The organism is Photorhabdus noenieputensis, from assembly GCF_018448935.1.
GTDB classification, from domain to species: Bacteria; Pseudomonadota; Gammaproteobacteria; order Enterobacterales; family Enterobacteriaceae; genus Photorhabdus; species Photorhabdus noenieputensis.
In genome coordinates, this window is record NZ_RCWC01000027.1 from 1 (window position 1) to 55,026 (window position 55,026).

At 44.8% G+C, this 55,026-nt stretch carries 60 protein-coding genes and 4 pseudogenes (1 of these 64 only partly in view); 37 read left to right on the plus strand and 27 right to left on the minus strand.

Translation table 11 applies throughout. The features are described 5' to 3' along the window. Positions 1-447: 447 nt before the first annotated feature. On the minus strand, positions 448-1,482 hold the full coding sequence (locus EAE91_RS16355; protein WP_214089429.1) for a phage portal protein: 1,035 nt from the start codon (positions 1,480-1,482) through the stop codon (positions 448-450). Beyond that, positions 1,482-3,239, minus strand: a complete 1,758-nt coding sequence (locus EAE91_RS16360) for a terminase ATPase subunit family protein (RefSeq protein WP_214089430.1) — start codon at positions 3,237-3,239, stop codon at positions 1,482-1,484. The genes EAE91_RS16355 and EAE91_RS16360 overlap by 1 nt, the downstream gene beginning before the upstream one ends. Positions 3,240-3,381: 142 nt before the next feature. On the opposite strand from EAE91_RS16360, the pseudogene EAE91_RS16365 reads away from it, so the two are divergent. From EAE91_RS16365 to EAE91_RS16420, 11 genes and pseudogenes are all read left to right on the plus strand, one after another. Continuing rightward, a pseudogene (locus tag EAE91_RS16365) lies at positions 3,382-4,041 on the plus strand (GPO family capsid scaffolding protein); the annotation flags it as partial. Positions 4,042-4,430: 389 nt separating this feature from the next. After that, positions 4,431-4,811 (plus strand): hypothetical protein, encoded by a 381-nt coding sequence (locus EAE91_RS16375; protein WP_214089431.1) that lies wholly within the window; start codon positions 4,431-4,433, stop codon positions 4,809-4,811. After that, positions 4,783-4,959, plus strand: a complete 177-nt coding sequence (lysC, locus tag EAE91_RS16380) for an Rz1-like lysis system protein LysC (RefSeq protein ID WP_235319442.1) — start codon at positions 4,783-4,785, stop codon at positions 4,957-4,959. Before EAE91_RS16375 ends, lysC begins: the two co-directional genes overlap by 29 nt. Beyond that, complete coding sequence (locus EAE91_RS16385; protein WP_036811383.1) at positions 4,952-5,368, plus strand: phage tail protein; 417 nt, start codon at positions 4,952-4,954, stop codon at positions 5,366-5,368. Before lysC ends, EAE91_RS16385 begins: the two co-directional genes overlap by 8 nt. A gap of 1 nt (position 5,369) precedes the next feature. Continuing rightward, positions 5,370-6,035, plus strand: a complete 666-nt coding sequence (locus tag EAE91_RS16390; RefSeq protein ID WP_214089433.1) for a phage virion morphogenesis protein — start codon at positions 5,370-5,372, stop codon at positions 6,033-6,035. Between the two features lie 37 nt (positions 6,036-6,072). Further along, complete coding sequence (locus tag EAE91_RS16395; protein WP_214089434.1) at positions 6,073-6,711, plus strand: phage baseplate assembly protein V; 639 nt, start codon at positions 6,073-6,075, stop codon at positions 6,709-6,711. Continuing rightward, positions 6,708-7,049 (plus strand): GPW/gp25 family protein, encoded by a 342-nt coding sequence (locus tag EAE91_RS16400; RefSeq protein ID WP_214089435.1) that lies wholly within the window; start codon positions 6,708-6,710, stop codon positions 7,047-7,049. The genes EAE91_RS16395 and EAE91_RS16400 overlap by 4 nt, the downstream gene beginning before the upstream one ends. Before the next feature lie 2 nt (positions 7,050-7,051). Then, complete coding sequence (locus tag EAE91_RS16405; protein WP_214089436.1) at positions 7,052-7,960, plus strand: baseplate J/gp47 family protein; 909 nt, start codon at positions 7,052-7,054, stop codon at positions 7,958-7,960. Continuing rightward, entirely contained in the window at positions 7,953-8,561 is a 609-nt protein-coding gene (locus EAE91_RS16410) for a phage tail protein I (protein WP_214089437.1), read from the plus strand. Before EAE91_RS16405 ends, EAE91_RS16410 begins: the two co-directional genes overlap by 8 nt. Continuing rightward, the gene (locus tag EAE91_RS16415; protein ID WP_214089438.1) at positions 8,558-10,081 is read left to right on the plus strand and encodes a phage tail protein; all 1,524 of its coding nucleotides are present in this window, start codon (positions 8,558-8,560) and stop codon (positions 10,079-10,081) included. The genes EAE91_RS16410 and EAE91_RS16415 overlap by 4 nt, the downstream gene beginning before the upstream one ends. Then, positions 10,082-10,534, plus strand: a complete 453-nt coding sequence (locus tag EAE91_RS16420; protein WP_046974469.1) for a tail fiber assembly protein — start codon at positions 10,082-10,084, stop codon at positions 10,532-10,534. 100 nt (positions 10,535-10,634) lie between these two features. Here EAE91_RS16420 and EAE91_RS16425 read toward each other — a convergent pair whose 3' ends face one another. Further along, the gene (locus tag EAE91_RS16425; RefSeq protein WP_036773175.1) at positions 10,635-10,892 is read right to left on the minus strand and encodes a helix-turn-helix domain-containing protein; all 258 of its coding nucleotides are present in this window, start codon (positions 10,890-10,892) and stop codon (positions 10,635-10,637) included. Between the two features lie 104 nt (positions 10,893-10,996). On the opposite strand from EAE91_RS16425, the gene EAE91_RS16430 reads away from it, so the two are divergent. After that, positions 10,997-11,269: a helix-turn-helix domain-containing protein gene (locus EAE91_RS16430; RefSeq protein WP_036773173.1), complete on the plus strand. Its 273-nt coding sequence runs from the start codon at positions 10,997-10,999 to the stop codon at positions 11,267-11,269. Between the two features lie 70 nt (positions 11,270-11,339). Next, positions 11,340-11,588 carry a helix-turn-helix domain-containing protein gene (locus tag EAE91_RS16435; protein ID WP_036844852.1) on the plus strand — a complete coding sequence of 83 codons (249 nt, stop codon included), beginning with the start codon at positions 11,340-11,342 and terminating at the stop codon, positions 11,586-11,588. A gap of 398 nt (positions 11,589-11,986) precedes the next feature. Here the strand turns inward: EAE91_RS16435 and EAE91_RS16440 are convergent, their stop codons facing one another. Together EAE91_RS16440 and EAE91_RS16445 are read right to left on the minus strand one after the other, a co-directional pair. After that, positions 11,987-12,325 carry a helix-turn-helix domain-containing protein gene (locus EAE91_RS16440; RefSeq protein ID WP_214089439.1) on the minus strand — a complete coding sequence of 113 codons (339 nt, stop codon included), beginning with the start codon at positions 12,323-12,325 and terminating at the stop codon, positions 11,987-11,989. Continuing rightward, positions 12,322-12,681 carry a type II toxin-antitoxin system RelE/ParE family toxin gene (locus EAE91_RS16445; protein WP_214089440.1) on the minus strand — a complete coding sequence of 120 codons (360 nt, stop codon included), beginning with the start codon at positions 12,679-12,681 and terminating at the stop codon, positions 12,322-12,324. The genes EAE91_RS16440 and EAE91_RS16445 overlap by 4 nt, the downstream gene beginning before the upstream one ends. Positions 12,682-12,917: 236 nt before the next feature. On the opposite strand from EAE91_RS16445, the gene EAE91_RS16450 reads away from it, so the two are divergent. The 8 genes from EAE91_RS16450 to EAE91_RS16485 are packed head-to-tail and all read left to right on the plus strand — an operon-like array spanning position 12,918 to position 19,588. Continuing rightward, complete coding sequence (locus tag EAE91_RS16450; protein WP_214089441.1) at positions 12,918-14,090, plus strand: phage tail sheath protein; 1,173 nt, start codon at positions 12,918-12,920, stop codon at positions 14,088-14,090. Positions 14,091-14,100: 10 nt separating this feature from the next. Then, complete coding sequence (locus tag EAE91_RS16455) at positions 14,101-14,616, plus strand: phage major tail tube protein (protein WP_036811406.1); 516 nt, start codon at positions 14,101-14,103, stop codon at positions 14,614-14,616. A 45-nt stretch (positions 14,617-14,661) separates the two neighbouring features. Continuing rightward, positions 14,662-14,979 carry a phage tail assembly protein gene (locus EAE91_RS16460; RefSeq protein ID WP_214089442.1) on the plus strand — a complete coding sequence of 106 codons (318 nt, stop codon included), beginning with the start codon at positions 14,662-14,664 and terminating at the stop codon, positions 14,977-14,979. A 14-nt stretch (positions 14,980-14,993) separates the two neighbouring features. Then, positions 14,994-15,113: a GpE family phage tail protein gene (locus EAE91_RS16465; protein ID WP_051560792.1), complete on the plus strand. Its 120-nt coding sequence runs from the start codon at positions 14,994-14,996 to the stop codon at positions 15,111-15,113. Beyond that, positions 15,106-17,748 (plus strand): phage tail tape measure protein, encoded by a 2,643-nt coding sequence (locus EAE91_RS16470; RefSeq protein ID WP_214089443.1) that lies wholly within the window; start codon positions 15,106-15,108, stop codon positions 17,746-17,748. Before EAE91_RS16465 ends, EAE91_RS16470 begins: the two co-directional genes overlap by 8 nt. Beyond that, on the plus strand, positions 17,745-18,209 hold the full coding sequence (locus EAE91_RS16475; protein WP_149616301.1) for a phage tail protein: 465 nt from the start codon (positions 17,745-17,747) through the stop codon (positions 18,207-18,209). Before EAE91_RS16470 ends, EAE91_RS16475 begins: the two co-directional genes overlap by 4 nt. Next, positions 18,206-19,315 carry a phage late control D family protein gene (locus EAE91_RS16480; RefSeq protein WP_244868885.1) on the plus strand — a complete coding sequence of 370 codons (1,110 nt, stop codon included), beginning with the start codon at positions 18,206-18,208 and terminating at the stop codon, positions 19,313-19,315. The genes EAE91_RS16475 and EAE91_RS16480 overlap by 4 nt, the downstream gene beginning before the upstream one ends. A 54-nt stretch (positions 19,316-19,369) precedes the next feature. Further along, entirely contained in the window at positions 19,370-19,588 is a 219-nt protein-coding gene (locus EAE91_RS16485) for an ogr/Delta-like zinc finger family protein (protein ID WP_149616300.1), read from the plus strand. Positions 19,589-19,732: 144 nt separating this feature from the next. Here the strand turns inward: EAE91_RS16485 and EAE91_RS16490 are convergent, their stop codons facing one another. Then, positions 19,733-20,008 (minus strand): helix-turn-helix domain-containing protein, encoded by a 276-nt coding sequence (locus tag EAE91_RS16490; protein ID WP_036811420.1) that lies wholly within the window; start codon positions 20,006-20,008, stop codon positions 19,733-19,735. 407 nt (positions 20,009-20,415) lie between these two features. Between EAE91_RS16490 and EAE91_RS16495 the strand changes: the two genes are divergently transcribed. After that, positions 20,416-20,631, plus strand: coding sequence for a helix-turn-helix domain-containing protein (locus tag EAE91_RS16495; RefSeq protein WP_036811423.1), 216 nt, complete (start codon positions 20,416-20,418; stop codon positions 20,629-20,631). Between the two features lie 77 nt (positions 20,632-20,708). On the opposite strand, the gene EAE91_RS16500 is transcribed toward EAE91_RS16495, so the two are convergent. Then, positions 20,709-20,984, minus strand: a complete 276-nt coding sequence (locus EAE91_RS16500) for a helix-turn-helix domain-containing protein (protein WP_214089444.1) — start codon at positions 20,982-20,984, stop codon at positions 20,709-20,711. 696 nt (positions 20,985-21,680) lie between these two features. Here EAE91_RS16500 and EAE91_RS16505 point away from each other — a divergent pair. Together EAE91_RS16505 and EAE91_RS16510 are read left to right on the plus strand one after the other, a co-directional pair. Next, a complete protein-coding gene (locus tag EAE91_RS16505) occupies positions 21,681-21,959 on the plus strand; it encodes a type II toxin-antitoxin system HicA family toxin (RefSeq protein WP_023045644.1) in 279 nt (92 codons plus the stop codon). Then, the gene (locus EAE91_RS16510) at positions 21,952-22,299 is read left to right on the plus strand and encodes a type II toxin-antitoxin system HicB family antitoxin (RefSeq protein ID WP_065388623.1); all 348 of its coding nucleotides are present in this window, start codon (positions 21,952-21,954) and stop codon (positions 22,297-22,299) included. The genes EAE91_RS16505 and EAE91_RS16510 overlap by 8 nt, the downstream gene beginning before the upstream one ends. Before the next feature lie 488 nt (positions 22,300-22,787). Here the strand turns inward: EAE91_RS16510 and EAE91_RS16515 are convergent. Beyond that, a pseudogene (locus tag EAE91_RS16515) lies at positions 22,788-22,976 on the minus strand (tyrosine-type recombinase/integrase); the annotation flags it as partial. On the opposite strand from EAE91_RS16515, the gene EAE91_RS16520 reads away from it, so the two are divergent. Further along, positions 22,951-23,277, plus strand: a complete 327-nt coding sequence (locus EAE91_RS16520; protein WP_214089483.1) for a hypothetical protein — start codon at positions 22,951-22,953, stop codon at positions 23,275-23,277. The pseudogene EAE91_RS16515 and the gene EAE91_RS16520 overlap by 26 nt on opposite strands. Here the strand turns inward: EAE91_RS16520 and EAE91_RS16525 are convergent. The 5 genes and pseudogenes from EAE91_RS16525 to EAE91_RS16545 form a co-directional block, all read right to left on the minus strand. Beyond that, positions 23,253-23,528, minus strand: a complete 276-nt coding sequence (locus EAE91_RS16525) for a helix-turn-helix domain-containing protein (protein WP_214089444.1) — start codon at positions 23,526-23,528, stop codon at positions 23,253-23,255. The genes EAE91_RS16520 and EAE91_RS16525 overlap by 25 nt on opposite strands. 195 nt (positions 23,529-23,723) lie before the next feature. After that, positions 23,724-24,038, minus strand: a complete 315-nt coding sequence (locus EAE91_RS16530) for a HigA family addiction module antitoxin (RefSeq protein WP_214089445.1) — start codon at positions 24,036-24,038, stop codon at positions 23,724-23,726. After that, positions 24,038-24,316 (minus strand): annotated as a pseudogene (locus tag EAE91_RS16535) (type II toxin-antitoxin system RelE/ParE family toxin). The gene EAE91_RS16530 and the pseudogene EAE91_RS16535 overlap by 1 nt, the downstream one beginning before the upstream one ends. A gap of 895 nt (positions 24,317-25,211) precedes the next feature. Then, positions 25,212-25,484 (minus strand): type II toxin-antitoxin system RelE/ParE family toxin, encoded by a 273-nt coding sequence (locus tag EAE91_RS16540; RefSeq protein ID WP_214089446.1) that lies wholly within the window; start codon positions 25,482-25,484, stop codon positions 25,212-25,214. Continuing rightward, on the minus strand, positions 25,477-25,719 hold the full coding sequence (locus tag EAE91_RS16545; protein ID WP_036780161.1) for a type II toxin-antitoxin system ParD family antitoxin: 243 nt from the start codon (positions 25,717-25,719) through the stop codon (positions 25,477-25,479). Before EAE91_RS16545 ends, EAE91_RS16540 begins: the two co-directional genes overlap by 8 nt. Before the next feature lie 400 nt (positions 25,720-26,119). Between EAE91_RS16545 and EAE91_RS16550 the strand changes: the two genes are divergently transcribed. The 5 genes from EAE91_RS16550 (at position 26,120) to EAE91_RS16570 (ending at position 30,891) form a co-directional block, all read left to right on the plus strand. Then, positions 26,120-26,794: a CDP-alcohol phosphatidyltransferase family protein gene (locus EAE91_RS16550; RefSeq protein WP_214089447.1), complete on the plus strand. Its 675-nt coding sequence runs from the start codon at positions 26,120-26,122 to the stop codon at positions 26,792-26,794. Continuing rightward, entirely contained in the window at positions 26,787-27,428 is a 642-nt protein-coding gene (locus EAE91_RS16555) for a lysophospholipid acyltransferase family protein (RefSeq protein WP_214089448.1), read from the plus strand. Before EAE91_RS16550 ends, EAE91_RS16555 begins: the two co-directional genes overlap by 8 nt. Next, positions 27,425-28,369, plus strand: a complete 945-nt coding sequence (locus EAE91_RS16560; RefSeq protein WP_214089449.1) for a phosphatidate cytidylyltransferase — start codon at positions 27,425-27,427, stop codon at positions 28,367-28,369. Before EAE91_RS16555 ends, EAE91_RS16560 begins: the two co-directional genes overlap by 4 nt. Before the next feature lie 383 nt (positions 28,370-28,752). Continuing rightward, positions 28,753-29,724, plus strand: coding sequence for a 6-phosphofructokinase (gene pfkA / locus EAE91_RS16565; protein ID WP_036780151.1), 972 nt, complete (start codon positions 28,753-28,755; stop codon positions 29,722-29,724). A gap of 171 nt (positions 29,725-29,895) precedes the next feature. Then, the gene (locus EAE91_RS16570; protein ID WP_214089450.1) at positions 29,896-30,891 is read left to right on the plus strand and encodes a sulfate ABC transporter substrate-binding protein; all 996 of its coding nucleotides are present in this window, start codon (positions 29,896-29,898) and stop codon (positions 30,889-30,891) included. Positions 30,892-30,939: 48 nt separating this feature from the next. On the opposite strand, the gene tpiA is transcribed toward EAE91_RS16570, so the two are convergent. Together tpiA and EAE91_RS16580 are read right to left on the minus strand one after the other, a co-directional pair. Further along, positions 30,940-31,707, minus strand: a complete 768-nt coding sequence (gene tpiA / locus EAE91_RS16575; protein WP_214089451.1) for a triose-phosphate isomerase — start codon at positions 31,705-31,707, stop codon at positions 30,940-30,942. Positions 31,708-31,829: 122 nt separating this feature from the next. After that, the gene (locus EAE91_RS16580; protein WP_376744731.1) at positions 31,830-32,432 is read right to left on the minus strand and encodes a YiiQ family protein; all 603 of its coding nucleotides are present in this window, start codon (positions 32,430-32,432) and stop codon (positions 31,830-31,832) included. A gap of 67 nt (positions 32,433-32,499) precedes the next feature. Between EAE91_RS16580 and EAE91_RS16585 the strand changes: the two genes are divergently transcribed. Next, a complete protein-coding gene (locus tag EAE91_RS16585; protein WP_214089453.1) occupies positions 32,500-32,934 on the plus strand; it encodes a DUF805 domain-containing protein in 435 nt (144 codons plus the stop codon). A 2-nt stretch (positions 32,935-32,936) separates the two neighbouring features. Here EAE91_RS16585 and fpr read toward each other — a convergent pair whose 3' ends face one another. The 3 genes from fpr to EAE91_RS16600 all read right to left on the minus strand — a co-directional run bounded on the left by fpr (position 32,937) and on the right by EAE91_RS16600 (position 36,638). Beyond that, complete coding sequence (fpr, locus tag EAE91_RS16590; RefSeq protein WP_214089454.1) at positions 32,937-33,683, minus strand: ferredoxin--NADP(+) reductase; 747 nt, start codon at positions 33,681-33,683, stop codon at positions 32,937-32,939. A 570-nt stretch (positions 33,684-34,253) separates the two neighbouring features. After that, positions 34,254-35,777: a glycerol kinase GlpK gene (glpK, locus tag EAE91_RS16595; protein WP_214089455.1), complete on the minus strand. Its 1,524-nt coding sequence runs from the start codon at positions 35,775-35,777 to the stop codon at positions 34,254-34,256. Positions 35,778-35,807: 30 nt separating this feature from the next. Then, the gene (locus EAE91_RS16600) at positions 35,808-36,638 is read right to left on the minus strand and encodes an MIP/aquaporin family protein (protein ID WP_214052737.1); all 831 of its coding nucleotides are present in this window, start codon (positions 36,636-36,638) and stop codon (positions 35,808-35,810) included. A 301-nt stretch (positions 36,639-36,939) separates the two neighbouring features. Between EAE91_RS16600 and zapB the strand changes: the two genes are divergently transcribed. Next, on the plus strand, positions 36,940-37,182 hold the full coding sequence (gene zapB / locus EAE91_RS16605) for a cell division protein ZapB (RefSeq protein ID WP_214089456.1): 243 nt from the start codon (positions 36,940-36,942) through the stop codon (positions 37,180-37,182). A gap of 67 nt (positions 37,183-37,249) precedes the next feature. Here the strand turns inward: zapB and rraA are convergent, their stop codons facing one another. From rraA to priA, 7 genes are all read right to left on the minus strand, one after another. Further along, the gene (gene rraA, locus EAE91_RS16610; protein ID WP_214089457.1) at positions 37,250-37,759 is read right to left on the minus strand and encodes a ribonuclease E activity regulator RraA; all 510 of its coding nucleotides are present in this window, start codon (positions 37,757-37,759) and stop codon (positions 37,250-37,252) included. A gap of 150 nt (positions 37,760-37,909) precedes the next feature. Then, on the minus strand, positions 37,910-38,827 hold the full coding sequence (locus EAE91_RS16615) for a 1,4-dihydroxy-2-naphthoate polyprenyltransferase (RefSeq protein ID WP_214089458.1): 918 nt from the start codon (positions 38,825-38,827) through the stop codon (positions 37,910-37,912). Positions 38,828-38,922: 95 nt separating this feature from the next. After that, positions 38,923-40,254, minus strand: a complete 1,332-nt coding sequence (hslU, locus tag EAE91_RS16620; RefSeq protein ID WP_214089459.1) for an ATP-dependent protease ATPase subunit HslU — start codon at positions 40,252-40,254, stop codon at positions 38,923-38,925. Positions 40,255-40,265: 11 nt separating this feature from the next. Then, positions 40,266-40,796, minus strand: a complete 531-nt coding sequence (hslV, locus tag EAE91_RS16625) for an ATP-dependent protease subunit HslV (protein ID WP_036780122.1) — start codon at positions 40,794-40,796, stop codon at positions 40,266-40,268. A gap of 124 nt (positions 40,797-40,920) precedes the next feature. Further along, entirely contained in the window at positions 40,921-41,748 is an 828-nt protein-coding gene (gene ftsN / locus EAE91_RS16630; protein ID WP_214089460.1) for a cell division protein FtsN, read from the minus strand. Between the two features lie 69 nt (positions 41,749-41,817). Beyond that, the gene (gene cytR, locus EAE91_RS16635) at positions 41,818-42,846 is read right to left on the minus strand and encodes a DNA-binding transcriptional regulator CytR (protein ID WP_214089461.1); all 1,029 of its coding nucleotides are present in this window, start codon (positions 42,844-42,846) and stop codon (positions 41,818-41,820) included. 327 nt (positions 42,847-43,173) lie between these two features. Next, entirely contained in the window at positions 43,174-45,372 is a 2,199-nt protein-coding gene (gene priA / locus EAE91_RS16640) for a primosomal protein N' (RefSeq protein WP_214089462.1), read from the minus strand. A gap of 209 nt (positions 45,373-45,581) precedes the next feature. On the opposite strand from priA, the gene rpmE reads away from it, so the two are divergent. After that, complete coding sequence (rpmE, locus tag EAE91_RS16645) at positions 45,582-45,797, plus strand: 50S ribosomal protein L31 (protein WP_036780114.1); 216 nt, start codon at positions 45,582-45,584, stop codon at positions 45,795-45,797. Between the two features lie 127 nt (positions 45,798-45,924). On the opposite strand, the gene metJ is transcribed toward rpmE, so the two are convergent. Further along, positions 45,925-46,242, minus strand: coding sequence for a met regulon transcriptional regulator MetJ (metJ, locus tag EAE91_RS16650; protein ID WP_036780112.1), 318 nt, complete (start codon positions 46,240-46,242; stop codon positions 45,925-45,927). 287 nt (positions 46,243-46,529) lie between these two features. Here metJ and metB point away from each other — a divergent pair, with 287 nt between their 5' ends. The 3 genes from metB (at position 46,530) to metF (ending at position 51,353) form a co-directional block, all read left to right on the plus strand. Continuing rightward, entirely contained in the window at positions 46,530-47,690 is a 1,161-nt protein-coding gene (gene metB / locus EAE91_RS16655; RefSeq protein WP_214089463.1) for a cystathionine gamma-synthase, read from the plus strand. Between the two features lie 2 nt (positions 47,691-47,692). Then, entirely contained in the window at positions 47,693-50,128 is a 2,436-nt protein-coding gene (locus EAE91_RS16660; protein ID WP_214089464.1) for a bifunctional aspartate kinase/homoserine dehydrogenase II, read from the plus strand. A 340-nt stretch (positions 50,129-50,468) separates the two neighbouring features. Beyond that, positions 50,469-51,353 (plus strand): methylenetetrahydrofolate reductase, encoded by an 885-nt coding sequence (gene metF / locus EAE91_RS16665; RefSeq protein ID WP_214089465.1) that lies wholly within the window; start codon positions 50,469-50,471, stop codon positions 51,351-51,353. A 483-nt stretch (positions 51,354-51,836) separates the two neighbouring features. Here the strand turns inward: metF and EAE91_RS16670 are convergent. Then, positions 51,837-52,282: pseudogene (locus EAE91_RS16670) on the minus strand (transposase); the annotation flags it as partial. A 1,937-nt stretch (positions 52,283-54,219) separates the two neighbouring features. On the opposite strand from EAE91_RS16670, the gene EAE91_RS16675 reads away from it, so the two are divergent. Further along, positions 54,220-55,026 carry the 5' portion of a hypothetical protein gene (locus EAE91_RS16675; protein WP_244868886.1) on the plus strand. Its footprint extends 129 nt past the window's final position, so only the first 807 of its 936 coding nucleotides appear in the window; its start codon is at positions 54,220-54,222; its stop codon lies beyond the right edge, outside the window.

Here is a 55,026-nt window from a genome sequence, read left to right on the forward strand (position 1 = left end):
CCCAGAACATCCCATTCATCACACTGCGGTGTTCAACATGTGGACGTCCTGCCTGCCCTGAACGTACAGGGGGCAAACAAGATTCTATCAATATCCAAGCATCATCAGAAATGTCGTAACGTGCCACCATTTTGTTCCTGCATCGAAATCAATCAGATAATAATACTATTAATTGATATTAAGGGACACAGCCTAATGCGCAAGATCAAAAAAGGATCTCATGCCCCACAAAGCGCCAATACTGGTGCCTTTGAGATGATCTCTTTCAGGTGCATAAAAAGCACTGTATTTAGTGAGCAGGCGCGGCGGGGTCACGACTGCGCGTGGCAGCGTTTGGTAACTGTGCCGGTCTCAAATTTCATAATGTAATCATTCTGTATTGAAACTTATATTTCCTCCAGACAAAAAAGACCGCTCAGTCGGCGGCCTCTCAATCAATAATGTGGGTCATTCGTCCTCGTCCATATCCAACGAATACCGTTCAAACCGAATTACTTCCTCACCAATCCAGTCATTTAATTGCTTCATCTTACTTTGCAATGGCATTAGCTCATTACGTACAAACACCTTAGCTGCCTTCTCAACATCACCAAAACCACCGGTATTCTGTGGAATAATCCCCATCATCTGCGGTGGTACGCGATGTGCGGCCAATATGTCGTCACGGCTGGCATTCTTGATATTTAAAAATTCGTCTTTAGCTGCGGCTTCAGACAGTGGAATAGTCTGGATACCGTCTTTTTTACCGCCCGGCGCATATAAAAATAGATTGCGGAAATTACCTGGCCCCTTGGAATTTTTCAGCGCATCGCGGATATTGTCGATGTCGGATAGGTTTTGTGAGGCATCGCTGATATACAGGATGTAACCCGCATGGGAACCGTTCAGGTAATACTTGCGGCGAAAAAGCGTAGCCGATTCATTTAGCAATGCCGACGGTAGCGCAGCTAAATATTCCGGCAATCCGTACAGTTCCTGATTAATATCGGGTTCAATCAGATGAAACACTTGCCCCGTCGGGAATGGGTACGGCTGGCTGTTGTAGCCATATTTCACAAACCAGTAGGTTTCCAGGTCTTCACCGCGTCGGGTGAACTTGGCTGGGCAATGATGCAGCTTCAAAGGCTGGCCGAGGCGATTCTTGCGTTGTTCAAGATAAGCATTGCCAAACAGCATAAAGTCCAGCGCCCATGAATCGAATGCCTGTCGGCTAAGTAGCCGATGTGGGATAAAGGTACTGGTCAGGATGTTGCGTTTGACATAAACCGCGCTGCTGTGGTGCGGTGCCGAGCGAAACGACAGCGCCAGCCCGTTAAAACTGATTGGGGGTTCATACCAATTATCGACTAGCACACATTCCAAGTAATCAAACATCTCGCGCCGGTCAAGGACGGGGATTGGATCGCCAAAGGTGAATGCTTCAATTGATGGGCTGGCCGTGGTTTTCACCGCCGGGCTGCGTTTTCTGTTTTTACGGCTCATCAGTAAACCTCAACAATATTTCTATGGTGGGGAGTGTCACCGGTAATCGGTTCATTAAACAGGGCGTGCATGGTGGCCCATGCCAGATCTGCGTGACTGGCTTCCTCGCTGCGGCTGGCTTGATAGGTCGGACGGTTGCCGCTGGCGGTGGTAGAACGGCGGATAGCCATAAAACTTTGTGCAATGTCGGTCTGGCCGGCGTCAAACTCCAGTCGGCGATGGTTGATAATGTCCCATGCCTTAAGTACCAGCGCGTTTTTAACGGCGGGGTTATAGACAAATTCCCGCACGGACGGGAAAAATTCTTTGACGTTTTGGTAAACCCCATGCCCGACGCCGGTCGAGTCAATGCCGATATATTCGACGTTGTACTGTTCCGTCAGTCGTTTGATGGCGTCAGATTGAGCGCGAAAGTTCATGCCACGCCACTGATGACGTTCAAGGATGCGGAACTTGCCACCCGGTACCTGCGGTGGAGCGACTACGACACAGCCGGCACTGTCGCCATTCTCGCCACCTTTGGCGGGATCATAACCGATCCAGACAGGGTGATAACCATAGGGGCGTAGCATCAGGGGTTGCACATCGTCCCAGATTTCCCAGCTATCGACCATGCAACCCTGCATCAGTTGCAGTGAGAAAATGGATTCGATATCGTCCATAAATTCACACATCAGCAGGTTCTGGTACTCGTCCGGGCTGTATTCCAGCCGTAACTGGTCAATATCAAACAGGTTACAGCCGCCTCTGACTGCATCTTCAACCGTGACAATCTGCCGCCACTGACCATCGGCACATCGTAGGCCGCTGGCTAATGCTTGATGGCTAATATCAATGTCAATGCGATTGGCCTTGGCGCGGCCACGGTTAAACAGTTTGCCTGACCAATACGGGTACGCGCTGTGGGTTAAGCTGGACGGTGTAGAAAAGTAAGTCTGGCGCCATTTTTTGTGCATCGCCATACCGGATGCTACCTTACGCAGTTCCTGAAACTTTGGAATCCAGAAATATTCATCCAGATAGAGATTGCCGTGATAGCTTTGCGCGGTGCGGGCATTGGTACCGAGAAAATACAGGGTGGCACCATTATTCAGGGTGATCGGATCGCCTTTTAGTTCGGCGTCCACTTCCCGCGCCATTTCCAGGATGTACTGCTTGAATACATGGGCTTGCGCTTTACTGGCAGAGAGAAATATCTGATTGCGTCCGGTAGTCAACGCATCGATCAGGGCTTCACGGGCAAAAAAGAATGTCGCACCAATTTGACGGGATTTCAGGATATTGCGGATACGATGCGCTAATCCGGCGTGATACCAATCATGTTGATAATCGAACAGGGTCGAGCGGAAAATGTCTTCCAGCTTTTTGACTTGTTCTTCGCTGAACACGTTCTTTTCCGGTGGCCGGCGCTCACCTTTGTTGCGGTTAGCAATTTTGGGGTTCAGATCGGCTTCATTACCGCCGCGGCTGTATTTCCTGATCCGCGCTTGTCGTTCTAACTGACGGTGCAGCAGGTCAATTTCCTTAAAGTCCTTGCCTTCTTTTTGCTCCTTGGCGATAAGCTGACATAACCGTGCTTCAAGAGATAACTCGATTCGTTCAAACGAGGTCACCTCATCCCATTTGTCGCGACGTTTCCAGCTATGGATAGTTGATGCTTTCTCGTTGAGCATTTCCGCAATCCGTGCGATCCGGTACCCGTTAAAATACAGGTGCATTGCGTGCTTACGGGGATCAAAATCGGGCGTTGTTTTCATGCTGCCAGACTACAGACCCGTCCGTCATTTCTCTGTGTCTGCCCTGTGTGCCAGCCCAGACACAACCGCATTTTATTGTTTCCTCGACATGACGATACAAACTAGTAGGCCATGACTGATTCATTGATAATCGGGGCTTACAATGCCGAAGAAATCCAAACCTTTTCGAATCTGTGTGGAAGGTGCAACCACAGACGGGCGCAAGGTTCAGCGCGAATGGCTGACACAGATTGCCGCCAACTATGACCCGCAGACCTACGGTGCGCGTATCAACATGGAACATTACAATTTTTCGTGGAGTCCGCGCTTTGGCGATGTGGAATCGGTTTTTACCGAAGAAATCAAGGACGGTGCGCTGGCGGGCAAGCTGGGGCTGTATGGGATACTTTTACCCACCGATGATCTGGTGGAAATGAACCGTAAGCGTCAAAAGGTTTACACCTCCGCCGAAATCAACCTGGATTTTGCTGACTTCGGCGGGGCGTATCTGGTGGGATTGGCCGTTACTGACAGTCCGGCGAGCCTTGGCACTGAAATGTTGCAGTTTAGCGCTAATGCGACCAATAACCCGCTGAATTCGCGCAAGCAGCACCCGAACAATGTTTTTACTGCCGCGGAAGAAACTTTGCTCGAATTTATTGATTTGTCAGAGGAAACCGAAAAAATCTCTCTCTTTTCCTGTGTACAGGCGTTCTTCCAGAAAAAGCAGCAGAGTGATGATACTCGTTTTACCGATATCCATCGGGCCGTCGAACTGTGTGCCCAAGAGCAGCAGGCCACGGTGGAAACCGTAAACACACTTTCTCAACATGTTCGCAACCATAATCCGGGCAATATCCGCCACGGCGATAAATGGCTGGGATTACACGACACACAAACAGACCCGTCATTTTGTCAATTTGTATCACCAGAATACGGCATACGGGCCATTATCAAGATTATCCGCAATTATGAACGAAAATACGGATTGAACAGTATCCGGCAGATAATTTCTCGTTGGGCACCCCCGAATGAAAATGATACCGAAAATTACATTGCATATATGAGCCGGGCGGTTGGTATTCCCTGTAATGCGGTGATTGATGTTGATAATCCGGTGATCATGACCCGATTGGTTTGCGCCATCATTCAAATGGAAAACGGACAGCAACCGTATGCTGATACGATCATTAAACGGGCGTTTGCGCTGTTATGAGGTTTAATCTGCACATGCTCACCTTGAGTACGCTGGCGGCAGTGTCCGGCCTACTCTGGCTCTATTACGGTGAGTATCAGCAAAAAAACGATGCATACCAAACGCTGAGCCAGTGGTATAAGCAACAGCAAACCATTACCGATAACGCATTCCAAACCATCAGGATAATCAATGATATCTCACGGGTTAATAACGAAAATCGGGAGCGATCAGCCGTGGATGCCGCACAAATTCAGGCGGATATCAATACCGCTGTTGTCGGGAATGATTGCGCCCGTCGTGCTGCTCCTGATAGGGCTGTTGTCCGGTTGCAGCAGCATGCGAACCGAATACGTTCAGGCACCGTTGATGCCGATTCCGATGCATTTGCTCGCTGACTGTCTGCCCCCGGTCATAGCCGACACAATGACATGGGGTGATAGCTTGTTGCTGAATGCACAGTTACTGGCGGTTATTGAACAGTGCAATCTGGATAAACAGGCCATTCGACAAATAGAACAGACTAGACAGGTGACACATGAATAAGCCTAACGCCTTGCGAAAAGTCCTGACAGAAAAGCTCCCCTATTTGCGCGACAACCCTGAATACCTGCATTTGTTTGTTGAAGATGGCACCGTGCTGGCGACAATGGCGCTCTCCTTGTCTTACGAATATGAATATACGCTAAACCTGATTATTGAAGCCTATCCCGATGATCAGAATGTGCTCATGGCGGTTATCGGGCACTGGATACGCGAGCACCAGCCAGATATTTTCGCTCATCCTGACAATCGCCGCAGCGGCTTTACCTTTGACGTGAATATTCTTAATGATGACACCGCTGATATCAGTATCGACCTGAAACTGACCGAGCGTATACTGGTCACCCAGCAAGGGCCGGTCAGCACGGTGAGCGCCATTTCTGAGCCTGAAAACCCGTTTGACAGGTGGTGAGATGAACAGTGACGCATTGCAGCCTTTGGATACCGCACTAACCGCCCTGTTGAATCAACTTTCTCCCGCCAGTCGAAAGCAACTGGCCCGTGATATTGCGCGGGACTTGCGACAGAGCCAAATACAGCGTATCCGATCCCAGCGTAACCCTGACGGCAGCCGCTTTACCCAACGCAAGGCACAAACCCGCGCTGTACAGCATGGTATAAAATTCATCTGGCGCGGTGAACCTCGCACCTTGAAAAATTGGCAAATCCGCAAGGGCAAGAAGGGTGAAACGATTACCGGCTATGATGCCGAGCGTAAAGGCCAGCGTACTTTTTACAAACGCGATATCCAACGTTTTCTGGACGTCAAAACCGACCGGATCAGTACCCGAAAATCCAATAAAAAGACCCGCATGTTTAAGAAACTGGCTACCGTGCGTTACTTACGTTTGTCCGCCAGTGATCGGGAAGCCGTTATCTTTTTCGCATCGAAAGTCACTGCGGTTGCTCGTGTGCATCAGTTCGGGTTAAAAGAGCGCATGAAAGGGAAAAACATTGAAGTCAAATATCCATCGCGGCGACTTTTGGGACTGACACAGAGTGATATTCAACATATCGAAGACCAGATACTTTCCCATCTCACCCACGGATGTGTGCCAGTCAGTACACAAACCCTATGACGTGCAGGTGAGGGTTTGGGGTGACATTGTTGTCTGCATGAACACACAATTAACTGAACTGTTGCGCCGATTGCGCAACCTGATCCGAATCGGTGTTATTACCCAGGTAGATACTACACGGGGAATGTGCCGGGTTATGACAGGCAATCTTGAAACTGACTGGTTGCATTGGTTGACATCCAGAGCGGGAAGTTCCCGAACATGGTGGGTACCCAGTGTTGATGAGCAGGTTTTATTGTTATCCCTTGGTGGTGACTTGACCACGGCCTTTATACTGCCTGCGATTTTTTCTGATGAGTTTCCAGCCCCTTCGGCATCACCAGAAGCGGTGTGTATCGCTTTTCCTGATGGTGCCGTGATGGAATACGAACCACAGATCAGTGCCTTAACTGTCACAGGTATTAAGACCGCCACGATTACCGCGTCGGCTTCCGTGCATGTTACTGCACCAGAAATCACTTGTATGGCCGGCAATCAGATCACATTGGATACACCCACCGTCATTTGCACCCACCATCTGACTACGGGCAGTCTGGAAGTGCAAAAAGGCGGCACTATGCGTGGCAATATCGTTCATGTAGGGGGTGAATTCAGTTCTAACGGGGTTGTGGTGGATTCGCACCGACACCACGGTGTGCGCTCCGGTGACAGTACATCGGGAGTTCCCATATCATGATGTACCTTGGTATGCATCGACAGACGGGTGAGGCTATCAGCGATATCGCCCATGTTCGCCAGTCAGTCAGCGATATCTTGCTAACGCCGATGGGTAGCCGTATTACTCGCCGCCAATATGGTTCGTTGTTATCTGAATTGATTGATGCGCCCCAAAATCCTGCTTTACGTCTGCAAATTATGGCTGCGTGCTACACCGCCATCCAGCGATGGGAACCCCGCATTACCCTGGCCGCTATCACTATCAATCAAGGTGAAGCCGGACACATGACTGTTGATATCAGCGGCCAGTATCAGCTATCCAATGCCCCGGTTGCTTTTTCTGTGCCTGTGGGGTGACCATGCCGACCATCGACCTTAGCCAGTTACCGACGCCGGAGGTTGTCGAACTGCTGGATTTCGAAACTCTGCTGGCCGAGCGAAAAGAAAAACTGATTTCACTGTATCCGCCAGAACAGCGTGAAGCAATCACCCGTACTTTAACGCTGGAGTCTGAACCTATTACTAAGTTGTTACAGGAAAATGCTTACCGTGAGTTGCTCTTGCGCCAACGCGTCAATGAGGCAGCGCGGGCGGCGATGGTGGCGTATGCCACAGGCAGCGACTTAGACCAACTGGGGATGAATAACAATGTGCGGCGTTTGGTATTACGGCCCGCTAACAATCATGCCGTACCGCCTATCTCTGCGGTGCTGGAATCTGACGCTGATTTTCGGGTACGCATTCCGCAAGCGTTCGAGGGGTTAAGCGTCGCCGGCCCTGTGGCATCCTATGAATACCATGCGTGCAGTGCTGACGGACGGGTTGCCGATGCATCGGTGATCAGCCCAGCGCCTGCCTGTGTCACAGTCAGTATTTTGTCACGTGAGGGGAACGGCGCGGCCAGTGATGAATTGATTGCGGTCGTGAATACTGCTCTGAATGATGAAAACGTTCGCCCCGTGGCCGATCGCCTGACTGTTCGGTCTGCGGAGATTGTCGATTATCAAATTGATGCCGTGCTGTACCTGTACCCAACCCCGGAATATGAGCCGATATTGCAGGCTGTGCGTGAACGGCTGGCGCGTTACACTGCCGAGCAACACCGGATTGGCCGCGATATCGTGCGTAGTGCCATTTTTGCTGTCTTGCATATGCCCGGTGTTCAGCGTGTTCACCTGAAAGCTCCGGCTCAGGATGTGATTCTGGATAAAACTCAAGCGAGTTTTTGCACACGTGCGCAGGTAGTGATTGGGGGAGCGGATGAATAACCGTTTGTTACCTGTCGGATCATCACTGCTGGAAGTGGCCGCCGCTGAAGCCCTCGCCAGTCTGTCAAATGTGCCGGTTCCCCTGCGTGACTTGTGGAGTCCTGAGCGGTGTCCAGTGAAGTTGCTCCCCTATCTGGCGTGGGCGTGGTCGGTTGACCGCTGGGATATGGACTGGCCGGAGAATACTAAACGCGAGTCAATTAAGGCGTCGATGTTTGTTCATAAACATAAGGGAACCATTGGCGCAATCCGGCGAATAGTGGAACCATTCGGTTATCTCATCCGTGTTATCGAATGGTGGCAAACCAATGATGTCCCCGGTACTTTCCGGTTGGATATTGGCGTCATGGAAACGGGGATCACCGAGACCACCTATCAAGAACTAGAACGGTTGATTTTTGATGCCAAACCCGCTTCACGGCATTTGGTCGGTATGTCTATTCAGTTGGAGAACAGTGGCGAAAATTATTGTGCTGTCGCCAGTTACAGCGGTGATGTATTAACCGTTTACCCCTATATCTCGGAATTAATTACCGCCATTGGCTCTGATGTAGTAGGGGTTGGAGTGCATATTATTGATGATGTGAGGATTGAATCATGAGGACCAAATATTTTGCCCTGTTAACTCAATTGGGCGCGGATAAGCTGGCAAATGCCGCCGCGTTGGGTACCAAGATTGAAATCACCCATATGGCTGTTGGTGATGGTGGCGGAAGCTTGCCGACACCAGATACTGCACAGACTAAACTGGTTAACGAACGCCGTCGTGCGGCGATTAATGAGCTAAATGTTGATCCCAAGAATACTAACCAGATTATTGCCGAGCAGGTAATCCCCGAAAACGAGGGTGGTTGGTGGATACGGGAAATTGGCCTGTTTGATAAAGACGGCGTGCTGATTGCAGTCGGAAATTGCGCGGAGACTTACAAACCGCAGTTACAGGAAGGCTCAGGGCGTACACAGACTATTCGTATGGTATTGATTGTCAGCAGTACCGACACAGTAACATTGAAAGTTGATCCCTCCGTGGTGCTGGCAACGCGGGAATATGTGGACGAGTCGATTCAAACTCATGTGAAGAACCCTAACCACCCTGACGCTACGCTAAAAGATAAAGGTGTCGTTGTTTTGAGTAGTGCGGTAGACAGTAGTAGCGAAATCCACGCGGCAACCCCGAAGGCGGTTAAGGCGGCGTATGACTTGGCAAATGTCGCGGACAATAACGCTAATGGCCGTGTGCCTACTAATCGTAAGGTGAACGGGAAGGCGCTTTCTTCTGATATTTCACTGAATGCGGGGGATATTGGGGCGTATACCAAAGGGGAAATTGATTCTCGTGTGAATGAAGTCAACATACTGGCAAACACGGCAAACCAGAATGCGACCGATGCTAATGATAATGCAAATAGTCGATTGTCCAGGAAAGAGAATGGCGCTGACATTCCTGACAAAAATGTTTTTGTGAAAAATCTCAATTTGTTGGAAACGGTAGTGTTGGCTAAAGGAGCAGTACCGAGCAACCGGAAAATCAACGGTAAGGCGTTGACAGGGGATCTAAGTTTGAGTGCTGGAGATGTGGGAGCATATACGCGAGCAGAGAATGATAATACTTTCTTGCGTATTTCTAGCGATAAAAGCGCCACCGTTGGTAGTTTACTGATTGATAGCAAAACGCCCTTTCCTGAATTGCGTTTCAAATCGAAAGATGGGTATGTGGTAGGAATTAACGGCTCAGAAGGAAAATTGTTGCATATCTATTCTAACGATCCGAGCAATCGGCGGCGTTACAATATACTAATACCTGAGCGAAGCGGTACTCTTGCGCTACAAAATGCAGCGATAAAATCTGAAAATGGTTGGTGGCAATGTGGGGATACGGGGATAATTATTCAATGGGTTAAAGTTACATCCAGTCAACAATCATGGGTAAAAGTCAATTATCCAATTTCTTTTAAAAATAAGTTTTTTGGCTATATTGCCAGTATGTCGAGTATCAATACATCAACGGGTCACACATTAGTACGTAATGCAACACTATCGACATTTGAGTATCAAGCTGGCACTCCTAACAATAATGAGAATCCAGACAGAGTTGTACATATATTATTTTGGGGGGTATAAATGGTTTATTTCTCCAGAAAAGAATGCGCTTTTTATAATGAAGCTTATAAAGAATGCGTTGAAATAACAGCAGAAAAACACAATGAATTACTCGCCGGGCAATCGCGCGGTTTATCAATTGTCAGTAGTAAAGAGGGTTATCCAGTACTCATTGAACGTGCTCCGTCCGTTTATCATAAATATGATGGTGAAAAATGGATAATATCAGAAAGTGGTAAGGTACAACTTAGGCAGGAACAGCAGCAACAAGCAGAACATAAGAAACAGCAACTTATGCTCACGGTAGGTAAACAGATAGCCCCGTTACAAGATGCGGTAGATTTGGGGATGGCGAGTGATGAGGAAAAATCGCTGTTAGCCGCTTTGAAAAAATATCGGGTATTACTGAACCGCGTTGATGTTAATTTAGTACCAGATATTCATTGGCCTGAAAAACCCAGAGTAATAGAATAAGGGTTGCAATAAACTGGCTCCAATAGTTAGACAGTCTAAGCAGCTAACATGGCCTAGGTTCGATATTGTACCGAACTTAGACCATTTGGTTGGGAATTAATCACATTGAGGAATTATTTCGGCTAACTCGTTCAATAGGTTGTCCATTCTCATCAAAATATCGGCTTGGCCAAATTTCTGAGGGATGTACTCCGAGATTGTTAGCAATAATCCATTCTCCTTTAGGCCAAGGTCGTGATAGAGCATTAGCTAACGTAGATGAACTAAGTCCCTCCTTACGTGATACTGCTGCTAAGGTAGTGCCTAGCTTACGTAAGGCAGCGATAATGTCGGCGGTATGCCAATCTTTTTTATTCATTTCCTTTATATCTCCATATAACAAACGTCATGAATTATCCTGTTTTGGGATATTTAAGTAAATGATTGATATTCGATTTTGGGATATTAATCAAGGTTAAAGAAATGGCATCGATTTATTCATATGAGTATCAACTGGTTATAAACGCTCTTCGTAAGGCTAGGATAGAAAAAGGTATTACTCAAAAGAGCTTGGCTCAAGCCTTAGATCGACCTCAATCATTTATTGCTAAAATTGAAAATGGTGAAAGAAGGTTGGATGTGGTTGAATTTGTGCATATAGCACATTTGCTATCTGTCGATCATGGACTAATTTTAGGAAAAATACTGTTCAAAAAACTACCTAACAAGCTAAAACGATCAGAGTTTATAAAATAAAAAATCCCATTTTGGTATAAATCAACAATCGATTGATATTTAATCCTAAATGTTTAGTAGGATTGAATATATGGTTTCAATTTACTCTGATGAATATCAAGTAGTTATCAAAGCACTCCGTGAGGCTCGTATAGCAAAGGGAGTCACACAAGAGAATTTGGCTCAAGCGTTAGATCGCCCTCAATCGTTTATTGCGAAAGTTGAGAATGGTGAAAGAAGATTGGATGTTGTGGAATTTGTTCATATAGCACATTTGTTATCATTAGAGCCAAGTGTTCTCATAAAAAGAATCCCAAGAAGATATTCTTCAATATGCTGATAACTTTCTATCTATACCAGTTTCATCAGATAGCGTAGCTAAAGAGGGATTCACATAGTTAATCATGTGGTAGAACAATTAGGGTTTTAATATCCCTGAAATTGTTTTTTATACTCCGTGTTGTGCAGTGTCTATACACGTTTTACTCGGCTAACACTACAATTGGGACTATCTGCGCTCCTTTTGCGCAGATAAACGTTCCGCTCTAGGTTGGAGTGGGTGCTGGTTTATGAGGTCATGAGGTCGGCTTTTTCAGCTATATGGATCAAGCGGATTTTGCGTAAAGAACTACGGGAACGAGGTATTGAACCGAAAGGTTGAATCTTGTGAAATGCCAAGAAGCACCTATTCTAGGTGCCTCTTGTTTTGAATTGCTCTAACATCTTTATGTGCGGGTCTTAGCCTACCGTAATCTGAACAGGTTTTCCTATACGGGTTAACATATTAACCAATGCGTCAATGGTGAATTTACTTACCTTTTTATTCACAACGTCAGATACTCTTGGACGAGAAATGTGCAACACCGTTGCTACTTCAATTTGTTTCATTTTTTTATCTGCAATCCATAAAGTAATTTCTTCCATTAACTGTTCTTTGATTTGCAATGTGTTTTCTATTTCTCGTAAAGAGGTTGCATGAAGTTGCTGAGCCTCTTGCTCAGTAAAACCTAACTCAGAAAATATATTATGTCCGGCTGGAGTTACCCTACGAATTTCAGTGTCAATTTTAGTGGTCATTTGATATTTCTCCGCTGCTGGATAACTGCGTTGTATCGTACTTTAGCGATATCCTTATCATGTTTATTCGTTTGTTGAGTTTTTTTCTGAAAACTATGCAATACATAAATAGCTTCATCGAATTTAGCGACATACATAATACGATAAATACCTGCACTGTCTCTTAGCCGTATTTCTTTTACGCCAGAACCGATGTCAGAAAAGGGTTTCCAATCTTCAGGATCTATTCCATGCTGTATTCTATGAAGCTGATAGCCTGCGTCTTTACGTGCATCTGTAGGGAAGGCTAACAAATCTTCATAAGAAGAGCCAATCCAGGCAATTTCTTTCTCTGTACCGCTCCTGATTTTCGTCATAGTTTCCCTTTCTTACCTGATTGTATAAAATTTTATACAATTCTGTGCAAAGTTACAAGAATTGTCGCTTCATTTACCGTGCGCGGCATGAGTCTTTTGATTACTCAAGGATGAACATCTCTAATACTCTTTTTATATCCTCCACTTTGTGCTATCCCTGATACTTACCCAATCAACTGAATTTTATTGTCACAGCGATCACCATAGCGAAATCATCATTACGGGAGTCTTTCGCTATGGCACAAGATTATCATCATGGTGTCCGCGTGCAGGAAATCAACGAGGGCACGCGCACTATTACCACTGTCAGCACCGCTATTGTCGGGCTAGTCTGCACAGCGGATGATGCTGACACCAAAACTTTTCCCTTAAACACGCCAGTCTTGTTAACCGACGTTCTGACTGCCAGTAGTAAGGCCGGCAAAACGGGCACATTGTTCCATGCTCTGCGAGCGATTGCCGACCAGTCCAAACCCGTGACTGTTGTTGTGCGTGTGGCTCAAGGGGAAACCGAAGTCGAAACCACGTCGAATATCATTGGCGGTGTTACCGACGAGGGCAAAAAAATGGGAATGCAGGCGCTGCTTGCGGCACAAGGTCAGCTCGGTGTTAAACCACGCATTCTAGGTATACCCGGTCACGATACCCAACCTGTTGCGGCGGCTCTCGCGGGTATTGCCCAGAAATTGCGGGCAATGGCTTATGTCAACGCCTATGGCTGCAAGACCATCTCAGAGGCTATCAACTACCGCAACAACTTTAACCAGCGCGAACTGATGTTGATTTGGCCGGACTTCCTCAGTTGGGATACGGTCAAAAATAGCGAGTCTATTGCATACGCAACGGCTCGTGCGTTGGGCCTGCGTGCCAAAATCGACGAGGAAACTGGCTGGCATAAAACCCTGTCCAACGTTGGTGTTAATGGTGTGACAGGGATTTCTGCCGATGTTTTTTGGGATTTGCAAGATGTTGCCACCGATGCCAACCTACTTAACCAGAGCGCCGTTACGACCTTGATCCGCAAGGACGGTTTTCGCTTCTGGGGTTCCCGCACCTGTTCGGATGATCCACTGTTTCAGTTCGAAAGTTACACACGCACGGCGCAGGTACTGGCCGACACGATGGCTGATGCGCATATGTGGGCGATTGACAAGCCGCTGACACCTTCGCTGGTACGCGACATTATCGAAGGTATTAATGCCAAGCTGCGCGAACTGAAAGCCAATGGTTACCTGATTGACGGCCAGTGTTGGTATGACGAAAGCGCTAACACCAAGGACACCCTGAAAGCAGGCAAACTGTTCATTGATTACAACTACACGCCGATCCCGCCATTGGAAAACCTGCTGTTGCGCCAGCGCATCACTGACCAGTACCTGATGAATTTCGCCAACAGCATTAACAGCTAAGGGGCTACTCGTGGCATTACCTCGTAAACTCAAATACCTGAATTTGTTCAATGACGGCAACAATTACATCGGTGTTGTAGAAGAAATGACGCTTCCTAAACTGAGCCGTAAGCTTGAAGCCTATCGCGGCGGTGGTATGAATGGCACTGCCTCGGTGGACTTGGGGCTGGATGATGGCGCACTAGATGCCGAATTTTCTCTCGGTGGTGTCGAGTCCCAACTTTACCGACAGTGGGGTATTGAGAAAGTAGACGGTGTTTCTCTGCGCTTTAACGGCTCCTTTCAGCGTGATGATACCGGGGAAGTGATTGCGGTCGAAGTCGTGATGCGTGGCCGCTTTTCGGAATTTGACCACGGCAGCTACAAACAGGGCGACAACAGCCAGACCAAAGTCAGCGCCAAAAATACCTACTTTAAACTAACGTGGGATGGAGAAGTCCTGATCGAAATCGACACCGTTAATATGGTGGAAATCGTTGGTGGTGTTGACCGTCTGGAAGCCCACCGACGCGCCATCGGTTTGTAACAATTGAACGCTTATCATCTATAAATCACCATAGGAACATTCACCATGATTGAACAAACCCCTGTTGCCCAGCCGGAACACGCTACAGTGACATTGGAAGAACCTATTACCCGTGGTGCAACCACCATCAGCGATGTCGTTGTGCGTAAGCCCAACAGTGGCGCACTGCGTGGTGCCCGTTTGCAGGCCCTGATGGAAATGGACGTCGATTCTATGATGTTGGTTTTGCCTCGTGTCACCGCGCCGGCACTGACTAAAAATGATTTGTTGCTGATGTCGCCCGGCGATCTGATTAACCTCTGCATTGAGGTGGTTAATTTTTTGTTGCCGAAGTCGGTGAAGTCCGATTTCCAGCATCAATAACCGTTGATGAACTGGTGGCAGATATTGCCACCGTGTTTCATTGGCCGCCTGCTGTGACAACTGAGATGGGCCTGCCTGAATTGTTGGCATGGCGTTACCGGGCCATGAAACGGAGTGGGGCCGATAATGAGTGACCGAAACTTACGCTTGCAAGTTATCCTGAGTGCCGTTGATAAAATTACCCGTCCTTTCAAGAGTGCGCAGGCTTCTAACAAACGGCTGGCTGAAACCCTTCGCCAGTCGCGCCAGCAACTCCGGGAACTGAACCAGCAGGCCGGACGGATCGATGGTTTTCGCAAGGTAAAGCACCAATTGCTAGAAACCCGGCAGGTTTACCGCAGCGCTACCGAACGCGTGGCAGCACTGAACCGTGAAATTAACGCCAGTCAGAACCCGACACAGGCCCAAATCAACCAGCTACAGCGGGCAAAAAACGCAGCCAGGCAGTTCGAGGAAAAAAATCAATCCCTGAGTCAGTCCCTGCAACGTCAGCGTGATGCCTTGCGCGCCAGCGGTATCTCAACTAACCAGCTTGGACAGGCGCAGAGACGGATAAACGCGGACATCAACCACACAACCAATATGCTCCAGCAACAGGAGCAGCAGCTTGGGCGTTTGAGACAGCAAGAACAACGGTTGGCTAATGCCCGCTCTCGCTACCAAAAAATGAAAGATGTGCATAACCAAATGACGGCAACCGGTGCTGCGGCAACGGCAGCGGGTGTTGGTGCGCTCTATGGTGCTAAACGGGTGATGATGCCGGGTTATGACTTTGACGTGGGGATGTCGAAGGTGCAAGCGCTGACCCGTCTGGATAAGCATTCTCCTGAACTAAAAAAATTGCAGGAGCAGGCGCGGCATTTAGGCGCAACAACGGCATTCACCGCCAATCAGGTCGCGCAGGGACAGAGTTTTTATGCAATGGCCGGCTTTACTCCAGACCAGATACGATCAGCCATGCCTGGTACATTGGCGATGTCATTGGCGGGTGATACCGATTTAGCCGCGACGGCGGACATTGGTTCCAATATCCTGACGGGTTTTAAGCTGAAATCCGAAGAAATGGGGCGGGTGAGTGACGTACTAGTGGGTGCTTTTACTCGTTCTAACACTAATCTGATGATGCTGGGTGACACCATGAAGTATGTCGCCCCTGTAGCGGCAGGCTTAGGGGTTGATATTGAAACCGCCGCTGCGGCGACGGGTAAGCTCGGTGATGCCGGTATTCAGGGTAGTATGGCGGGTACCTCCCTAAGATCCATTTTAGGACGACTGGCTGAACCGCCTGTTGCTGCCGCGAAAGCGTTGGCAAAACTGAACATTCAGACTAAGGATGCCAAGGGTAATCTCCGTGCCTTGCCGGATATCCTGACTGAGCTGGACAAGAAAACGACTAAAATGGGTAACGCTCAGCGTGCCGGCATTTTCAAAGCCATTGCCGGGGAAGAAGCCTTTTCCGCTCTGTCGGTATTGGCTGAAAGAGCCGGTACGGGGGAATTGCAGAAATTCATCAAAGAATTGAAGAACGCCCAAGGTGAGGCCAGGAAAGTCGCCGATACTATGACTAATAACCTTGACGGCGACCTGAAAAGTCTGTCATCGGCGTGGGAAGATATCGGTATTCAAATTTTTGGCGGTGTGAACAGTCCCTTGCGTGGGATCACCCAGCGTATCACCAAAATTATCAGTAAAACGGGTGAGTGGATGAAGGCCAACCCTGAACTGACCAAAACGTTAACAATGGTGAGTATCGGGCTGGGTATTATTTTGACGGTTTTTGGTGCGATTACGCTGGCATTGGTTGCTCTGTTGGGACCACTGGCAATCGTTAAATTTGGCCTGTCAGTGTTGGGTATCAAGGGAGCAGGTTCAATGCTACGTCTTGGTAACGTGTTTTCCTATATTGGGAAAATGGCGATGTGGCTGGGGCATGTTATGTGGACAAACCCCATTTTAGCGGTTATCGGTTTGATTGCTGTGGGCGCTTACCTGATCTGGAAATATTGGGACAAACTCGGCCCGTGGTTCCAGAACTTATGGAACAACATTTCGAACTCTGTTTCCACCACATGGGAAAACATCAAACAGCGGGCATTAGCCAAATGGAATGAGCTGGTCGCTGACACGAAAAAAATTCCGTCCGAATTTAAGAAGATTGGCGGTGAGTTTGTTGAAAATCTTAAGGCAGGCATTGAGGAAAAATGGGAATCCCTGAAAAAGAAATTCTCCGAACTGGGCAAGATGGTTAAAGACGCCTTGACTCCTGACTTTATGCAGGAAGAAAACCAAGATCCCAAGCAAAAGGCGGCATTGAATGCTTATAAGGAAGCTACCGGTCCGATTGGCGGCATACTGGCGGGTGGATTCGATAAAGGTGGTTACATCCCGACGGGCAAGATTGGTATCGTGGGGGAATATGGCCCGGAGATCATCAATGGCCCCGCCCGCGTCACTAGTCGCCGTCAAACGGCTGCATTGGCGACAATCGCGGCCCTATCTGTAGGGGCAGTCTCGCCAGTCAGCGCCCAAAATGCTCCGTTGCATCCATACAGTTTGCCCGCGTCACAGTATCAGACATCGGTTGTTTCAGTTGCTAACCAGATCCAGGACAACAGACGATCCATTTATGAAATTCATATACACGCCGTTCCCGCACAATCCGCACAGGATATTGCTCAGGCGGTGGCTCGTGAACTGGATCGCCGTGAGCAACAACAACGCGCCCGCGCTCGTAGCTCATTTTCTGATAGAGAGGACTTTTATTCATGATGGCCGCATTGGGTTTATTTGTCTTTATGCTGAAAACCACGCCATACCAGAGCTTGCAACACCAACAATCATGGCGCTATGGATTTAACAATCGGGTGGGTGCCCGTCCTGCTTTCCAGTTTATGGGGCCAAATAACGATACTATTATACTGTCCGGCACCCTGTACCCTGAAATCACCGGCGGCCGGTTGTCCTTGCTGGCCCTGCAATTGATGGCTGAGAGTGGCAAGGCATGGTCATTTCTGGATGGTAGCGGCACGATTTACGGCATGTTTATTATTGAAAGTATCGACCAGACCAAAAGTGAATTTTTTATCGACGGTACCGCTCGTAAAATTGACTTTACCGTCACGTTGCGCCGTGTGGATGACAATTTAGGGGAGATGTTCGGCGACCTTCGCACCCAAATGACTGACTTGAAAACCCGTGTCACACACAAATTGGGCGGGCTATTTTCATGATTTCTTTACCTGATATGCTAAAACTAGATTGGGTAACCGGCAAAACTAATACACCTGTGTATGTTCTCAGTGCTGGTGACAAAAATGTCAATGCCCGCATTCAGTCACGGTTAATTTCCCTGAATCTAACCGACAATCGGGGTTTTGAGGCTGACCAGTTGGATATTGAACTGAATGATAGCGATGGTCTGTTATCTCTGCCTCGTCGTGGGACGGAGTTATCTCTGCATCTGGGCTGGCAGGGGGAATCACTGATCCACAAAGGTAAATTTATTGTGGATGAAATCGAATACAGTGGTGCGCCGGACAAGATAATCATCCGTGCCCGTAGTGCAGATTTTCGGGCGACGCTTAATATCAATCGCGAGGTGGCTTATCACCAGAAAACGATCAACGATATTGTGCACACTATTGCCGTGCGTAACGATTTGACGCCGAAAGTGGACAAAATGCTAGCCAACATCACCCTCAGTCATATTGACCAGACTAGCGAATCCGACGGCAATTTTCTAACCCGGTTGGCAAAACAGGAGGGTGCCATTGTCATGATCAAGAATGGCTATTTGCTTTTTATCCGACAGGGGCAGAACAAAGCCGCCAGCGGGCAGTCCCTGCCTTCGGTTATCATTACCCGGCAGTCTGGAGACGGTCACCGTTTTTCACTGGCTGACCGGGGCGCTTACACCGGCGTTTCCGCCAGTTGGCTTAATATCCGTAACCCGAAGCAAAAAGAGAATATCACTGTCAAAAGCAAGCGAAGTAAGACCAATCAGCAGCAAGAAGAGAAAAAACAGGACCATTATCTGGTTGGCAGTGAGGGCAACGTTTTTGTGATGAAGCACATCTATGCTAACAAGGCCAAGGCCGAACGTGCAGCTAAAGCAGAATGGGAGAAAATTCAGCGCGGTGTTGCTTCGTTCTCAATCCAACTGGCAAAGGGGCGGCCAGAGTTGTTCCCTGAAATGAAAGTCAGAGTGAGCGGCTTTAAGCCCGAAATCGACACGGCAGACTGGACGCTGGTGACTGTCACACACACACTGAATGACAATGGATTAACGTCATCCTTGCAATTGGAAGTGAAAATTTCTGATTCAGATATGATATAGTTGCTTTAGTGCCAGTTTCAGCTATGGCAACCTGTTTGTTGAGGTACTCGCGTTATGATGAGATGCCCCTTATGCGGCCACGCCGCCCACACTCGCAGCAGTTTTGAACACACAACCCAAACTAAGGAACGTTACAACCAGTGCCAAAATATTAATTGTGGCTCAACGTTTGTTAGTCATGAAACCTTTGTGCGGTTCGTCACCAAGCCGACATTGATTGAAGCGGTTCCACCGCATCCTGATAGTGGACAACAGACCGTGCTGGTATTCTGAACGAATAGTTGTCGATGAGTAAATAATTAAAAAAAGCGTTCCATTATTTATAGTGGGGCGCTTTTTTTATGTGAAAAATATTTTTTCTGAGGGGCTTCGGTGTGGTGGGGAAAGGATTTATCCCATAGTCGCCTTAAACTATATTCAATTTTCAGGTGCGTGTCTGTAATTCACTAAAATCTGATGGATAGCTAAAACAGCATCAGAAAAATCATCATCTACAATATAAAAATAACATTCAGGAACGTTTAACACTTTGGAAAATGCGCACATTATTTCAAAGGTTGGCTGATGCGTTCCATTTTCATACTGTGACACTCTCGCTCGTGCTGACTTTTCATCTATGCCAGCCGCAATTCCGAGTTTTTCTTGCGTGATATTTGCACGTAAACGAGCTGCTTTTAAACGTTTGTTAATCATAAAGTTAACCGTCAGTTATTAGAAATATAGCTGACGATATATGTAACATTTCTTAGTGCTTTTTTTGTCAAAACTTACTTAACAACAGTCTTAATGTTTAATTTGTTATTTATGATAATTAAAGATTTAATTGCTATATATTTTATTTAATCTGGTTTGTTTTTGCAAAAATGGCTTGTGTATAAATTTTTTGGCAAGGTGAAGTAGCATGAAGATTAGTTACCAAGAACGAATATTTTTGATGCTTGAGCACGTTATTTTAGCTATGAACATGTAAAGTCAAATCATTAACGATAGTCACATATATTTTCTTTAAGAATGTTGACGTAATGTTTAGTATTTCTTAACATGAATCGTGTTAAGGAATTCTTAGCAGAAAAATTAAATGAATCGAAAGGAAGACTATCATGAATAAAACAATCTCTGGTGACTGGCATCCAGCAGATATTATTGCAGCTCTAAAGAAACAGGGAACAAATCTTTCAGCCGTATCACGTAAAGCGGGATTAGCGTCATCCACATTAAGTAACGCGCTATATCGCCCGTGGCCAAGAGGAGAAAATCTGATTGCCACCGAACTGGGTTTACATCCATCTGATATTTGGCCATCGCGTGGAAGGTAGAGAAGGGTGAACTCAAGCCAATGGCGCTGGGTACGGTTAGCGCCATTATTGGGTGTCAGTGCTATCTCAAACAGTACTCAATTTTTAGAAGTGTGTTTGTAATTCACTAAAATCTGATGAATAGCCAAAACGACATCAGAAAAATCATCATCTACAATATAAAAATAACATTCAGGAACGTTTAATACCTTGGAAAACGCACACATTGTTTCAAAGGTTGGCTGATGAGTTCCATTTTCATACTGTGATACTCTCGCTCGTGCTGACTTTTCATCTATGCCAGCCGCAATCCCTAGTTTTTCCTGCGTGATCTTTGCACGCAAACGAGCGGCTTTTAAACGCTTGTTAATCATAAAATTAACCGTCAGTTATTAAAGATGTAGTTGACGATATATGTAACATTTCTTAATGATTTTTTTGTCAAAACTTACTTAACAAAAATCATATAGTGTTAACGGCACTAACAGTAATCATTTAGCTATTAAAGAATATTATAGTGTTTAGTAACTTTGCTAAAGAATTTGCTAGGTAAGTACCACATTACGTACATTTAAGGGACATCTCAGGATTCGGAAAATAAAGCACGTTAATTCGGCAACAGTGGTCGTAGTGGTCTATGCTGTTGCGCCAGAGGTAATCCCCAGCTAGGTTGATATGCTCCTACCCCAGCGATAACAGATACTGCAATAGTGACTTATCGAGGGTACTTTCCTGTTCGGCCTTGATAAATGAAGATGGTTCAACCGTAAAGGTGGTCGTCGCCAACTGACGTGGAAAAATCTGAATCTGATCCTGAAAATGCTGGGTTATCCAACGAAATGGAAAACCCGATCAATATTCAGGGCTCGCTGAATATGTGTGGGGGTTCTGATCTATGCGGTAGTTCCGCATGTCCGGTTCTAAGGAGGGGTCCGTTTGGGTAACCAGCGGGTCTACTCAACTCAAACCCCAATTAACAAACTTAAGAAGCAAAAAGCGACGTCATTGTTTGACATCATAATGGAGCCAAAGTAGAATGATGTCATTAAATGACGTCAATGGGATGAAAGATGATTAAGGTTAAAGAGCTGAGTTCAAAGCACCGCAAGACCCTTGCGGATGTGCTGACCATCCCGCCGAAATCCGGCATAAAATGGGATGATGTAGTCAGCCTGATTAACAAACTGGGGGGGAAGATCAAGAACGGCAACGGATCACGCCGGAAGTTTATCCTCATGGGCTCAGTCTATCAGACTCATCAACCTCATCCTGGTAACGTAATGGATAAAGGCGCAGTAAATGGCCTTCGTGAGTGGTTCGAAAATGTAATAGGAGTCGAACATGATTAAAAGCAACAATATTATGACTATCGACGGCCATCCTGCTTCTGTTACCTACGAAGCAGAAATTAGGGCCTTTCGCGGCAAATTTCTGGATGTCACCGGATATTGTGATTTCGTATCAAACAGTATTGACGGGCTTGAAAAAGAGGGACAAATCTCACTGGCTGAATATATAGAAACGTGCGAGGAAGAGGGAATTAACCCATTCAAGGAAGAGGGCAAGCTAAAATCTTTTACTCTTCGTTATCCTGGCTGGTTGGAAGCTCGCTTGACTGCGGTGACAATATCACACGCAGTCTCAAAGAACCAGTTCATAGTTCAGCTGCTTGAGCGGGAACTTCAATAAAATAGGTAACGCCGGACAGTGACAAAACTTGTTTTTATTGCTGTTTGGGGTTGTTGGGGTCTACTCAACCACCCCAGCGATAACAGATACTGCAATAGTGACTTATCGAGGATACTTTCCTGTTCGGCTTTGATAGATGAAAAAGCCTACAGTATGTAGGATTGATAGATCTGTTAAGGTGATGGTTAACTTTTAATTAATTATTTCTTATGAAAGTAGTTTGTGGTGAAAGCCCCGTTTAAGGGGCTTTGTCGTCAATGTGGACATTGGGTGGACGATGATAGAAAAAGTATATTTATTTTCAATATATTATGGGTTGTATGTAGACACCATCCCTGTCTTTTCCCCCGCCTTATGGCGGGATTTTTTTATCTGGCTAAGATTAATTCACTTTAAAATCAACCAGATAAAAGTTTTACAAGCAACTGTAAGTAGCGTGGAAATTTTCAAGTGTGGACACTTTTGAGTGCTACGGTTGCTTATGATTGCTAAATTTCCATGCCGCCATTCAGTGGGTTTAACGTGATTGCAAATTGCAAATAGTCGGGTGCCAGATGAGCATACGCCATAGTTTGTTGTATATTGGCATGACCGAGTATTTGTTGCAGTGCAACAATGTTTCCACCTTTCATCACAAAATGACTCGCGAATGTGTGGCGTAGAACGTGCGTTGCTTGGAGTTCTGTCAATAACTGTACGGAGGGTGACAGTACGGCCAGAGGCGGTGATCAGTTAGTGGAAAAAGTTATCGATTATGCGGATTCAATTGGCATGGATTTTAGCCGGGCTATGGCGAATTCATTAATCGTCGGAGGAAAAATCAACATAGGTGAGCAGTCGTTCAAGTTATGGACGGATGGCAGTTTTATTCCGATAGAAACGGAATGTCAGAAAGAAGCACGTCGCGATTTGCTATGGCAGCGGATTAAGAATATTGGTGAATTAAACAGTATTCAATTTTTAGAAGTGTGTTTGTAATTCACTAAAATCTGATGAATAGCTAAAACAACATCAGAAAAATCATCATCTACAATATAAAAATAGCATTCAGGAACGTTTAATACCTTGGAAAACGCACACATTGTTTCAAAGGTTGGCTGATGAGTTCCATTTTCATACTGTGATACTCTCGCTCGTGCTGACTTTTCATCTATGCCAGCTGCAATCCCTAGTTTTTCTTGCGTGATCTTTGCACGCAAACGAGCGGCTTTTAAACGTTTGTTAATCATAAAATTAACCGTCAGTTATTAAAGATGTAGTTGACGATATATGTAACATTTCTTAGTGCTTTCTTTGTCAAAATTTACTTAACAATATTATGAATATTTAACTTGTCATTCAGGGCAGTGATCGGGTAGCTGCGATAACCGCCAACAAATGTGGGTTACACTGGCCTTCACATTTGTTAGCTTTATTACTATTGCTTAATGCTTTGAAGTGAGCTGCGGCGTTTTGTCATTGTCACCGTATAGAACGATCCCTGATGTGTCGATCTCATCTTTCAGTTGGCGCAAGTCGTAGTTCGTCTGTAAGCGCATCCAAAACGCTGGATTACTCCCCAGCGCAGCAGACAGTCGGATGGCAAGTGCCGGGGTTAACGCCGTTTTGCCCGAAAGAAAGCGGGAAACCGTCGCTGGAGTTACGCCGATGTTTTTAGCAAACTGGCGAACGCCAACCCCTAAATCCTCCAGCATGTTGGATACCATAACGCCCGGATGAGAAACAATAGCCTGTCTCATTAGTGATAATCCTCCAGGTTTAAAATGTCAGCATCACCATTTTTAAATTCGAATGTGATGCGCTAGTTAGCTCTGACAGTAATTGACCATATGTCAGCCCGATCCCCTTTCAAGGGGTGTAACTTGTAGGCATGAATATTTAAATCTTCTATCATGCTAGCCGTGTCGATGGCCTGTAAGCGGTCATTGATTCGTACAGCATCCTGCGCCGGGATGCCTGAAATGACCCCTTTTTCAAAAAGTTGTTTCAGCCCTTTGGATTTAAATGACTTAATCATTTGTTCCCGTCCTTGTTACACCATACGCTGCTGTTACATGGCATGCAACGCCAACAATAAATAACCAAGGGCCATATCCTCAAATCTCAAAAAATTTTGTAGACAATGGTTGCGTTAACTAATTGCTATTTGAGGAAATTTGGCAATAGCTTTTTGCAATGGATAAACTACTGATCTATCGGTCAGAAGAATGGGATTACATAAACGAATGTTTTTGTTCTTATGGTTGGTGTAGAGAAAAGTTGGCAGTTATCGTAGCTACCCGGCAACTACTTATTTTAATGATAATTAAAGATTTAGTTGCTATATGTTTTATTTGATCTGGTTGATTTATACAAAGGTGGCTTGTGTATAAATTTTTTGGCAAGGTGAAGTGACATGAATATCAGTTACTAAAAACGAATATTTTTTGTGCTTGAGCACGTTATTTTAGCTATGAACGATTTCAGCAATATTTGACGTGTGAAGATCTTGAAAAGATACAACGTGCAATAATCAAAATCATCGGCGCATCAAATCTTATCGGTAAATCTGAAAGTTGACTTTTGGATGCTATCAACTAGAGTATGATTATTCCCCATGAGGGCTTTGTTAAAAATTTCTCCCGCAAAGGGCTTATAACCCCTCATACATATATGAGGGGTTTCAAACTGCTGACAAACTTCGTTGAAAATAACAGAGTTTGTTTCTTTTGTGATGGATTATAATGTAATGTCTCCATTTTCCTCATTAACCCGGCCTAATCCCCCGCTAGGGCGTTATTTTCACTTCCCCTGCCATAAAATGTTTGTTCTCCAGAAATAAAAACAATAAAGCATTGCGATTAGCAATGGCAGCTCGCAGGACGAGACAGCTACGCTGGCTTGATGCACAGCACAACGTAGCACCCGCCCGCTCAAAGAAGATGACGGGGGTGATTCATCTGTTGATGAAGGATACGCGCAATCAGAATATCGGTATCCCGGATAGTATAGAAAACCGTGTGGCGGTGAAACTCAACCCGCATTACACCTGGGACAGATGGGTATTCCCTCCCTATATGTGGCATCTCAGCTAGCGTGTCAAAAAATGCTTCCAGTGCCTCCGTATAATGGTCAGCCTGAGCTTCACCTGTATAATCATAAATCCCAGCAAAATCTTCAGCAGCCTGATCCGTGAGCTTATACATTATGTCTGCGTTTCCGTTGTTCCGCTATATCCCGTAGGGTCAGCGAGCTTTCCCCACTTTCCAAGCCAGCAATAACCGCCTTGCGTACAATCTCATCGTAAGCTTCTTGTTGCTCCAGCAAACGCAGCGCTGAACGCATAACTTCACTGGCATTTCCATAACGGCCACTTTCAATCATGCGCTGTACGAACCCGTCAAGCTGCTCGCCCATACTAACAGTAGTAATTTTTCTCATATCTCACCGATGTATTAATAGTTAATACATCAAGTGTGCAGCAAATGAGGCTGCATTACCAATGTCCTGAAGCCCCGAAAAAAATCGGGGCTTATGTCGATGTGGTCAAGGTGTGGACACTTACTTAAATAAATCCTTTTATTACAATGTATTATGTTTGAAAAACAAACATCATCCATGTCTTTTCCCCCTGCTTTCTGGTGGTCAATGTATGGGCACTTGTTGAAATAAATTCTGTTGTTTCAAATTAATCAACAAGGAAAGATTGACGCCATCTTCGTTTTTATCTCTTTCCACCGGCCAGTTTTTTATTGTTGTTATTCTAACCAATCCTGTTTATCTTATTTCATTTAACTTAAGTAGATTTGATTGTTCATTTGTGTTCAAAAAGGGAAAAGATATGTCTGGTAACGAGGTAAAAGATCGGCGTCCGATCAAGACACGCAATGCAGTGTGGGCCAGTAAAATGGCTAAATGGTTGCAATGTAAAGGGGCGACACCAAATGGCATATCTGTTGCCAGCGTTGTTTTTGCTGTATTAGCTGGTTTGTGTTTTGCCGTGTGTTTTTTAGTCGAGTCTTTTTGGACGACTTCAGTTTTATTGATTATTGGTGCCTTGCTCATTCAAGGCCGGCTAATGTGTAATTTATTGGATGGCATGGTTGCTGTTGAGGGAGGATTGAAGACGGCTGCCGGTGCTGTTTTTAATGATCTTCCTGATCGTATTGCTGATTCTTTTATTCTGATTGGGGTGGGGTATGGTTTAACACTTTTTCCGTTTGCGATTTCTCTTAGCTGTATTGCCGCATTATTAGCTGTTTTGACCGCTTATATTCGCTTATTAGGTGGAACTTGTGGTTTACCTCAGCGTTTCCTCGGTCCGATGGCAAAACAGCATCGGATGGCATTAATTACTGTTAGTGCAATTGTTGCCGCTTTTTTACCTCAGCTATGGGGCCAGTATCTTCTATTGGCGGTGTTAGTCGTTATCGCATTGGGCTGTCTCTGGACATGTGTTCGGCGAACCAGAGTCATATTGAATGAATTACAAGAGAAGGGTGCTTGTAATGAATAGACCACAAGAGGTGACACTGGTAAGTAAAGGTATGGGTTCATTTCTGTCTGGGCTTTGCCGTTTGTTAACAGGAGTGAGAATTCGTTGGATTGGGTGTAAGCCATCGGTAGCTTCCCGAATTTATTATGCTAATCATTCCAGCCACCTAGATGGGTTAGTTATCTGGGCTGGATTTCCTCGGGTGTTACGTTCTCGGGTGCATCCAGTTGCTGCCCGTGATTATTGGAGTAAAACTTATCTGCGTAGGTATTTTATTAATAAAGTTTTTCGGGCTGTGCTTATTGATCGTAAAGGAGAGGATTGTTTAAAGGGAAATACTCTGACGCCAATGGAGGATGTATTAAAACGAGGGGAATCTTTGATTTTATTCCCAGAGGGGACGCGAGGAAGTGGGGAACAAATTAATAAGTTTAAAGGTGGTCTATATTATTTAGCGAAGAAATATCCTGACGTTGAGCTTATTCCGGTTTATCTGGAAAATTTAAACAGGGTTTTGCCAAAAGGCTCGGCACTTGTTGTTCCTGTTATTTGTTCTGCAACATTTGGGCAACCTTTGGAAAAACTAGGTGTAAAAGAGGAAAAAGCTGATTTTTTACAGCGAGCTCGTCAGGCATTGGAGGCGTTAATATTATGACTATACTTAATAATAAACTACTCTTGTTGTTGGGTGGTATGTTCGTGCCGTTAATTATTGCCAGTATTGTTGGTGCAATACTCTCCTCAAAATATTCGAGGGATAACAGTAATGCGACAATCGACAATCTGAATGCCCGCATTCGTGGTTGGTGGGGGATGTGTATTATTTGTGTGTTGTCGGTGATTATTGGGCCAATCGGTTCAGTGTTATTATTTGCGAGTATGTCATTTTTCGCTTTACGGGAATTTTTCACTTTGACGCCAACACGACGAAGTGACCATGAGGCGATGTTCTGGTGTTTTTTTATTTTTATGCCATTGCAATACGTTGCCGTTGGTATTGAGTGGTATGGCGTGTTTTCTATTTTCATTCCTGTTTATGTTTTCCTGTTTTTACCTGCTCGTATTGCATTAGCTGGAGATACAACGAACTTTTTGGAGCGGACAGCCAAAATACAGTGGGGAATGTTAGTTGCTGTATTCTGTATTAGCCATGCACCCGCTTTATTGATGTTGGATATTCCAGGTTATGAAGGGGAGAATGTCGAATTATTGCTGTTTTTAATGATTGTGGTGCAGATGTCGGATGTTTTGCAGTACGTATTCGGTAAACTGTTTGGCAAACATCCTATTGTGCCTAAGTTGAGCCCGAATAAAACAGTTGAAGGTTTTGCCGGTGGCATCTTGGCTTCCGTTTTGTTAGGAATGTCACTTTATTGGGTAACGCCATTTTCTCCGTGGGAAGCTGGTTTGATGTCGTTAGCAATTACGCTGATGGGCTTTATTGGTGGTTTGTGTATGTCAGCGATAAAACGTGATAGTGGCATTAAAGATTTCGGTGAAATGATTGAAGGGCACGGAGGTATGTTAGATAGGATCGATTCTTTATGCTTTGCAGCACCGGTATTTTTCCACTTGACACGTTATTTCTATACATGATGGAAAGACACCAACGTAATGAATAAAGATTGTGCTGAATCAGCACTGTGGTATGGGTTGTCACAGTGCTGGTTTTTGTGTTGTTGATGACTTTCTTTATCCAGTGCGAACGAGGATATTGATAGGTTGATTGATGATCTTAAGAGCTATAGCAGCATAATTAAATGGCTTTTTAGCCAACTTGATCTCAAAAACGGGACTTATTGTTAATGCAGACTTGGGTTTTTACCGTATTATATGAAAGTTGAATCAATTCAGCTTGATTGTTTCAGTATGCTAGGTGGTAACAGGTTAAAAAGGCTGATTTCTCAGGCAAAGTGATCGCATACGGAGTCCGCCGTTAGCGGGTTTGCAATTATTACATCTACAAGTCAGAGGTCATCATGAGCAATGGGATCAAAAGAATCGGTGTCTTAACGAGTGGCGGTGATGCGCCGGGTATGAATGCAGCCATTCGTGGTGTGGTTCGTGCGGGATTAACCGAAGGATTGGAAGTTTTCGGTATTTATGATGGCTATCTTGGCTTGTATGAAAACCGTATGAAGAAACTTGACCGCTTTAGTGTGTCCGACATGATTAACCGTGGTGGCACTTTTCTAGGTTCAGCCCGTTTCCCGGAATTCAGAGATGAGAAGGTTCGTACTGTCGCTATTGAGAACATGAGAAAAAACGGTCTTGATGCTCTGGTCGTTATCGGCGGTGATGGTTCCTATCTTGGCGCGAAAAAACTGACAGAAGCGGGTTTCCCCTGTATCGGTCTGCCGGGCACTATTGATAATGATGTGGCGGGTACCGACTATACTATCGGCTATTTCACTGCGCTGGAAACGGTGGTTGAAGCGATTGACCGTCTGCGTGATACTTCGACTTCCCATAAACGTATTTCCATTGTTGAAGTAATGGGGCGTTATTGTGGTGATCTCACTTTGTCAGCCGCTATTGCAGGCGGTTGTGAGTTTATCGTTCTGCCGGAAGTCTCATTTAGTTGTGATGAGCTCGTGGCTGAAATTAAAGCGGGTATCGATAAAGGTAAACGTCACGCTATCGTTGCAATTACCGAACATGTTTGTGATGTCTATGAACTTGCGAGACATATCGAAAAAGAGACGCATCATGAAACCCGTGCCACAGTCTTAGGCCATGTTCAGCGTGGTGGTTCCCCGGTTGCCTATGATCGTATTCTGGCTTCCCGTATGGGGGCGTATTCCATCCAATTATTGTTGGAAGGTTATGGTGGTCGTTGTGTTGGTATTCAGAACGAGAAACTTGTTCATCATGACATCATTGATGCCGTGCAGAATATGAAACGCGTGTTTAAACAGGATTGGTTGGAAACCGCGAAAAAGCTATATTGATCACGCCAATACCGGCAAATCTAAATCTGTTGCAGCCTCATTGGAGGCTGTAATTTGTCTTTAGATATTCCTATCGCATATAAATAAATGCTTTTAATTATTTCTGAGTGATAACGCTTTCTGTCAGCCTTGGATTTCATAACAGCCAAAAACAGTGTGGGAGAGATTCAAGTGAGAGTCAGATGGCATATAGCATTGGCGTTACTGTTGGTTACCAATAGCAGTGTATGGGCAAAAGATCTTCAACTTCTTAATGTTTCCTATGATCCAACCCGTGAGTTATATCAGCAATATAATCAGGCTTTTAGTGATTATTGGCAGCAGAAGACAGGGGATAAAGTGATAATCCGGCAATCTCATGGTGGCTCGGGTAAACAGGCAACTTCTGTTATTAATGGCCTTGAGGCGGATGTGGTGACACTAGCTTTGGCCTATGATGTGGATGCCATTGCGGAACGTGGCCGGATAGCGAAGGCATGGATTAAGCGTTTGCCAGAGAATTCAGCTCCCTATACTTCAACCATTGTTTTTTTAGTGCGGAAGGGTAATCCCAAACAAATTAAAGACTGGTCAGATTTAGTTCGTCCAGGTGTGTCTGTTGTGACACCTAATCCAAAAACATCGGGTGGGGCACGCTGGAATTATCTGGCTGCATGGGGTTATGGGTTGATTCATAACAATCAGGATCAGGACAAAGCGAAAGCATTTGTTAAAGCCCTTTACCAGAATGTTGAAGTGCTCGATTCTGGCGCAAGAGGAGCGACCAGTACTTTTGTTGAGCGTGGAATCGGTGATGTATTAATTGCTTGGGAGAATGAGGCATTATTAGCGATTAATGCGCTTGATAAAGATAAATTCGAAATTGTAACACCTAGCCTTTCAATTCTGGCTGAGCCGACGGTTTCTGTCGTTGATAGGGTCGTTGATAAACGTCATAGTCGCGAGCTGGCAACAGAATATCTGCAATACCTTTACTCTCCGGTTGGACAGGAGATAGTGGCTAAAAACTATTATCGACCACGTGATAAAGCGATTGCCGATAAGTACCGCTCTTCTTTTCCGGTGTTGGAATTATTTACTGTCGATAAAGTATTCGGTGGTTGGGGAAACGCGCAAAAAGTCCATTTTGCAACGGGCGGTGTGTTTGATGAGATTATTCAGCGCTGAAAATGAATAGCCGCCGTAGGTATACGGCGGTCAATTAGCATTAAAATATTATGCTTTTTTCGCAGCGGCTGCGGCTTTTACGATAATAGCAAAAGCATCAGCTTTTAGGGATGCGCCACCAACTAATGCACCGTCAATGTCTGGCTGAGCAAATAGCTCAGCGGCATTATCTGCATTCACAGAACCACCGTACTGGATAATGACCTGTTTTGCGATTGCTGTATCTCTCTGCGCAATATGATCACGAATGAATTTGTGCACAGCCTGAGCTTGTGCCGGTGTTGCTGATTTGCCTGTACCAATTGCCCAAACAGGTTCGTAAGCAATGATCGTACCTTGGAATGCTTCTGCGCCCAATGTGTTCAGAACTGCATCAATTTGCCTTGCGCATACGGTTTCAGTCTGGCCAGCTTCATTTTCCTGTTCAGTTTCGCCGATGCACAAAACAGGGATTAGACCTTGTTGTTTAAGAGTGGCAAATTTTTTCGCAATGAATTCGTCACTTTCTTGGTGGTAAGTACGGCGTTCAGAGTGGCCGATGATAATGTATTCTGCGCCAATGTCTTTCAACATGGCGGCGGAAGTTTCACCGGTAAATGCACCAGATAGGTTAACGTCAACATCCTGTGCGCCCAGGGCAATACGGCTGCCAGCTAGCGCTTGTTTAGCCTGAGAGAGATAAAGTGATGGTGGCGCAATAGCGACGTCACAGCCGGTAACACTGCTTAGTTCTTTACGCAGGCCAGTGATAAGTTCGTTTACCATATGGGTACTGCCATTCAATTTCCAGTTACCCATCACCAATGGATGTCGCATGTTTTTTCCTCCAACCAGAGAAGTTTAAGTAGTGAGCTGAATTTAGGACCGATTCGGTAGATCAATGCTCCACAGTATAGTGATCATTGCGAACAATAGCTTTTTTTTATTACTAAATTTGATTAGTTGTCGGGTTCAGATAACCATAGCTTAATCGGTTCAATAGCGAAAGTAAGCGTTTTTTCGCTACTATTTACCACAATATAGCGAATCGCTCCGATGTTGTGGCTGTAAAATAGTGATTTTTTGCCGTTTCTGAGTAGGTTATTAATATTCTCTTTGCTTTGTTCCTGTGAAAGCGTTGGGTTAAAGTAGCGCATCAGCGCTACCATGTACTGTTCTGCCAGAATTTGGTTTTGCTGAGTTTCAGCAGTATTTTCTGATGGTAGTAAGGTCAGTTGCAGACTTTTGATTTTTTCATTTCCTCGCTCAAGTACGGCGGAAGAATAAAGTTTTTCGTTGATTTTGCTGGCAGCTCGTGTCAGTGGCAGATAGATGTCTTTATTTATGATTACCCGATACTCGCGTAGTGGCAATGTCGGGTTGCGGCGATTATATTTTTCGCGAAATCGCGGGATAGTTTCATCAAAAGAGGGGGCATTCGGCAGAAGATAGGTCGCTTGTATTGTGGGTTCTGTAGTTGTGGATTTATCAGCATTGGCTACCAACGGCAAACCGACGCTGCTTACCGCTAATATTATGGCTAGAAATTTATTAACGTCCATTTTCATGTTGCCGCTCGCTTAGGTTAAACTGCGCTGAGAAACAGAATACACGATTGGAAAAGAATAGATGACATTACAACAATGGGGTTTTTCATTCAAAGGACGAATTGGGCGACGTGAATTTTGGTTTGGCATTGGTGTTTGCCTGGCCTTGATGTTTGTTATCTTGACTATTCAGGGAATGAATTCTTTAACCATGCACTATGCTGTTTTTGCACTTGTTTTGGTGATGTATCCCGCGGCAGCAATGATGGTTAAGCGTCTGCATGATCGAAATAAGCGGGGAGGGTGGTCGCTGCTTTTATTACTGGCAGGGTTGTTAATTGCTGTTGACTGGGGTGGTATGGCACCGTTCTGGCAATGGGGGATTGGCCGTTTTATCCCCACATTGATCATTGTAATGATGGTGCTTGATTGCGGTGTATTCCGTGGTACGGATGGGCCAAACCGGTTTGGTGAAACAACAGAGAAAGTGGATTTTATTTCTGCCAAAGATGACTGAAATTACCAATATTGCTCACTGGTGATATGCCCCGGTTTGCGGCGTAAGTGTTTTGTCATTCCACGCTGCTCTTTTAGCAGTTGTTGGGTATCTTTCACCATTTGAGGGTTACCGCATAACATAATATGGCTGTTGTCACTGTTCATCGTAAGCCCGGCAGCCGCCTCAAGTTCGCCGCTCTCGATCAGTGCCGGGATACGGCCAGTCAATGAGCCGGTGTTTTGTTCACGGCTGACAATAGTTTGAATTCGTAGCTTGCCATTGAGACGTTCAACTAATTGCTGCATTAAGGGCAGATAGCTTAAATCTTGTGTTAGTCTGACTGCATGCACCAATACGATATTCTCAAATCTTTCCAGGTAGTCCCCTTGTTGAAGGATGGACAAATAAGGGCCAATGGCTGTTCCCGTTGAAAGCATCCATAATGTTTTGCAGTCAGGTATTTCATCAAGAATAAAAAAGCCTGCGGCTTGTTCTGTTACTAATAGATTATCACCAGGTTGTAGCGCTGCTAATCGCGGGCTGAGTTTGCCTTCAGGAACCGTCACTAAATAGAATTCAAGATTGTTATCTGCCGGAGCGTTAACGTAAGAGTAGGCCCGTTGCACCCGTTCATCATCTATTTCCATTGCCAGTTTTGCAAACTGACCCGCAGTGAATTCTTCAACCGGTGCATGCATCCTGATGCTGAATAAGGTATTCGTCCAGTGAATAACTTGTGTAACTTTTCCTGTAACCCAGTTTGCCATTGGAACTTATCTCCTATCCTGAAAGAAATCCCCGAACCGTTTGTTTTTACGTCGTTATTTTAGTCTATAGAGATAAATACCATTATCGATTCTGTGTCATAGAAAAATTGACTACTACTTTATTAATACTTAGTTTTATATGTACATATTTGTTGCCAAATATGGCGTAATTAACTGTTATTTTTTTCAGAAAATAAAATTGTGCACTATCTCGCAAAATATTTTAAATTTGTTAAGTTAATCACATTAGTGGAGTAAGAGAATACAGGCCATTTCCTATATAGCCTGGGGGTTTTTTGTGACTTTATGAATTATATAAACTTGTTGTGAATGCGATGAGAAAATTAGAGAACTTTCATTTATTGCAGATATTGCTAAAGATTTTGATGTGCCAATAGGTTCTGTACAACGTGGGTATGCTGATGTTCTTTACGTCAGTTTTGATCCTGATTTGTTGGTTACCATTGGTGCATAGGATGCAGCGTCACGGACATGTTGTTTAATCAAGCAATTAAAGAAAGGGTGGTCATTTATTTCACCCTTTCTTTATATCTAGATATTTAGGGAGTCTTAGCCTTTATCTTCCCAATCCTGCGCGCGGGCAACCGCTTTTTTCCAGCCATTGTATTTATAATTACGTTCAGTGGTTTCAATGCTTGGATGGAATTCTTTTTCAATGGTGGCTTTACTTTTCACTTCATCCAGGTCTTTCCAGTAGCCAACCGCCAATCCTGCGAGGAATGCTGCGCCCAATGCAGTGCTTTCACGCACTACAGGGCGTTCTACGCGGGTACCAAGGATATCTGATTGGAATTGCATCAGGAAGTTATTGGCAACAGCACCGCCATCTACACGAAGTGCTTGCAGCCGGGTACCTGCATCAGCTTGCATGGCATCCAGGACATCGCGGGTCTGATAGGCAATGGATTCCAGCGTCGCACGAATGATGTGATTACTGTTGGTGCCGCGGGTCAGGCCAAAGATTGAGCCGCGAGCGTAGGGGTCCCAGTATGGCGCACCAAGGCCGGTGAAAGCGGGAACCACATAGACGCCGTTACTGTTTTTAACTTTAGTGGCAAAGTATTCGGAATCAGCGGCGTCTGCAATAAGTTTCAGTTCATCACGTAGCCACTGGATAGAGGCACCACCAACGAAAACCGCACCTTCAAGCGCATAGTTCACTTCACCGCGGGGACCACAGGCAATAGTTGTCAGTAATCCGTGATTGGAGCGCACGGCATCTGTACCTGTGTTCATCAGCAAGAAGCAGCCTGTCCCGTAGGTATTTTTCGCCATACCCGGTTGGACGCAAAGTTGACCATATAGAGCAGCTTGTTGGTCACCTGCGATACCTGCGATAGGAATTCGGGTGCCACCTTTACCGCCGATGTTGGTCTGACCATAAATCTCAGAAGATGAATGAACGGTCGGCAGTAGGGAACGCGGGATTTGTAACTCATCAAGAATATGCTGATCCCATTCCAGATTGTGAATGTTGAACAACATTGTTCGAGAGGCGTTTGTGAAATCGGTAACGTGGACTCGGCCTTGGGTCATTTTCCATACTAGCCAGGTATCCACAGTACCGAACAGTAGCTCACCTTTTTCAGCCCGCTCACGGGCGCTTGGGACGTTATCCAAGATCCATTTTATTTTGGTGCCGGAGAAATAAGGGTCCACTACCAGCCCTGTATTCTGGCGAATATATTCTTCTAATCCCTCTTTTTGTTTGAGTTTAGTACACGCGTCTGCGGTACGGCGACATTGCCAAACGATGGCATTGTAAATAGGTTTACCGGTTTCTTTTTCCCAAATAATCGTTGTTTCACGTTGGTTGGTAATCCCAATACCGGCAATCTGATCAGAACTAATATCCGCTTTCGCCAATACTTCTACCAACGTTGAGCTTTGGGTTGCCCAGATTTCCATTGGATCGTGTTCTACCCAACCCGGTTTAGGATAAATTTGCGCAAATTCTCTTTGGGAAATTGAGATAATATTGGCATCGTGATCAAGAATTATTGCTCGGGAGCTGGTAGTTCCTTGATCAAGGGCGACAATATACTTTTTCTCAATCATATTTTCTGTTGTCATGATAATAACCTGTTCTGGTAATGCTCTACTCTAGGCTTTCTTTTTCTTCTGATCTTCAGTTTTATGAACATCAGATGGTAAATGGCGACCAATAAGTTTACGGTAGCCAAATGCTCCTACAATACCGCCGATAATCGGTGCGGTCAGAGTAACCAGACAGTAAGGGATTTCACGTCCACCTGTCAGGGCAATATCTCCCCAGCCCGCTAGATAAGCAATTAATTTGGGGCCAAAGTCACGGGCCGGGTTCAGAGCGAAACCGGTTAATGGGCCGAATGCGCCGCCGATAACGGCAATTACAATACCAATTAGTAACGGAGCCAGAGGACCGCGAGGAATACCATTGCCATCGTCAGTTAGCGACAGAATTAGACAGAGCAGAATAGCGGCAATGATAACTTCTATCATAAAAGCCTGAGAAATGGACAGTGACGCCATTGGATAAGTAGAAAATACACCTGCTGTAAACAAGCTTTCAGGCGTACCACGAACGATATTGTGCACCTGTTCGTAATCAAGGAATACGCTGTAGTACATCATGTAAATGAGAGCGGCCGCGATAAAGCCACCAATCATCTGCGCAATAATAAAAGGGATAACTTTTTTGCCATCAAAACGGGCAAACAGCCATAAGGCAATCGTCACCGCCGGGTTAAGGTGAGCACCGGAAACACCTGCGGTGAGATAAACAGCCAACGCAACGCTCATACCCCAAATAATACTGATTTCCCATAAACCTAATTGTGCGCCGGCAATACGTGCAGCGGCAACACAACCTACGCCAAGGAAAACCAATAGTGCGGTACCAAGAAGCTCAGCGATACACTGTCCGGTTAATGTCGTGCTAGTGGTTTGGCTCATATGTTCTATCCTACAAAGAAGATTTTAGAGGGGTAGTTATTATTCGCCTTCCAGCATTGAAAGGAGGGTTATGTAAATTTATCGTTAATGCGCGGAAACGAGAAATAGCGAAATTGAAATGTGTGTGTTGTGTCAACAAAATGAGCGAATCCGCATTTATCCGCTATTTTGCTAAAAATTAAAGTGTGAGACACTTTAGGGTTTTTATTTGGTAGTTATTTTTCATGTGTTGGGGATGTTGCTAGACAGGGGCGCATTGGCTACATACAATCAGACAATTGCTTATAAGGGGGAACCGAGAATGTCATTTGAAGTTTTTGAAAAGCTGGAAGCCAAGGTTCAGCAGGCGATTGATACTATTACCCTGCTACAAATGGAAATTGAAGAATTAAAAGAAAAAAATCGATCGTTGTCTCAGGAAATTCAGAATGCTGCCAGCAGCCGTGAGTCTCTGGTTCATGAGAATGAGCAATTAAAACAAGAGCAACAAGTATGGCAAGAACGTTTGCGTGCCTTGTTGGGCAAAATGGAAGATGTTCAGTAATTACAAATTTCCAACAGACAAAAAGGGCGATCTAAAAAATCGCCCTTAATTCTATTATATGTTGCCATCAGATGATCTCATCTTCTTCGCTATCATCAAGTCCCAGTGGCTCTTCGGACAAAATAATACCGGTGTTGTCGGCATACAAATAGTCACCAGAGAAGAAGGTTACACCACCGAAATTCACCCGAATATCGCTTGCGCCGGCCCCTTCATCACGACAGCCAGCAGGAATAGCGGCTATAGCTTGAATACCGAGGTCGAACTCTGCTAGCTGGTCAACCTGACGTACAGCACCGTAAACAACAATGCCTTCCCATCCATTTTGCACAGCGAGTTGTGCCAGCTCAGCGTCAATTAATGCTTGGCGTACAGAACCACCACCATCTACCAGTAAAATGCGCCCATGACCGTTGTCCTCAAGCAGGTCATAAAGTAACCCGTTGTCTTCAAAGCATTTAACCGTGATGATTTGACCACCAAATGAAGTACGCCCGCCAAAATTGGAGAACATAGGTTCTACCACATTTACTTCTTCTTGATAGATGTCACAAAGCTCGGAAGTATCATATTTCATAGGATTTACGTCTGGTTAAGGTATGGAACAGTAAGTATATCCCTTTCAGGCCGATGTTAGCAAAATCATCAATTATTAAATTGATATTGTTAACAAGTATCCAGAATGGTTAAGTTACAACACCTCCCGGAAAAACAGCACGAATGCGGTCTAATTAAAGATAAGACCAACTGAAAATAGAATATTAGTCAGTAATGCCGCTTTAACCATCTGTCCCAACATTGGACGCATTCCCTCCGGTGTGGGGTCATTAAGTACATACCATATATGTTTGAACAACCAAGGCAGAGCAAGCAGGAACAGCCAGCCTGACCAGCCAGATGGGTTTTGTACGGTGAATAATGCCAAGCAAAGTATTGCTGTGATTATTAAACTACCGTGATAATAACGGGCTTTTTTAGGGCCAAGGCGGACAGCTAGGGTATTTTTGCCATGCCGTTTGTCATCTTCAATATCACGCAAATTATTGATATTTAAAACAGCAGTAGAGAGAAGCCCACAGGCTGTAGCCGGGAGTATGACAACCGAGTCAAAAAAACCTGCTTGAAGATAATAAGTACCGGCAACACTTAACCAACCGAAGAAAATCAGTACTGAAATATCACCAAGCCCCATATAGCCATAAGGCTTTGCGCCAACTGTATAGGTAATTGCGGCAATAATTGCTAGTAGGCCAAGTACTAGAAAACCGAATATATCGCTGGGTTCTTCACAGGCAACCGCAATCAAGGCACTACCAGACAGACAAGCTAGCAGGACAATAATCTTCAATGCTTTTTTCATCTGTGAGGTGGTAATGGTGCCTTTTTGCATACCGCGTAGTGGCCCGATACGTTTTTCAGTATCACTGCCTTTAATAACATCACCGTAATCATTGGCGAGATTAGACAGAATTTGCAGTATGGCTGCTGTTAATAGCGCTAGTAAGGCAACCGGTAGCTTGAAATGCCCTGTCCAGTCAGCAAGGGCTGAACCAGTAATAATGGCTGCAAGGGCGAGTGGCAGTGTTTTAGGACGCAAACTTTCCAGCCATGCTTGAGTTTGACTAATGGAAGTTGATGAGTTCATTTCTGCGTTCACTTACTCCTGTAAGTTTATAAAAAACAAATGGGAGGCAAGCCTCCCATCATTAATTATAGTGGATCAGGAATCGTATACACCGATTATAGGATAAAGCGACTCAGATCTTCATCTGCAACCAGTTCATCTAGATGCTGTTTAACATAGTCGGCATCAATGTTAACTGACTGGCCTTGGCGTTCGCTGGCTTCGAAGGAGATATCTTCCATCAGCCGTTCAAGCACAGTATGCAGGCGACGAGCACCGATATTTTCGGTTGATTCATTTACCTGCCATGCGGATTCAGCGATTTTGCTAATGCCATCAGTCGTGAAACTGATGTTCATTCCTTCTGTTGCCATAAGAGCTTTATATTGCTCAGTCAGAGATGCGCTTGGTTCAGTCAGAATACGCTCAAAATCTTCTGTGGTTAATGCCTGTAGTTCCACGCGGATTGGCAAACGTCCTTGTAATTCAGGGATCAGATCGGAAGGGCTGGCAACCTGGAATGCTCCTGAGGCGATAAACAGGATGTGGTCTGTTTTTACCATGCCGTGTTTAGTGGATACCGTACAACCTTCCACCAGTGGCAACAGGTCACGCTGAACACCTTCGCGAGAAACATCAGGGCCTGATGTTTGACCGCGTTTGCAGATTTTGTCGATTTCATCAATGAAGACAATACCGTGTTGTTCAACGGCATCAATGGCCTGTTGTTTCAATTCTTCCGGGTTAACCAGTTTAGCGGCTTCTTCTTCGACCAGTAACTTGAAAGCATCTTTGATTTTTAGCTTACGAGATTTGTGTTTCTGACCGGCAAGGTTCTGGAACATAGATTGCAACTGGTTTGTCATCTCTTCCATGCCCGGAGGTGCCATGATCTCGACGCCTACAGGTGTGGTAGCAACATCAATCTCAATTTCTTTATCATCAAGTTGACCTTCACGTAGTTTCTTACGGAATGCCTGGCGTGCGGCTGATGGCTCAACTTGCGTCTCCGTTTGTCCCCAGTTATTTTTTGCTGGTGGGATCAGGACATCAAGAATACGCTCTTCTGCCAGTTCTTCTGCCCGATAACGGTTTTGTTCAATGGATTGCAGGCGAACCATTTTAACTGCGGCATCGGTCAGATCACGAATGATAGAGTCGACTTCTTTACCAACATAGCCAACCTCGGTGAATTTGGTCGCTTCGACTTTGATAAATGGCGCATTTGCCAGTTTTGCCAGGCGACGGGCGATTTCGGTTTTACCTACCCCAGTCGGACCAATCATCAGGATATTTTTAGGCGTTACTTCGTAGCGCAGCGTTTCATCTAGCTGCATACGACGCCAGCGGTTACGGAGTGCGATAGCTACAGCGCGTTTCGCTTTGTCCTGACCAATAATGTGTTTGTCAAGTTCGCTGACAATTTCGCGTGGAGTCATTTCAGACATACTATCTACCCTTACGCTTTTGAAGGAAGTTCTTCGAAGTTGTGATTATGGTTGGTGTAAATACAGATATCACCGGCAATTGTTAGCGCTTTCTCTGCAATTTGTCTGGCACTGAGATCGGTATTTTCCAGCATTGCCCGTGCGGCGGATTGGGCATACGGACCGCCGGAACCAATGGCAATCAGGTCATTTTCTGGCTGAATGACATCACCGTTACCTGTAATGATTAAGGAGGTATTTTCATCTGCGACTGCCAGCAGTGCTTCCAGTTTGCGTAGCATGCGATCAGTGCGCCAGTCTTTAGCAAGCTCAACCGCTGCCTTGGTTAGATGCCCTTGGTGCATTTCAAGTTTACGTTCAAACAGTTCAAACAGAGTAAACGCGTCTGCTGTACCGCCGGCAAAACCCGCGATTACTTTGTCATTATAGAGGCGGCGAACTTTACGGACATTGCCTTTCATGACGGTATTACCCATCGTTGCCTGTCCATCACCACCGATTACGACTTGGCCATTACGGCGAACACTTACGATTGTAGTCACGAGTAAGCCCTTGGTTACAAAAATAGATAAATGTGACGCACGGTACTTTCGACAGAGTATACGGCTATCGAAAATACCGTGTGCACGGTGTTTAGCAGTATAGATGGGGGAGAATTATAATTTTTCAACCCCCAGTAATACGGAGAATGCAACCTGATACACCAACGCCTTTCAGACGTTCCCGCATTTTTTCTGCGGTGTTTTTACTGTAGGGACCAAGAACAACACGATGCCAGCCGTCTCCTGTTGTGATCTGGCTTTCAATACCTGCAAATGCCAGATTGGCACGTACTGATTCAGCTTGGTCCATATTGCGGAATGAACCACATTGTAAAATCATACGCTGTGCCTTTTCTACGGGTTTAGGTTTACTGGTTTCAGCCGGTGGTAGAGTTTGTGGCTGAACTGGCTGAGTCTGCATTGATTGCTGCGGTAATGTTTGTTGAGGCTGTGGTTGTGGTCTTGTTTCCAGCGGTTGTTGCGTCTCTGCTGATGGCTTGATGATCACTTGTGAACGCGGTACTTGAACACCATTGTATGGCACTTCTGGCAGCGAAGTCGCTGGTTGGCGCATATCCGCCTGCATTTGTTCAAGTAACTGCCGTTGCTCAGCGGTTAGCTGAGTGTGTGAGTTGATTTGTCCCCCAGATGAAGGCTCTCGTGGTGTCTCGATACCAACGGGACGATTCTCCAATTCTTTGATATAGCGCCAGCGCTCTTCCGGTTTTGGCGGTAATCCACTGTTTTGCTGAGAATGTTTTGGCAGTACTTCTGGTTCGCTTTTCTGTTTATTGTGGGTAATAAAGTAAAGACCACCAATAAAGATAACGACTAATGCTACTGCGACAGCCAGCGTTGCTTTTGGTAATCCCTGGGCTTGGTATTTTTTCTTATCGGTATTTTTACGGCGGGAGTTTGAACGCCCGCGACTCACATAATCTCGTTGTGCCACTGTCTAATTCGCTGAGTAATTTAAGTAAAAGAAAATAAACGATATGTTACTTAACCTGCGGTTATTTGCCTAGCTTTTAGGCGAACAGGTGCTTTGCCGAATAATTAATTCTGATTCCAGTAACTGAGAGCCGACAGATGTTGTGTGGCCCTGGATTTGATCTAGTAACAGTAACATTGCCTTGTGACCAATTTGATAACGGGGTTGACCAACGGTTGTCAATGGCGGATCGCTGTACATGGCGAGACTTAAGTTATCAAACCCAATGATGGATAAATCTTCCGGTATTTTTAAGCCCATTCTTTTAGCCTGCCACATTACGCCAATCGCCATAACATCGCTGTGACAGAAGATGGCTGTAGGAGGATCTAGCAGAGAGAGTAGCTGTTCGGTCAATTTTGCGCCGCTTTCATGGGTAAAATTACCTTGGACAATATAATCTTCACGAATTGTCCCGCCAGAGCGACGCAATGCTTGAATATATCCTTGGAGGCGATAGCGGCAAATCGGTATGTTTTCGGGGCCGGAGAGGCAGGCAATGCGTTTATGCCCCAATGTTTGCAGATAATGAGTCGCATTGAATGCGGCGGTCAGATTATCAATATGAATAGTCGGCAGCTCTAGCTCTGGTGCATATTCGTTTGCCATTACCATAGGTGGTAGGTTTTTTTGTTCTTCTTTGCTGGCATCAAACGGGACATTAGAACCCAGTAACAACAGACCATCAATTTGTTTGGTGACAATCAGGTTAAGAAACGTGTGTTCCTGTTTTTGCTGATGTTGGCAGTCACCGATTAAAACCAGATAGCCATGTTCTGCCGCTGTCTCTTCAATGCCGCAAATCACATCAGTGAAAAAGGGATCGCTGATATTTGGCACTATCACTAAAATAGTTTTTGACTCACCGCGTTTAAGATTACGGGATAAGTTATTTGGGCAATAACCTACAGCCAGTACAGCTTGTTCCACTTTTTGTCGGGTCTGGGAAGAAACTTTTTCTGGATTCATGAGTGTTCTTGATACGGTTGCGGTAGAAACGCCAGCCACTTCAGCGACATCTTTCATTGTTGCGGAGGTGCCATTCTTTTTCTGCTCCAAAACTCACTCCTCATTTCCTGACGGGTTAGTTAAATGATTGTCATTTTCTGGTTGCCGGGAAACCGTCAGTGACTTTAAGGAAAGTGACGACATGCGGTTTAAGGTTATGACAATGTTGTTAAGGGATCATTCTAAACAGTTTGGCAAATTCGTTTATTCCTTAGTTTGTAAAAAAGTGTGATATAAATCATTTATTCGATATGGCTCGCAAATTAGTGAATAATTTTTCATTGATTACTGATTGTCAGGTGTGATTTTTTTAAATAGTAAATAAGCGTATGTTTAATCTGCTCAGGTTATGTGTTTTAAAATAGAGGCAATTAATCGCTAACTGTCTATTGGATCAACATCAATATTCCACTTCACTTTTCGGATTTGTGGCAAAGTTGTTATTTGGGGATAAATCATCGCCATGATTTTTTGTAAAAAAATTCTAGATGGATGTTGAATCAATAGTTGCCAACGATAACGACCACCTCTTTTTGATTGTAATGCAGGAACTGGGCCCATGATCCATAAGTTATCATCCCTCAAAGGATGGTGTTCAAAAAGTAGGCGCAATTGTTGTAAAAAAGTGGGTGCTTGCTGATTATCGTGATCTTCTGACCGCAAAATAATATGACTGGTAAATGGTGGTAAAAACACACTCTTGCGTTCATCCATAGCTTGAATAGCAAAAGCATCGTAGCCTTTATTGAGCAAAATTTGCAGTAATGGATGGTCAGGATGATGAGTTTGGAGAACCACTTCTCCCCGTTTACCTGCTCGACCAGCCCGACCAGAAACCTGTGTATAAAGTTGTGCGAAACGTTCCGCTGCCCGAAAGTCCGCTGAAAACAGGGCACCATCAACATCGAGTAAAGCGACTAGAGTGACATCAGGAAAATGGTGACCTTTTGCCAGCATTTGGGTGCCAATCAATATGCGGGCATTTCCGGTGTGAATGTCAGCGAGTTGTTGTTCCAGTGTTCCTTTGCGGCTGGTGGTGTCTCTGTCAATGCGGGTAATAGGAACATCAGGAAATAGGGTTGAAATACCATCTTCAAGCTGTTCTGTGCCAAGGCCAATAGGTTGAAGATGGGTAGAACCGCATTGCGGGCACTGGCGGGGTACGGGGCGCTGGCTGTCACAATAATGGCAACGTAACTGACGATGGTATTGATGCAGAGTGTAATAATGGTCACAGCGTTGGCATTCTGCAATCCAGCCACATTCATGGCAGAGTAGGGCTGGTGAGTAACCTCGGCGGTTAAGGAAAAGTATGACCTGATTATTAGCTTGTAGATGTTCTTCAATACGCTTTATTAGTGGTTGAGATAACCCGACTTTGAGTGGTAAACCTTTTAAGTCCAACAGATGTTGAGTCGCTGGTTGAGCATGGCCTGCCCGTTTGGATAATGTTAGCGGGCGGTATTTGCCTTGTTGCACATTGTAAAGTGTTTCCAGTGCCGGAGTTGCAGAACCCATGATCACCGGGATATTCTCTTTTTTTGCTCTGAATACCGCTAGATCACGGGCATGATAACGCCAGCCCTCCTGTTGCTTATAAGAACTGTCGTGTTCTTCATCAATGATGATAATGCCAAGGCGGGCAAAAGGGGTAAATAGGGCTGAGCGTGTACCGATGACAATTGCGTTCTCACCCTGTTTCGCCCGTAGCCATACAGCAAGGCGTTCACTGTCATTCAGGGCTGAATGAAGAACATCAACCGGTGCGTTGAAACGTTCACGGAAACGACGGATGGTTTGTGGTGTCAGGCCAATTTCCGGTACAAGTATCAGGGCTTGTTTACCTTGTGCCAAAATATTCTCCAGCACACTGAGATAAACTTCTGTTTTACCTGAACCGGTGATGCCCGCCAGTAACCAGGGAGAAAATTGCTGGTCTTCTGCACGGATAGCACCGACCGCGGTGGCTTGTTCGGTATTCAATTTCAGGCGTTCGCCGGTGATTTGGAAGTGATTTCGCCAGTTCTCAGATTCAGGTTGTACAGGGTATAAATCGATAAGTGACTTCTTTTTGAGCGACTGGAAAGCACTTTCGCTTAGTTCCAGCTCTGTAATCTGGTGGCGATATATTGCTTTACTGCGTAGGGTTGCCAGTACCTGTTGCTGCTTTGGTGAGCGTTTCAGTTGAGCCAGCGATAGTTCAGCGCCTGCTGGAGTAATTTGCCATTGCCATAGTGGGGTTGATTCCGCGGGTTTTCCCTGACGAAGTAGTACCGGCAATGCATGGAACAGGACTTCACCGATGGGGTAATGGTAATAACTGGATGCCCAGAGTAATAGCTGCCAAAGATTTTCTGAAAATAAGGAGTGAGTATCGAGAATAGATTCTATGGTTTTCAGTTGTTCTGCTGGAATATCACTGTTGTCAGCTATCCCGGTAACGATACCAGTAGCTTTACGTTTGCCAAAAGGGACAGTTACCCGCATCCCTGCAATAGGTAATTGACTCTCTGTGGGCAACAGATAGTCAAAAGAGCGGGTAAGGGGGACAGGCAGAGCAACCTGAACGACAACCATAAAATTATTCCGAACGATCAATAAATAAAGCAAAAATTGGCTATAGGGTATCATAGACAATATACGGATTTCATTGCGAGATAGACAGATTTTCTGTATGATCCGCCGCCTTTGGTATGGAAGATACCAAACTCATTTTATCAACACGACGTGTGGTGTCTGGCGGCAACAGGGCTGGATAGCGACACGGCCTTAACAGAGGTTATCCCATGAAAAAAGGTATTCATCCTAAATATGAAGAAGTTACTGCAACCTGCTCTTGCGGTAATGTAATGCAAATCAGATCTACCGTTGGTCACGCTCTGAACTTGGACGTATGCGGCCAATGTCACCCATTCTATACGGGTAAACAACGTGATGTTGCTACAGGTGGTCGTGTTGATCGCTTCAAGAAACGTTTCAACGTTCCAGGTGTCAGCAAGTAATTGCAGAATTGCGCCTGTCTATAATAACAGGCCAACTGGTACTAACGCCCGGTGTTTTGCATCGGGCGTTTGCATTTTAGCCATATAAAAAATCCCTGAATTTCTACAGGAGTTTTTTGCGCTACTATCAATATTCCCAGGTATCAGGATCAATACCTAATTCCCGCATGATCTTTTTGGCAGCCTCTGGGATTTCATCATTACGCTCTTTGCGTAAATCAGCATCATCGGGCAGTGGTTGCCCAGTAAATGCGTGCAGGAATGCTTCACACAGCAATTCACTGTTGGTCGCGTGACGCAGGTTGTTTACCTGGCGACGGGTGCGTTCGTCAGTAAGGATCCTCAACACTTTCAAAGGAATTGAAACTGTGATTTTCTTCACCTGTTCGCTTTTTTTGCCATGTTCAGCATAAGGGCTGACATATTCACCGTTCCACTCAGCCATGGGGTACCTTAAATAGTCGTGAAATCATAAAATTAAGCCAGCTAATAGTACTAGCTTTCGTTGTGGCATATTGCCATTTTATCGTGATTTCCTTATCAATTATACAGTTATAGTATATGCGATAAACTAATGGCTATTAATAGATAAAGCAGCATTAGTTATGATGAATAATTATCCCATTGCTTAATCTAACCGTAAAGAGGTTTAGATGTCTAGATGTGTTGACGTCTATTGTGGTAGCGGATATTCTTCCCTGACTTAATTTATAACAGACAGTGGTAGCTGATATGACACGCAAACCGGCAACAATAGCAGTTCGCAATGGGCTGAATACTGATGAACAGTACGGCTGTGTTGTTCCGCCTATTTATCTTTCCAGCACATATAATTTTACTGATTTTAATCAGCCAAGGACGCATGATTATTCCCGCAGGAGTAATCCAGGCCGTGATATGGTGCAACGGGCGTTAGCTGAGTTGGAGGGGGGCGCGGGTGCTATCATGACCAGCAGTGGAATGTCAGCCATTCACCTGTTATGCACGGTTTTCCTAAAGCCCGGCGATCTATTGGTTGCTCCTCATGACTGTTATGGCGGTAGCTACCGCTTGTTTGATAGCTTGAGTCAACGCGGTGCTTATGAAGTGGCTTTTGTCGATCAGAGTGATGAACAGGCATTAAAGCAAGTATTGTCCAAAAAACCAAAGTTGGTATTGATTGAAACGCCCAGTAATCCTTTATTACGTATTGTCGATATTGCCTATATATGCCAGCTTTCCCATGAGGTAGGTGCGACAGTTGTTGTTGATAACACTTTCCTGAGCCCTGTATTACAGAAGCCTCTGGAGTTAGGGGCAGATCTGGTTGTGCATTCCTGTACTAAATATCTTAACGGACATTCTGATGTGATTGCCGGAGCCATTATTGCAAAGGATGAAGAGGTTGCAACGGAACTCGCTTGGTGGGCGAATAATATTGGTGTAACCGGTGCCGCGTTTGATAGTTACCTGTTATTGCGTGGCATGCGTACTTTATCGCCACGGGTCTTGTTACAGCAAAAGAATGCATTGGAGATTGTCGATTATCTTCAACATCAACCGTTAGTGAAAAAACTTTTTTACCCGGCTTTGAAAGATCATCCAGGGCATGAAATTGCTTGTAAACAACAATTTGGTTTTGGCGCAATGATAAGCTTTGAATTAGATGGTAATGAGCAGGCGATACGCTGTTTCCTGTCTGAGTTAAAGTTATTTACTTTGGCGGAATCATTGGGCGGGGTGGAAACCTTAATTTCCCATACGGCTACGATGACTCACGCTGGAATGTCAGCACAGGCAAGGGCGGAAGCGGGGATTACGGATTCACTATTACGTGTTTCTGTGGGTATTGAAGATAGTCAGGATTTAATCGCTGATTTGGAAAATGCATTTCAAGCAGTAGTAAAGGAGTGACCATGAGTGCACTGGCAGTTGCAACGGCGGAAAATGGCCGCCAATTACATAAGTTTGGTGGAAGCAGTCTTGCGGATGTGAAATGCTATCAACGGGTAGCCAAGATTATGGCTAATTACAGCCAACCCGGTGATTTAATGGTGGTATCCGCAGCGGGCAGCACGACTAACCAGTTAATTAATTGGCTTAAGCTGAGCCAGAACGACCGTATCTCTGCCCATCAGGTACAGCAGGTTCTGCGGCGTTATCAGCAGGATCTGATTAGAGGTTTGCTACCTGAAACTGTTGCTGAAGAGCTGGTAAAGCGTTTTATTGCTGATCTTGAAAAGCTAAGTGCATTACTGGATAAACCGGTTAGTGATGTGACTTATGCAGAAGTGGTGGGGCACGGAGAGATCTGGTCCGCGCGTTTGATGTCAGCCGTGCTTGAAGCTCAGGGTATTCCTAGTGACTGGGTGGATGCTCGCCAGTTTTTACGCGCCGAGCGAGCGGCTCAACCGCAAATTGATGTTGCACTTTCTCAACCATTACTAAATCAATTAATAACGCAAAACCCAAATAAGAGACTGGTTGTGACCGGTTTTATTTCCAGTAATCATGATGGAGAAACGGTTTTATTGGGGCGGAATGGCAGTGATTATTCTGCAACTCAAGTCGGAGCTTTGGCAGGGGCGAGACGGGTAACCATCTGGAGTGATGTTGCTGGTGTGTACAGTGCTGATCCGAGAAAAGTTAAAGATGCCTGCTTGTTACCGCTATTACGTTTGGATGAAGCAAGCGAGCTTGCTCGTCTTGCTGCACCTGTGCTGCATGCCCGCACCTTACAACCTGTTTCCATCAGTGATATTGATTTGCTGTTGCGTTGCAGCTACCAGCCGGAGCAGGGATCAACTCGTATTGAAAGGGTTTTGGCTTCTGGGACGGGTGCAAAGATTGTTACTAGCCATGATGATGTTTGCCTGATTGAGTTGCATGTAGCCGCTCATCATGATTTTAAACAGATATACAAAGACCTTGATCTGTTGTTAAAACGGGAACAAATTCGCCCGTTGGCAACAGGTATCCATCCAGACTGTAATTTGATTCAACTCTGTTACACTTCCGAAGTGGTGAATAGTGCACTGAGTGTACTAGAAGATGCGGCGCTTCCGGGGAGACTTTCCCTGAGAGAAGGTCTGGCGTTGGTGGCGCTGGTTGGGGCCGGTGTATGTAAGAATCCATTACATTGCCACCGTTTTTATCAGCAACTTAAAGATCAGCCGGTAGAGTTTATCTGGCATGCGGAGGATGGCATTAGCCTTGTCGCTGTGTTGAGGACCAATCAGACTGAACATGTGATTCAGGGGCTGCATCAGAGTTTGTTCCGTGCTGAAAAGCGGATTGGTCTGATTTTGTTTGGTAAAGGAAATATCGGCTCCCGTTGGTTGGAGCTATTCGCTCGTGAGCAGAAAAATATTTCGGCTCGCAGTGATTTTGAATTTATTCTAGCGGGTGTGGTGGATAGTCATCGGAGCTTACTTGACTATCAAGGGATTGATGCTAGTCGAGCATTAGCTTTTTTTGATGATGAAGCGACAGAATATGATGTTGATGCATTATTTCTGTGGATGCGGGCGCACCCTTATGACGATCTGGTGATCTTGGATGTGACCGCTAGTGAAGAACTCGCTCGATGTTACAGAGATTTCGCCAGCTATGGTTTCCATGTTATCAGTGCCAATAAAATTGCGGGTGCTTCCAGTAGCAGCGACTATCGGCTCATTCGCGACGCATTTGCTAAAACAGGTCGCCATTGGTTTTACAATGCAACAGTTGGCGCTGGCTTACCTATCAATCATACCGTGAGGGACTTACGGGAGAGTGGTGATACCATTTTGTCTATTAGCGGCATTTTCTCCGGTACATTATCTTGGCTGTTTCTGCAATTTGATGGTTCAGTGCCATTCAGTGATCTAGTCGAACAGGCGTGGCAGCAGGGATTGACAGAACCTGATCCGCGTATTGATCTGTCTGGTCAGGATGTGATGCGTAAATTGATTATCCTTGCTCGTGAAGCCGGGTATGAGATTGAGCCAGAGCAGGTGCGCGTTGAATCACTGGTCCCGAAAGAAGCAGCATCAGGCTCTATTGAGCAGTTCTTTGATAATAGCGCTGCGATCAATGAGCAAATGGTGCAGAGATTAGCTGCGGCGCAGGAAATGGGCATGGTGCTGCGCTATGTTGCTCGTTTTAATGCGAATGGTAAGGCAAAAGTGGGTGTTGAGGCGGTACGTCCTGATCACCCATTGGCTTCCTTGCTGCCGTGTGACAATGTGTTTGCGATTGAGAGTCGTTGGTATCGTGATAATCCGTTAGTGATCCGTGGGCCGGGGGCGGGTCGTGATGTAACAGCAGGAGCAATTCAGTCGGATCTTAACCGTTTGTCACAACTGCTTTAATTTCTAACCTTCACTGATTAATCAAATATGATTTCCTTCGCTTGATATTTGAGGCAGCGAGAGGGTGGATGTCCTGAACAGGGCATCTTTCCTCATTGCTGCTTTAGGCATCGATCTGCTAAGCCGATATAAACAAAGCCAAAGATTGCTTGATGAATTTTTTTCCGATTCAGGGTGAATATTCCTCACCGATTTAACTCAATTTTGTTGTTGACTAAAAAATACCGATCCCTCATCTTATTTAGACGTCTAAACGTATAGGTGTTTAGAAGTGTAAAAAAGAGTAACTGGCAAATTATTGATATAGGAAATTATTCCGCTTGTTAACGAGGTGCAGGGTATGAGTTTTTTTCACGCAAATCAGCGAGAGGCGCTGAATCAGAATCTGGCTGAACTGGAAGGGCAGATCCGTGTTTCATTTGAATTCTTTCCACCGCGTACAGCCGAGATGGAAAAAACCCTGTGGAAATCTATTAATCGCCTGAGCACCCTCAAGCCTAAATTTGTTTCCGTTACTTATGGTGCTAACTCTGGCGAGCGTGATCGTACCCATAGCATAATCAAGGGAATAAAAGAGCAAACTGGCCTTGAAGCGGCTCCGCACCTTACCTGTATTGATGCCAGCCGTGATGAATTGTGCGAAATTGCCCGTGATTATTGGAAAAATGGTATTCGCCATATTGTGGCTTTACGGGGTGATTTACCGGAAAACAGTGAAAAACCCAAAATGTATGGGTCTGATCTGGTTGAATTACTTAAGAAAGAAGCTGATTTTGATATTTCCGTTGCGGCTTACCCTGAAGTTCATCCAGAAGCAAAAAGTTCTCAGGCTGATCTGATTAGTCTGAAACGAAAAATTGATGCGGGTGCGAACCGTGCTATTACCCAATTCTTCTTTGATGTGGAAAGTTATCTGCGTTTTCGTGACCGCTGTGTGGCTGCCGGGATTGATGTAGAAATTGTACCGGGAATTCTGCCGGTATCCAATTTCCGTCAGCTTAAACGTTTTGCTGCAATGACCAATGTGCGTATTCCTAGCTGGATGACCAGAATGTTTGATGGGTTGGATGATGATCCTGAAAGCGCTAATTTGGTTGGTGCTTCTATTGCAATGGATATGGTGAAGATTTTAAGCCGAGAAGGTGTGAAGGATTTTCATTTTTATACCTTGAATCGCGCGGAACTGAGTTATGCAATTTGTCATACTTTGGGTGTTCGTCCTTAATCGTTGGCTCTTACTAAGGGAATTTCTTAGTAAGAGCGTGTTTTTTTATCTGTTGCGTTTTTATAAAGCTTAAATTTTTACTATCTCGCTGGATCATTAAAGTTAATATATTTTTGATATTTATCTTTATAGAATTGAAAGCGTGGAGAAATTAGAATAGTAATAAATACGACGCTGTTATTAATTAAATTAATAAAGATAAATCATAGTGAATAACTACGCTAGTTATAATGCTTGCATAATATTTTTTACATAATTATCACTTTCTTAGTTTTCTTATGTAGAAGACGAAATCACCAAGATAATTAAGTGTAGTTGTCAGGCTTATCATCTCGTATATACCCGTCATCTTTCAAGTTGCTTCTTTGTTGGCTGCACTTACTCACCCCGGTCACATAGTTCTCTATGCTCCCGGGGATTCGCTCCCTTGCCGCCGCCCATATCATTTTTTTAACACTCCAACGTAAAGAAGTATGTTTGTGGCTTTACCTTATGACTTTTATGAATACAATCGTTATCTAAGATTAATATGAGGGTTTTTGCATGGGGATATTGATGATTCAGTTCATCTAACATTTTGATAAATAAATCAGAGTTATTTTTTATTCCTTTAACATAGGTAGTTTGTTCTGTCTGGGCATTGAGGCAGCCCGCAAGAAAATGTTTTTCGTTTTTTCCCGGGGTGATAACCCGTTTTTGTCGTCCTTTGAAACACCAGTCCGCGCCGATTTTCGGGTTTAAATCAATATCCACCTCATCTTCATAGAAAACGGGATGTTTTTCTGAAACATTCGTTTTGGCTTCTGCGATCTTTGCCATTTTCTCATCATATTCAGGATCTGTTTTACCGTGGGTGCCGCTCTGTGCCAGACAATCCCCGCCAGAGCAAAGTAACGGTAGAGGGCATTTTGTGTCAGAGAGAGATTGAGTCATTTTATGAGATATTTATAGAAGGTAAGTTTTTAAATTAACTTGAGATTTCCATATTATTTAATTTTAATTTATATGGTTTCTGGTTTTTATTTACTTATTTACTTATTTACTTATTTACTTATTTACTTATTTACTTATTTACTTATTTACTTATTTACTTATTTACTTATTTTTAGACATTATGCTAAAGCGTGTAACACAAAGAGGTAATATTTCTTGTGATGATTCTGATTGGTCTGGAGTGAGTCTTTTGGGAGCTTAGTTTAAGGTTTGGTATAAATTGATCATTTCGATATCGTACCTGAAACGATCATTATTAATGATTAAACTAAAAAGAAATTTTAGGTTTCCCGTACATGTATTTTTGTCTTGTTCCTGATTGTAAATTAAAGGTTGTTTATGAAGAGTGTTGCGGGAAATAACTATTTTGTATAATAGCCATTGGCTAGATCTAATTGTGTTCTCACTAAGAGTATTTATATATCATTGTTTAAGTTACTTAATCTGATTAATTGAATTAGTGATTGAGAGCATTTAAGTGTGGAATAACTATTAATTATTGTCTAAATGTGATGAGAGTTGTAAGACGATTTAGCGTGAAAATCTTTATATCTATTTTTCTGAATACATGGTTATTATTACTTTTATGTCATAATTCAGGGAGGAAATTATTAAAAACTGGAGTGGTTTTATTTTTAATGGTCAAGAATATAGACTTAATCATCTTGATGAATTCGAATTCACTTACATTCAAGAAAGAGAAGGTATTAAGCCGAAGAATAGCTATAAATTCATTATTGAGTTTGGCCTACACTGTTTTACACTGAAGCCTAATAAGCGCAAGGGTGAAACTCTTTCTAATTATCCCAGAGATCTCTATTACTCAGATTCTAGAAAAACACGTGTTTTTTGTTTTAAACGATACGCTATGTCTTTCTGCCTTCCAGATATAGTAAAAACGATAAGCTCAAGAATTTGTTACAAGACAGGGAAAGGGAATTTTTTTACTATTGAACTCACTAATGACAATGGAGAAACTGTAGACTATGAAATCTATTTCAAAGTGTCACGAGAAAGTCGAGGGAAATTGCGATTATTTGTAGAAAGCGCTTACGTCAGAGATAACGATCACGGTACGATTCAGCCTCAGAAGAAAAAAATAAATTTTTTTGTTATTGCCCACAATATTCAGGTTAGAAAATTTATAAAGCAAAAAACCTCACAATGAATGAGAGGCTTTTGATTTTATAACTAAGAAATCTAACTGGGAACTCTTTATAACCGCTCTTGGGCTGGTAACCATTGGTTGGGTGAGACGCCTAGCTTCCGCTATCCCGTTCATACGTCTTTTAAAGTATATAGCTAACACTGTATACGCCCTATATTCTACACATATATTGTAAAATATTCTTGTCCATTTCGTGCCAAATAGCTATACCCGTCATCTTTCAAGTTGCCTCTTTGTTGGCTGCATTCGCTCACCCCAGTCACATAGTTATCTATGCTCCCGGGGATTCACTCCCTTGCCGTCGCGATGCATCTTGAAATCCATAGGGTATATATGGATATCGATTCAATGTAGATATGGATTTTTATTTTTTCTGATAATGTAGTTTGTGTTGGGTACGTTCTTAATAATTTGGATAAAAAAGTTTTCTTCAAACACGTTTCACCTTGCGCGCAGCATTTATTGTGTTTTGTAAAGCAGCATTGGGGGCAGAAGCGTCATTCAAAGCGGTTGTGAATGCCTGAAAATTCTGAACCATCATTATTGTCATGCGAGAGATTTGAGTAATAAAGTTTGAGTATTGAGCCGGTAACGGAAATTTTCTGACACCTAAAACAGATAAAAATCGGGTCACTTTTTTACATAAGCAGGGCAAGAAAAATACTAAGATGCCCTTAATTAATTCAATTTATGTTGGAAAAGGTTATGCCAATTTCATCCATCAGTGGTCATGTGCCACTTAGCCAAACGCAAGCTCCTCAGCACACCGTATCTTCTCCCCTACTTGAACAGGGTAACCGCTTGTTTGAACAGTCTGTCCGACGTGGCCCGTTGCACTTCCAGAGCTCGGATCTCAAGCACTTGATCGCTGAATTGCGCCAGTTGCAGAGTGCTCCCAACAGCGCGCAAGCCCAACGGGTGCAAGATGCCATCCAGCATTGGGAGAACCACCACCCTAAAGAGGTGACGGCTCGCAGCACCCGCCTTGCCGAGCTTAAACAGGCTCTGGCAGAACAAGGCGCTATGGTGCGCACTTTCCAGCCAAAGGTGATGACGACCGGTCCCCAAGCCATGTTGCAGCAGGCTATGCCAGCTTTACAGAAGATGGGAACTTACGCATGCACTGATGCTGGCACTTTCGTTAGCAAGCAGAATCCTCATTATCAGCAAATCATGGAGAGATTGAAGTCATTCAATGACAACCCGGATCGTCTGAGAGGTAACAACCAAGCCAACATGATGTCTAACATGGCGGCTATCGCCGCTAGGCAAGGAAACGTTAGTCTCAACCAACTGCAATCTATCGCCGCCCGTGTCGCCCAAGCCCAGGCTGGTTGCTGCACCACTTTGGCCTATTCTGCGGCAGCCGAACTGATGAAGCACAATCAAGGTGACCAGCAGCGCATTGAGGTAGTCGCTCATCGTGGCTCCAAGGGGCATACCCAGACTCACTGCTTCGTGGTGATCGGGCGCGATCCCAATAGTGAACTTAGCAAACCCGAAACTTGGGGT

What these genes read in the sequence shown, in the direction of transcription:
- EAE91_RS16355 (WP_214089429.1), bottom strand. Translation starts at nt 1,482, where the DNA reads ATGAGCCGTAAAAACAGAAAACGCAGCCCGGCGGTGAAAACCACGGCC.
- EAE91_RS16360 (WP_214089430.1), bottom strand. Translation starts at nt 3,239, where the DNA reads ATGAAAACAACGCCCGATTTTGATCCCCGTAAGCACGCAATGCACCTG.
- EAE91_RS16375 (WP_214089431.1), top strand. Translation starts at nt 4,431, where the DNA reads ATGAGGTTTAATCTGCACATGCTCACCTTGAGTACGCTGGCGGCAGTG.
- lysC (WP_235319442.1), top strand. Translation starts at nt 4,783, where the DNA reads ATGCCGATTCCGATGCATTTGCTCGCTGACTGTCTGCCCCCGGTCATA.
- EAE91_RS16385 (WP_036811383.1), top strand. Translation starts at nt 4,952, where the DNA reads ATGAATAAGCCTAACGCCTTGCGAAAAGTCCTGACAGAAAAGCTCCCC.
- EAE91_RS16390 (WP_214089433.1), top strand. Translation starts at nt 5,370, where the DNA reads ATGAACAGTGACGCATTGCAGCCTTTGGATACCGCACTAACCGCCCTG.
- EAE91_RS16395 (WP_214089434.1), top strand. Translation starts at nt 6,073, where the DNA reads ATGAACACACAATTAACTGAACTGTTGCGCCGATTGCGCAACCTGATC.
- EAE91_RS16400 (WP_214089435.1), top strand. Translation starts at nt 6,708, where the DNA reads ATGATGTACCTTGGTATGCATCGACAGACGGGTGAGGCTATCAGCGAT.
- EAE91_RS16405 (WP_214089436.1), top strand. Translation starts at nt 7,052, where the DNA reads ATGCCGACCATCGACCTTAGCCAGTTACCGACGCCGGAGGTTGTCGAA.
- EAE91_RS16410 (WP_214089437.1), top strand. Translation starts at nt 7,953, where the DNA reads ATGAATAACCGTTTGTTACCTGTCGGATCATCACTGCTGGAAGTGGCC.
- EAE91_RS16415 (WP_214089438.1), top strand. Translation starts at nt 8,558, where the DNA reads ATGAGGACCAAATATTTTGCCCTGTTAACTCAATTGGGCGCGGATAAG.
- EAE91_RS16420 (WP_046974469.1), top strand. Translation starts at nt 10,082, where the DNA reads ATGGTTTATTTCTCCAGAAAAGAATGCGCTTTTTATAATGAAGCTTAT.
- EAE91_RS16425 (WP_036773175.1), bottom strand. Translation starts at nt 10,892, where the DNA reads ATGAATAAAAAAGATTGGCATACCGCCGACATTATCGCTGCCTTACGT.
- EAE91_RS16430 (WP_036773173.1), top strand. Translation starts at nt 10,997, where the DNA reads ATGGCATCGATTTATTCATATGAGTATCAACTGGTTATAAACGCTCTT.
- EAE91_RS16435 (WP_036844852.1), top strand. Translation starts at nt 11,340, where the DNA reads ATGGTTTCAATTTACTCTGATGAATATCAAGTAGTTATCAAAGCACTC.
- EAE91_RS16440 (WP_214089439.1), bottom strand. Translation starts at nt 12,325, where the DNA reads ATGACCACTAAAATTGACACTGAAATTCGTAGGGTAACTCCAGCCGGA.
- EAE91_RS16445 (WP_214089440.1), bottom strand. Translation starts at nt 12,681, where the DNA reads ATGACGAAAATCAGGAGCGGTACAGAGAAAGAAATTGCCTGGATTGGC.
- EAE91_RS16450 (WP_214089441.1), top strand. Translation starts at nt 12,918, where the DNA reads ATGGCACAAGATTATCATCATGGTGTCCGCGTGCAGGAAATCAACGAG.
- EAE91_RS16460 (WP_214089442.1), top strand. Translation starts at nt 14,662, where the DNA reads ATGATTGAACAAACCCCTGTTGCCCAGCCGGAACACGCTACAGTGACA.
- EAE91_RS16470 (WP_214089443.1), top strand. Translation starts at nt 15,106, where the DNA reads ATGAGTGACCGAAACTTACGCTTGCAAGTTATCCTGAGTGCCGTTGAT.
- EAE91_RS16475 (WP_149616301.1), top strand. Translation starts at nt 17,745, where the DNA reads ATGATGGCCGCATTGGGTTTATTTGTCTTTATGCTGAAAACCACGCCA.
- EAE91_RS16480 (WP_244868885.1), top strand. Translation starts at nt 18,206, where the DNA reads ATGATTTCTTTACCTGATATGCTAAAACTAGATTGGGTAACCGGCAAA.
- EAE91_RS16485 (WP_149616300.1), top strand. Translation starts at nt 19,370, where the DNA reads ATGATGAGATGCCCCTTATGCGGCCACGCCGCCCACACTCGCAGCAGT.
- EAE91_RS16490 (WP_036811420.1), bottom strand. Translation starts at nt 20,008, where the DNA reads ATGATTAACAAACGTTTAAAAGCAGCTCGTTTACGTGCAAATATCACG.
- EAE91_RS16495 (WP_036811423.1), top strand. Translation starts at nt 20,416, where the DNA reads ATGAATAAAACAATCTCTGGTGACTGGCATCCAGCAGATATTATTGCA.
- EAE91_RS16500 (WP_214089444.1), bottom strand. Translation starts at nt 20,984, where the DNA reads ATGATTAACAAGCGTTTAAAAGCCGCTCGTTTGCGTGCAAAGATCACG.
- EAE91_RS16505 (WP_023045644.1), top strand. Translation starts at nt 21,681, where the DNA reads ATGATTAAGGTTAAAGAGCTGAGTTCAAAGCACCGCAAGACCCTTGCG.
- EAE91_RS16510 (WP_065388623.1), top strand. Translation starts at nt 21,952, where the DNA reads ATGATTAAAAGCAACAATATTATGACTATCGACGGCCATCCTGCTTCT.
- EAE91_RS16525 (WP_214089444.1), bottom strand. Translation starts at nt 23,528, where the DNA reads ATGATTAACAAACGTTTAAAAGCCGCTCGTTTGCGTGCAAAGATCACG.
- EAE91_RS16530 (WP_214089445.1), bottom strand. Translation starts at nt 24,038, where the DNA reads ATGAGACAGGCTATTGTTTCTCATCCGGGCGTTATGGTATCCAACATG.
- EAE91_RS16540 (WP_214089446.1), bottom strand. Translation starts at nt 25,484, where the DNA reads ATGTATAAGCTCACGGATCAGGCTGCTGAAGATTTTGCTGGGATTTAT.
- EAE91_RS16545 (WP_036780161.1), bottom strand. Translation starts at nt 25,719, where the DNA reads ATGAGAAAAATTACTACTGTTAGTATGGGCGAGCAGCTTGACGGGTTC.
- EAE91_RS16550 (WP_214089447.1), top strand. Translation starts at nt 26,120, where the DNA reads ATGTCTGGTAACGAGGTAAAAGATCGGCGTCCGATCAAGACACGCAAT.
- EAE91_RS16555 (WP_214089448.1), top strand. Translation starts at nt 26,787, where the DNA reads ATGAATAGACCACAAGAGGTGACACTGGTAAGTAAAGGTATGGGTTCA.
- EAE91_RS16560 (WP_214089449.1), top strand. Translation starts at nt 27,425, where the DNA reads ATGACTATACTTAATAATAAACTACTCTTGTTGTTGGGTGGTATGTTC.
- pfkA (WP_036780151.1), top strand. Translation starts at nt 28,753, where the DNA reads ATGAGCAATGGGATCAAAAGAATCGGTGTCTTAACGAGTGGCGGTGAT.
- tpiA (WP_214089451.1), bottom strand. Translation starts at nt 31,707, where the DNA reads ATGCGACATCCATTGGTGATGGGTAACTGGAAATTGAATGGCAGTACC.
- EAE91_RS16580 (WP_376744731.1), bottom strand. Translation starts at nt 32,432, where the DNA reads ATGGACGTTAATAAATTTCTAGCCATAATATTAGCGGTAAGCAGCGTC.
- EAE91_RS16585 (WP_214089453.1), top strand. Translation starts at nt 32,500, where the DNA reads ATGACATTACAACAATGGGGTTTTTCATTCAAAGGACGAATTGGGCGA.
- fpr (WP_214089454.1), bottom strand. Translation starts at nt 33,683, where the DNA reads ATGGCAAACTGGGTTACAGGAAAAGTTACACAAGTTATTCACTGGACG.
- glpK (WP_214089455.1), bottom strand. Translation starts at nt 35,777, where the DNA reads ATGACAACAGAAAATATGATTGAGAAAAAGTATATTGTCGCCCTTGAT.
- EAE91_RS16600 (WP_214052737.1), bottom strand. Translation starts at nt 36,638, where the DNA reads ATGAGCCAAACCACTAGCACGACATTAACCGGACAGTGTATCGCTGAG.
- zapB (WP_214089456.1), top strand. Translation starts at nt 36,940, where the DNA reads ATGTCATTTGAAGTTTTTGAAAAGCTGGAAGCCAAGGTTCAGCAGGCG.
- rraA (WP_214089457.1), bottom strand. Translation starts at nt 37,759, where the DNA reads ATGAAATATGATACTTCCGAGCTTTGTGACATCTATCAAGAAGAAGTA.
- EAE91_RS16615 (WP_214089458.1), bottom strand. Translation starts at nt 38,827, where the DNA reads ATGAACTCATCAACTTCCATTAGTCAAACTCAAGCATGGCTGGAAAGT.
- hslU (WP_214089459.1), bottom strand. Translation starts at nt 40,254, where the DNA reads ATGTCTGAAATGACTCCACGCGAAATTGTCAGCGAACTTGACAAACAC.
- priA (WP_214089462.1), bottom strand. Translation starts at nt 45,372, where the DNA reads ATGGTTGTCGTTCAGGTTGCTCTGCCTGTCCCCCTTACCCGCTCTTTT.
- rpmE (WP_036780114.1), top strand. Translation starts at nt 45,582, where the DNA reads ATGAAAAAAGGTATTCATCCTAAATATGAAGAAGTTACTGCAACCTGC.
- metJ (WP_036780112.1), bottom strand. Translation starts at nt 46,242, where the DNA reads ATGGCTGAGTGGAACGGTGAATATGTCAGCCCTTATGCTGAACATGGC.
- metB (WP_214089463.1), top strand. Translation starts at nt 46,530, where the DNA reads ATGACACGCAAACCGGCAACAATAGCAGTTCGCAATGGGCTGAATACT.
- EAE91_RS16660 (WP_214089464.1), top strand. Translation starts at nt 47,693, where the DNA reads ATGAGTGCACTGGCAGTTGCAACGGCGGAAAATGGCCGCCAATTACAT.
- metF (WP_214089465.1), top strand. Translation starts at nt 50,469, where the DNA reads ATGAGTTTTTTTCACGCAAATCAGCGAGAGGCGCTGAATCAGAATCTG.